Genomic DNA, 57,111 nt, shown 5'->3' on the forward strand with positions numbered 1-57,111 from the left:
CAGCGTTGGGGCGAGGTGTTCCCGCGGTGGATGCCGGGCCTGCGGGGCCGTCGGGTGCCGATCGGGCTGGCGGTCGTACCGGCCTGGCTGGTCTCCCTGATGGTGACCATCGCCGGGGTCATGTACATCCGCCTGCACTTCCAGGGGGCCTTCGACAACGAGCGGGACGACTGGGGGGCCACGGTCCCCGAAACCGTCTGGCCGGTGTGGGGCATCGCCCTGGCCGCCGCCGCCCTCGCCCACTACTTCCGCCGGCGCGGCACCTGCGCACACTGCGGACGCCACTGACCCGGTCGCTCCCCAGCACACGAGGCGGCCCTAGGCCCTCCGTACGGGCAGCTCGCGTTCGGCGACCGTCCGGAAGTCGCTCGGTGGGCGGCCGGTGAGGCGTCGCACGGTGTCGGTGGTGCGGTCCTCGGCACCCTCTGCGATGGCCCGGTCCATCCCGGCCAGCAGCAGGGCGAAATCCCGGGGAATGGCCTCGGCCAGCCTCTCCACCATGGCGTCGTGCGGGAGGTGGTGGTGGACCACGGGGCGGCCCGTGACGTCCGTGAGGACCGCCGCGATGTCGTCGTGAGCGAGCGCCTGCGGGCCGGTGAGGACCAGGTCGGTGTTGGGTGCGCGGTCGTCGGTGAGGGCGTGTACGGCGACGGCGGCGATGTCGTCGGCGTCGACGAACCCGACCCGGCCCGTTCCGGCCGCCGTCAGGATGGCGCCGTCGTCGCGGATGCTGTCGGCGTGGGCGTGGGCGCCGGTGAAGTTCTGCATGAACCAGGAGGGGCGCAGCACCGCCCATTCGGGGAAGAGGCCGGGCAGGGCCCGGTGGACCCGGCCCACTGCCGGGCCGCCCTCGGGGATGGCGGAGGAGCTGAGGAGCACGGCCCGCCGGACGCCGGCGGCGCGCGCCTGGCGGAGGAAGGGCAGCATGACGGCGGCCGGGTCCGGGTCGCCGACGGGTGGCACGAGGTAGAGACGGTCCGTTCCGGCGAGGGCCGGGCCGTGGGAGTCGGGGTCGTACCAGTCGAAGCGGACCGGGTCCGCGCCCGGGAGCGGGGTGGCGCGTCGGCTCGCGGCCTTGACCCGCCGGCCGGCGGCGATCAGTCGCGCCGCGGTTCGGCTGCCGGTGGTGCCGGTGGCGCCGATGACCAAGGTCGTTCCGGTGACGTTCATCGGGCGGTGCTCCCCGCGAAGTCCAGGCCGGGTTCGTGGACGGCGAGGGGGTTCCAGTAGTCGCGGTAGGAGGTGAACCGGCCGTCCTCGACGGTCACGACGGCGATGTAGGTCATGTCGAAGGGGGCTCCGGTCGCGACCACGCGGCCCACGCCGCGCATTTCGACCACGATGGTCGTGGGTTCGGCGGTCCGGTGGATCCGCAGGTCGGGTATGTCGTGCAGGTCGATGTGGTCGGGGTGGTCGCGCATGTAGGCGGCGATGGCCCCCCGGCCCTCCAGTCGCTCGGGCCAACCCGGCGGGGCGAAGGGGAATTCCATGACGCCGTGCTCGGCCCACAGGGCGACCCAGGAGGCGATGTCCTTGTCGAGGAGCAGGCGCAGGCCGTGGCGGTACAGGTCCGTCGGCGAGGTGGTTTCGGGCATGGGGGCTCTCCGTCCCGTACGATACGGACCAGCGGTCCGCTTCTCGTGACGAAGATACGGACCGCCGGTCCGCTTTGCAACCCGAGGGAACGCCATGACTGCCGAACGCAAGCCACGCAAGGACGCCGCCCGCAACCGGGCGGCCATCTTCGCCGCCGCGGACGCCCTCTTCACCGAGTGCCACAACCCGGAGGACGTCACGATGGCCGACATCGCGGCGGCGGCCGGCGTCGGCAAGGGCACCCTCTTCCGCTCCTTCGGCGACCGCACCGGCCTGATCCGCGCGCTGTACGAGGCTCGGCTCGAACCGGTCCGGGAAGCGGTCGAGGCGGGCCCGGCACCCCTGGGTCCGCGAACGGCGCCCCTCGAACGCGTACCCGCCCTGCTCGACGCCGTCCTGTGCCTCAAGCTCGACAACCGCCACCTCGCCCTGGCCCTGGAGACGAGCGGCGCCGACAGCCCGTACCGGACGGAACACTACGAGCGGTGGCACGCGCTGCTCCGCGACCTGCTGGAGCGCATCCCGGGTCTGACCTCGTGCGACTTCACCGCCCACGCGCTGCTCGCCGCCACCCGGGCCGACCTCGTCGCGTACCTGGCCGGCGAGAAGGCGGTACCGCGCGAGGAACTCCGGCGCCGACTGGCGGACTTCACCGCCTCGGTGCTCGATGCGGGAGCACGCCGGGCGGCGGAGCGGACGGACCCCGTCCGCGCGGACGTCCTTACGGATCCGTGACGTGCGGCCGGTCGGCCCGCCACGCCCCCCGCCCGCGGCATAGCGTCGGGGCATGCGCGTACTGGTGAGTGGCGGAGCGGGCTTCATCGGCTCGCACATCGTGGCGGAACTGACCGACCGGGGACACGATCCCGTGGTCCTCGACCTGGCGTCCGACGGACGGGACGTGCGGGATCCGGACGCGGTACGCGAAGCCCTGCGCGGGGTGGACGCGGTCTGCCACCAGGCGGCCAAGGTAGGCCTGGGCAAGGACTTCGCCGACGCCCCCGACTACGTCTCCGTCAACGACCTCGGTACGGCCGTCCTGCTCTCCGCGATGGCCCGGGCGGGCGTGCGGCGGCTGCTGCTCGCCGGGTCGATGGTCGTCTACGGGGAGGGCCGCTACGAGTGCCCCGCGCACGGGGTCGTGCGGCCCGGCCCGCGGGCCGAGGAGGACCTCGCGGCCGGCCGGTTCGAACCGCGCTGCCCGGACTGCGGCGCCGACCTGGCTCCGGGCCTGGTGGCCGAGGACGCCCCCATGGACCCCAGGAACGTGTACGCGGCCACGAAGCTCGCCCAGGAGCACCTCGCGTCCTCCTGGGCCCGGGCCACCGGAGGACGGGTGGTCTCGCTGCGCTACCACAACGTCTACGGACCCGGGATGCCGCGCGACACCCCGTACGCGGGCGTTGCCGCGCTGTTCCGTTCGGCGCTGGCCCGGGGCGAGGCGCCGCAGGTCTTCGAGGACGGCGGGCAGCGCCGCGACTTCGTCCACGTGCGGGACGTCGCGGCGGCCAACGCCGTCGCCCTCGACGCCCTGGCCGACGGGCCCGGCTTCACCGCCTACAACGTGGGCAGCGGCGAGCCGCGCACGGTCGGGGAGATGGCCGCGGCGCTGGCCGCCGCGTGCGCGGGACCGACCCCCGTCGTGACGGGCGAGTACCGGTTGGGGGACGTCCGCCACATCACGGCCGATTCGGCGCGCCTGCGCGGAGAACTGGGCTGGACCACGGCGGTGCCGTTCGCGGCGGGAATGGCCGAACTGGCCGCCGGGGCCGGGGCTCCCGCACGGTCCTGACCCGGGGGCGGCGACCCCCCGGCCCGTACTACACGGGGGCCGGGAGGGTCAGCTCGAAGCGGCATCCGCCAGGTACGTTGCGGACGTCCGCGTGCCCGGCGTGGGCCTCGACGATGCCCCGGACGATCGCCAGTCCCAGGCCCGCCCCGGACGGAGGGGTACGGGCCGGAGTACCGCGCCATCCGGTGTCGAACACGCGCGGGAGGTCCTCCTCGGGGATGCCGCCGCAGGCGTCGGTGACCGACACCACCACCGCACCGGCCCGACGCTCGGCGGCGATGGCGACCGTACCGTCGGCCGGGGTGTGACGGATCGCGTTGACGAGGAGGTTGGACAGGACTCGGGTCATCTCCTTGCCGTCGACCTCGACCGGGAGCGGGGCCACCTCGTCACCGGCGAGGTGAACGCCGTGTTGGCGGGCCAGGGCGTCGGCGCCCGCGAGCGCGTCGCCGACGAGGTCGTAGAGCGACAGACGGGTCGGGGTCAGGTTCAGTGCGCCCGCGTGGATGCGGGACAGTTCGAACAGGTCCGTCACCATGGAGTTGAGCCGCTCCACCTCGGCCCGCATCTGGCGGTGGTAGCGCGCCGGATCGGCCACGATCCCGTCCTCCAACGCCTCCGACATGGCGCGCAGGCCGGCCAGCGGGGTGCGCAGGTCGTGCGAGATCCAGGCCACGAGCTCACGGCGCGAGGTCTCCAGGGCGCGTTCCCGCTCGCGGGACGCGGCGAGGCGCTCGCTGGTGAGCGCCAACTCCCGACTCAGCGCCGCGAGTTCCGCGGGGGCCGGCACGGTGGGGGCCGTGAAGGTGCCGGCCTCACCGAAGTCCCCGGCGGCGCGGACGAGTTCCCGGCAACGCCGGACGACCTGGCGACCGAGGAGCAGGGCCGTGGCCAGGGACACGGCGGCGGCCATCGCCACGACGGTGGTCACGACGGCGAGGTCGTGGGAGGAGAGGAACATCGCCCAGGCGACCGTGAGCGTCCCGGCCAGCATGGCGGAGACCGCGACGGCCGCCACGACGGCCAGCGAGACGGCGATGCTGCGTCGGCGCAGGACCCGCAGGGCGGCCGCTCCGAGGAGACCGACGGCACAGGCGCCGAGGAGCGCGTACAGGGCGATCAGCAGCAGGTCACGCATGGCCGTCCTCCGTCCGGACCGCGGTGGGAGCAGCGCCGGCGGCGGAAGCCGTACCGGTGGGAGCAGGGTCCGTCGCCGGGCCCGCCTCGAAGCGGTAGCCGGCGCCCCAGACGGTCTTGATCAGTCGCGGGTTCGCCGGATCGTCCTCGATCTTCCCGCGCAGCCGGCGGACGTGGACGGTGACGGTCGACAGGTCACCGAAGTCCCAACCCCACACCTCCCGCATCAGCCGTTCCCGGTCACAGACCTGCCCCTGGTGCCCCAGGAAATAGGCGAGGAGGTCGAACTCGCGCAGGGTGAGGGCGAGTTCGCTTCCGTTCTTGGCGACCCGGCGGGCCGCCGGATCCATCGTGAGACCGGCGGCGGCGAGCAGGGGGCCACCGGCCCCGGCCTCCGAGCCGCGGTGGGCCGAGGCCCGGCGCAGGACCGACCGTACGCGCAGGACCAGCTCGCGCGGGCTGAAGGGTTTCGTCACGTAGTCGTCGGCGCCGACCTCCAGGCCGAGGATCCGCTCCTCCTCGTCGCCCCGCGCGGTGAGCATCACCACGGGGACGGGGGTCGTTCCGTGTTCGCGGGCCCGCAGGCGGCGGCAGACCTCCAGGCCGTCCATGCCGGGCAGCATCAGGTCGAGGACGATCAGGTCGGGCCGGTGGCGGTCGGCGGCGTCGAGCGCGGTCGGACCGTCGGCGGCCCGGAGCACGGTGAAACCGGCGCGTTCCAGGTAGCCGGTGACCACCTCCGAGACGGTGGGATCGTCGTCCACGACCAGGACGAGGCCGCCCGTCTCCCCCGTGGTCGGTTCCCGGTCGGTGGTCCGATCCGTCCCGGTGCGCTGTTCGTTGCTCGGTGCCATGCCTCCAGGGTGTCACCGTGCCGCCGTGGACGGTGCCCGGACCCTGGGCGTCCGGGGCGGTGTCCGCGTTTCGTAAGGTCTTGAAACGCCTTCACCGGCCGTCCGGTTCCTACGGTGTGGAGGGTGACTCCTTCTGCTTGTGCTCCGCCCCGCGCGGATCTCGTACTGCCCTGCCTCGACGAGGCGCGGGCGCTTCCCTGGGTGTTGGCACGCGTGCCGGCCGGGTGGCGGGCCATCGTCGTGGACAACGGTTCGACCGACGGTTCCGCGGACATCGCCCGCGACCTCGGGGCGACCGTCGTGCACGAGGACCGCCGCGGTTTCGGCGCCGCCTGCCACGCCGGCCTGCTGGCCGCCCGGGCCGACCTGGTCTGTTTCTGCGACTGCGACGCCTCCATGGACCCCGGCCTGCTCGGCGCGATGGCGGCGCGGGTCGCGTCCGGAGAGGTGGACCTGCTGCTCGGTCGGCGCCGCCCGCAGGGCCGCGGCGCGTGGCCGGCGCACGCCCGCGCCGGCAACCTGGCGCTCGCGCGCATGGTGCGCCGCCGCACCGGACTGCGGTTGCGCGACCTCGGCCCGATGCGGGTCGCCCGCCGGGAGGCGCTCCTCGGACTGGACCTGACCGACCGGCGCAGCGGATACCCGCTCCAGATGGTCGTACGGGCCGCCGACGCGGGCTGGCGGATCGCCGAGACGGACGTCCCGTACCTGCCGCGCGCCGGGAGGTCGAAGGTCACGGGAACCTGGCGCGGCACCTGGCACGCCGTGCGCGACATGCGCCGGGTGCTGGCCGAACCGGCCGTCGGCGGCGACGCGCCGGTGCGGGGGGTGTCCGCGTGAGCACGCTCCTCGTCATCGCCAAGGCTCCCGTTCCGGGACGCGTCAAGACCCGACTGACCACGGCCTTCACACCCGAGGAGGCCGCCGATCTGGCGCGTGCCGCGCTGGAGGACACCCTGGCGGCGGTCCTGGCGACGCCCGCCCGGCGGCGGGTCCTGGTCCTCGACGGGCGGCCGGGGGCGTGGCTCCCGGCCGGCATCGAGGTCGTGCCGCAGTGTGCGGGCGGGTTGGACGCCCGGCTCGCCGCCGCCTTCGCTTCGGCGGACGGGCCCGCCCTGCTCGTGGGCATGGACACCCCGCAGGTCACACCCGACGAGCTCCGGCGGGGACTGGACTTCTCCGCGGCGGACGCCTGGTTCGGACCGGCGGACGACGGCGGGTTCTGGGCCCTCGGCCTGGCAGCCCCGGATCCGGCGCTGCTGCGCGGGGTCCCGATGTCGGCGCCGGACACCGGGCGGGTGCAGCGCCGACGCCTGATCGAGGCCGGACTCGCCGTACGGGACCTGCCCGAGCTGTGCGACGTGGACACTCCGGCCGATGCGGCGCGGGTCGCGGCGGCGGCCCCTGGATCCCGCTTCGCGCGCCTGTACGGCGAGCTGTCCGGGGTGACCCGGTGACCGCCCAGCTGACGGAACCCGCCGGCCGCAGCTGGCGCGCCGACCCGTACGCCGACGCCCTGCGGGCGGGCCGGGGGCCGCTCTACCTGCGCCGTCGGGACGGGCGGCTGCTCCCGTTGGAGGTCGAGCGCTGGTGCGCGGACGCGGACGAGGCCGACGACACGGTGCTGGCCCGCTGTACCGGGTCCGTGCTGGACGTGGGCTGCGGTCCGGGCCGACTCGTCGCCGCGCTCGCCCGACTGGGGCGCCCGGCGCTGGGCGTGGACGTGACGCCGGAGGCGGTTTCGCGGACCGTGCGCACGGGTGGCAGCGCCCTGTGCCGTTCGGTGTTCGACCCGCTGCCGAGCGAGGGCGGCTGGGGCACGGTGCTGCTCATCGACGGCAACATCGGCATCGGTGGTGACCCCGGGCGGCTGCTCCGCCGTGCCGCCGCCTTGGCGGCGCCCGAGGGGTCCCTGCTGGTCGAGGTGGTGTCCACCGACGTGGACGAACGCGTCGAGGTGCACGTGGAGGACGGGCGCGGCGGGCACGGATCGCCGTTCTGGTGGGCCCGGCTCGGCGCCCGCGCCCTGTGCGCGGAGGCCGGGGCCGCCGGCTGGACACCGTCGGTGAGCTGGAGGGCGGCGGGCCGGCACTTCGTGCACCTGCGTCGCTGAGCGGCCGGGCGGGCACGCACGGCGGGCGGTGGATCCGCCCGCCGCGCGTACCGGGCCCGCCGCGTCCGCCATGCGTGCCCGGTGCCCCCCGCGCTCAGGGTCGGCGGCGGCGTGCCCGGCGCAGGACGGCTCGGGTGCCCTCGTACCCGAGGGTCAGCACGGCGATGGCCGCCATGGCGAGCAACCAGTTGCGCAGGTAGTCCAGCGGCAGCACCGTCGGGTTCGCCGCGGCTCCGGGGCGCAGCAGCGGGGGCAGGGCGACGGCGGTGAGCGAGCCCGCGACGATCAGGGCGGCGCGCGGGACCGCGCGCATCCGCAGTCCGACCGCGGCGACCAGGGCGGCGACCGCGATCACGAAGGGGGCGACCAGGCCGTCGTGCGCGACGACGGCTCCCCCGAGCCACACGACGATCCGCCACGGCCGGGGTTCCCGACCGAGCAGCAGGCAACCCCAGCCGATCAGGGCCAGGCCGAGGGCTCCCAGCAGGTACCGGATCCGCATCACCGCACCTCCAGTCGGCCGACCCACTTGGTCTGGAGCACGCCGGGCCGGTTCGGGGCGATGATGCGTGCCGGATAGCCGTGGTCGAGCGACAGCACCTCCCCGTTCAGGCGCAGTGCGAGCAGCGTGAGCGGGTCCTGTGCGTAGAGCCGGCCCATGTCCATCACCCGGTAGGCCCCGGCCTCCTCCAGGGACACCACCCGGACCCGCGAGGACGGGCTGCCACCGGCAAGTTCCAACAGGTCACGAACCCGTACACCGGTCCATCGGGCGGACATGCTCCATCCTTCGACGCACGCGATGGGCAGGGTCACCTCGTGCTGGGGCAGGGCGCGCAGCTCCTCCGGCGTCAGGGTGAGCGGGCGGGGGCCGTCGACGGTGAGCCGCCAGCCGGACAGGGACGCCCGGGTGACGCGGGCGGCGGCGGCCGTACGGTTCACCGGCAGCCCCTGGACGCCGTGGGCGGGGCTGCGCGGAGCGAACAGGTCGATCCGGCCGAGCGGCGTGACGGACTGCCCGACGGTCGTGAGGGTGACCGCTCCCACCGCGGCCGCGATCCCGGTGAGGAGCCGGCGCCGGTCGGGTCCGTCGGTCTCGGGCAGGGCGAGGGTGCCGGGCGAGCGGAGGGTGAAGTGGTCCCGGATCCCGGGCCACCGCACCGCGATGTGCAGCAGTAGCGAGCCCATGACGATCCAGGCGACCGCGAAGTGGGTCGCCACGAAGTCGAACGGCCACGGATACCACTGGAAGGTGTTCAGCAGTCCCGTGAACAGCTCGAACAGGGAGGCCCCGACGAGCACCGCGACCGACAGCCGCTCCAACCCGTGCAGCACGGAGCGCACCGGCGGCCGGACGAACAGGCGCGGGTACACCGTCCACAGCTTCGCCAGGAGGAGGGGGATCGCCGCGATGCCCGAGGCCACGTGGAGCCCCTGCGTCAGCCGGTACCCCCAGGAGGGGCGGCTCGGCAGCAGGTCGACCGCCCATCCCGGTGGATGCTGGAGGAAATGGCTCAGCAGGCCGGTCGCGAAACAGACGGCGAAGGCCGGGCCGAGCCACCGGCCGATGGCCGTCGCCGTACGGGCGTCGTGCAGCCGTGCCTTGAAGGTGATCGGCGGTCCGGGGGGCAACGTGAAGCGCATGTCCCCATCACACCCCCGCGGGCCGGTCCGCGGGCCGCCGCGACACCTTACGGAACACGGACGTCGCGGGCGTCGCGGGCCCCGCGAGGGGTGCTTGCTGGAACGCTTGCGCAGGTGAACCCGCGCACCCTCCTCGCCTCCGCCGCCCTCACCGCCCTCGTCGCGGCCCTCGTCCTCACCGTGCGGTACGACGGCCACTTCACGGATCCGGTCGGCCTGCTGGGGTGGTACTTGCTCTGTTGGGGCCTGTTCGTCCTCGCGCTGCTCGCGCTGCGCCGGGTACCGGCCGGGCACGTCGCGCCCCTGCTCGTCGCCGGAGCGCTCGCCGTCACCCTGACCGGTCTGGTCGCGGCGCCCCGCACCAGCACGGACTCGTACCGCTACGCGTGGGACGGTCGCGTCCAGTCCGCGGGGATCTCCCCGTACGACCACGCCCCGCAGGATCCGGCGCTCGCCCGACTGCGGGACACTTGGCTGTTCCCCACCGCAGCGGCTTGCGCGGGCCCCGACCTGGCACCCGTCCCCCACGCCGGTGGGGTGGCCCACTGCACCCGGATCAACAGGCCCGCCGTCCACACCATCTACCCGCCCGTCGCCGAGGTCTACTTCCTGGCGGTCGACCGGCTCGCGCCCGAGGGCTCCCGGTACAAGCCGCTCCAGATCGGCGGCGCCCTGCTCTCCGTCGGGGTGACGGGGGCCTGCCTGCTGATCCTGCGCCGGCGCGGCCGTGACCTTCGCGACGCCGCGTACTGGGCCTGGTGTCCGGCGGTGCCCGTCGAGGCCGTCAACAACGCGCACGTGGACGTCCTGGGAGCGCTGCTCGCGGTGGTCGGCCTCGGTCTCGTCGCCGCCCGGGGGCCGGGCCGGCGGGCCGGCGGGGGCCTGGTCCTCGGCGCGGCCGTCGCCACCAAGCTCATGCCCGCCGTCGTGCTGCCGGGAGCCCTGTCCGGGGTGCGCCGCGTCCGGGACGCCGCCGTCGTCCTGGTCCCCGCCGCCGGCTTCACGGCGCTGGCCTACCTGCCATACGTCCTCGTCTCGCACGGCTCGGTGTTCGGGTACCTGGGCGGCTACGTGGAGGAGGAGGGCTACCAGGACCCCGAGTCCGGTTCCCGCTACTCGCTGCTGCGCCTGGTGCTGCCCGACGCCTGGGCGTTGCCCGTGCTCCTGGCGGCCCTGGCAGCCGTCTGCCTGTACGTGATGCGGCGCGGGGACCCGCGCCGGCCGTGGAGCGGGGCCCTCCTCGTCACCGGCTGGGCGTTCGCGCTGCTGACACCCGGCTACTGCTGGTACGCCCTGCTCCTGGTCGCCCTGGTGGCGCTGGACGGGCGCTGGGAGTGGCTGGGTATCGCGTTCGCGGGCGCCGCCGTGTACGTCCTCGCCCCGGAGTTCGGCCACCGGGCGTCGGTGAGCAACACCGCGTACGGCGCGGCGGTCGTGCTCGTCCTGGCCGTCACCGCGCTGCGCCGACGGGGCGCGCGCCGCGCGGCCGGCGACGACGCGCGCGGGAGCCGTCGTGGCGCAACTGCCTGAGGGCGCACCGCCCGTCGGCGATCGGTCAGCTGCCCGACATCGTTTCCTGGAGCCAGTCGAAGACGACCTCGCAGTGGAGTTGTGGGGCCATGGGCGAGCAGTGCAGTTGGGCGCCCTGGGCGGCGGTCAGCTTCACGTAGTCCTTCGGTGACGTCAGCTTGTCGTACAACTGCCGTGGCTGGCCCGGGTAGAACTGCTCGCCGTCGTAGTCCAGCACCAGGGTGGGTGCCTTGATCCGGCTGACGACGGAGGTGATCGCCAGCGCCTGGATGCGGGTGGCGGGCGTGTAGAAGTCGGTGAACAGCTTGCCCTTGCGGGCGTCGAGCATCGCCGGGATGGAGAAGGGTTCGAACCGCTTCTTCATGACGGCGGCCGCGTCCGGAGGCAGTTCGGGGACGACCTCCTTGTTCCAGATGTTGTTCGTCTCCTCCTTGTTCGGCGTGAGGATCTGCCGGATCTCGGGCGGGAAGCCCAGCCACGGCTCGACGCAGCCCGGCATCGCGACCAGTGCGGCGATCCGGTTCTCGAAGGCGGCGGCCCGCGGTGCGAGGTCCCCGGCCATGCTCAGACCGGTCAGGGCGATCCTGTCGGTGTCCACGTCGGGGCGGGCGGACAACCAGTCGATGAGGGGGCTGACGACCTTCTCCCAGGTGGGGGTGAACACCACTTGGTCGACGAAGAGCAGTTGTCCCTGGCCCGGACCGTCGTAGACGAGCGCGTTCCAGCCGCGTTCGAGTGCGGCGGGCACGCCGTAGGTCCACATGTCGACGTTCTGGCCGTCGCTGCCGTTGGTGAGGATCACGGTGGGGCGGGGGGTGTTCGAGGTGTCGGGGCGGAAGAACCACACCGGCATCGGCGTCGTGCCGTACGGGACGGTGGCCTTCACCGGGGCGGGTTGGCACAGGTCGCAGAAGGTGTCCCAGGCGTCGCGCCCCGATTGGTACAGCTGCTGTTCGCTGCCCGGATCGTCGGAACCGAGGACGAAGAACAGCGCCTGGCCGTAGTACTGGGCGGCGCGCAGGGCACGGAACCGCTTGGTCTGGTCGTCGGCCGGCGCGCCGGGCGGCGCCTTCAGGAGCTGGTCGCCGAGCTTGCGGAAGGTCTCGACGTACGTCTGCGCGGAGAGGCCGGCCCCGTTGATCGTGTTCACCGCGGTGAGGACCTCGCCGACCTCGGCGGAACCGGCGCCGGAGCCACCGAGCGCGAGGAGGCCGTTGAAGTTGTACCCGGGGTCTTTGAACAGCGTCATCACGCCGGGGGTGATGTCGGCCCCGGCTGCGGACGCGCTCGCGCTGGGCGACGGAGTGGCACGCAGGACGGGCGCGGACGCGCCTGACGTGCCCGCGGGGGCGCAGCCCGCGGCGAGCGCCGCTCCCGCGCCGGCGAGGAACAGGGCACGGCGGGTGGGACCGGTTTCCCGGTCGCCTGATATGGACGTCATACCAACCGAACGTAGTCCCGGCCCGGTCCGCCCACCTCTCGCCCTGCTCCGAACGGGGTACCCACCGGCGCCGCACCGGTACCGGCCCCACCGCCGGCCCGCAGGTGCCCCGTCCGACGCCGGGCGGGGAGCGGGGCGGGTGGTCCCCCTCCGTCGTAGGCTGCGTTCGCACGTGAGCGACTTCCTGCCCTGTCGATGCGAGCCGGGTTCCCGCCCGGTTCGCGGGGATCCGCCGCTCGGGATCCACCGGAAGAGGACGTGTGAAACGGCGGCAGCAAATCCTGAGCAGGCCTCACCCTTGGTGGGTCCTGGGCGTGATGGCCTGTGCCTCGTCGATGATCGCCATCGACGCCCTGGTGGTGCTGGTCGCCCTCCCGACCATCCAGCGGAGCCTGGACGCCTCGTCCACCGGGCTCCAGTGGGTCATCAGCGCGTACCTGCTCGGTTTCGCCTCCATGAGCGTGATCGGTGGACGCGTCGGCGACGTGCTGGGGCACGAGCGCACCTTCCGGTTCGGCACGCTGCTGTTCGTCGTCGCCTCGATCGCCGCCGGGACGGCCCAGTCGGAGGCCTGGCTCATCGCCGCGCGCGCTGTCCAGGGTGTCGGCGCGGCGCTCCTTCGGCCCGCGTCCCAGGTACTGATCTTCAAGGCGTTCGGGCCCCGGGACCGGGGCCAGGCCATGGGCATCTCGTCCAGCGTCTCCACGCTCTTCTACGGGGCGGCCCCGCTGATCGGGGGCGTGCTGACGTCGGCGTTCTCCTGGCGTGCGATCTTCTTCGTCAACCCGCCCATCGGCATCGCCGCGGTGGCCCTCGCACGCCTCCTGCTCGACGACGAGCGGCCGCGGCGCGAACGGGTCGATTGGGCGGGCGCACCCCTGTTGATCGGCGCTCTGGTGTGCCTGGTCCTGGCTCTCATGCAGGCGCGGTACTGGGGATGGTCCTCGGTCGCCGTCGTGTCGCTGCTCGCCACCGCGGGCACGCTGATGACGTTCCTGGTCGTACGCGAACGCCGGATCGCCCATCCGCTCATCCACTTCGAGTTGTTCGCCCACAAGGAGTTCGCGGTGGGGGCGGCCGTCATTTCCACGGTGCGTTTCGCGTTCGTGGGATTCGCGGTGTTCGGGGTCATCTGGCTCCAGGACGTCGCGGGCATGTCCGCCTTCGAGGCCGGGGTCGCCGTGCTGCCGCTCACCCTCCCCACGGTCGTGTTCGCGCCCCTCGGCGGACGGCTCTGCGACAGCCGGGGGCCGCGCGTTCCCCTCGGCATCGGCATGGGTCTGTGCGTGGCGGCCCTGGTGTCCGCCGCTGCGGCCCTGCACCGGCAGGAGTACGGCTGGCTGGTGGCCTCGTTCTGCGCGATGGGCATCGGCATGGGGCTCTGCGTCAGCCCGGCCTGGACCACCGCGCTGGGCGGCACCACCCCACGGATGCGCGGCTACGCGGCAGGGGTCATCCAGACCGGGCGGGAGATCAGCGCGGCGCTGGGCCTCGCGGTCATGGGCGCGATCGTGGCACACACGCAGAGCGCCCGGCTCCAGCAGGTCCTGTTGCGGGACGGAAGGCTGCCCTCCGGCCACTTCGAGCGGATCGAGCGCTCCATCGGGAAGGCGGTCGCGGCCGCGCAGCACGGGTCCCCCCTGCCCACCGGGATCCCCGCCGACCTGCTGCCGGTGCTCAGGGGCGCGGTCACCACCGCCGTCTCGGCCGCGTTCCACGTGGGCGCCGCGGTGCTGTTCGTCGCGGCCGTGTCGGTCGCCTTCCTGCCCCGCAAGTTCGCCGAGTCGGGCCGGAAGCCGGACGATCGCGGGTGAGGGGCGCCCACGCCGACGGCGGCGTCCGGTGGACCCCGTTCACTCCTGTCCGCACAGATCGCGGAGGGTGGCCACCAGCGTGTCGCGCGCCAGCGGAACCCTGTACGCGTTGGCGGGGACCGTGCGGGCGGCGGAGAGTTCCTCGACCGCGGCTGCCACGAACCGGTCCGCGTCGGCCGGGGCGCCCCGCAGGACGGCTTCCGCGCGCGTCGCGCGCCAGGGCCTGGTCGCCAGTCCGCCGAGGACGACGCGCACGTCCTTGATCGTGTGCCCGTCGAGATCGACCGCCACGGCGACCGACGCCAGCGCGAAGGTGAAGGAGGCCCGGTCGCCGACCTTGCGGTAGCGGGAGCGGGCCGCCATCGGCAGCGCGGGCAGTTCGACCGCCGTGATCAGTTCTCCGTGCCCGAGCACGGTGTCCCGCTCGGGGTGGTTCCCGGGCAAGCGGTACAAGGTGGTGACGGGAATGCGGCGCGTGCCCGATGGGCCCAGTACGCACACCGTCGCGTCCACGGCGCACAGCGCCACGGCCAGGTCGGAGGGGTGCACGGCCGCACAGCTCCGCGACGCGCCCAGCACCGCGTTGTGCTCGGCGTGCCCCTGCGCGGCGGCACAACCGGATCCGGGTTCCCTCTTGTTGCACGGGGTCTCCACGTTCAGGAAGTAGGGGCACCGCGTGCGCTGCATCAGGTTCCCCGCCAGGGTGGCCATGTTGCGCAACTGCGGTGAGGCACCGGCCAGAAGCGCCTGCGAGACGACCGGGTAGCGCTCGCGCATCTCGGGATGGGCGGCGAGATCCGCGTTGCGGACGGTGGCTCCGATGCGTACGCCGCCTCCGGGGAGGGCTTCGACGCCGTCCAGGGCGAGGCCGGTGACGTCGACCAGGAGGTGCGGTCGGGCGATGCCCAGCTTGAGGTGGTCGAAGAGGTTCGTGCCGCCGGCCACGTACTCGGCCCCGGGATCGCCCTCGACCAGCGCGACGGCCTCCCGAACGGTGGAGGGGCGTTCGTAGCGGAACGGTTTCATGTCCCGTTTCCCGGCTCTGCCGCCTCCATCAGAGCGCGCACATCGAGCGGCAGCCCACGGATCCGGTGACCGGTGGCGTGGTGGACGGCATTGGCGATGGCCGCGGCCGTCCCGACGATGCCGATCTCGCCGACGCCCTTGGACCCCGTGGGACTCGTGTGGAAGTCCTCCTCGTCGATGCAGATCGCCTCGATCCCGGGAGCGTCGGCGAAGGTCGCCACGTGGTAGGCGGCCAGGTCGCGGGTGTGGAAGTGCCCGTACGTCCGGTCGATGACGCCCACCTCGCACAGCGCCATGGACAGGCCCATGACCATGCCGCCGACCAACTGCGATCGCACCGTGACGGGATTGATCACGCGCCCCACGGCGAAGACGCCGAGCATGCGCGGCACCCGGATCTCCCTGGTCGACGTGTCCACGGTGACCTCGGCGAACTGCGCCCCGAACGCGTGCTGGGAGTGGGTGCGCGGCGTGGCGAGTTCGTCGAGGGTGTCGGCGGTGGCCTCCAGGCCGCCGTCCGGCACGCGGCCGCCGCACCGTCCGATGGCGGAGCGCAGACCCTCGCAGGCACGCACCACCGCTGTCCCCCACGATGTCGTCCCGCTCGACCGCCCGGCCCAACTGGCCGCCGGGTGGGCGCTGTCGCCGACCTCGACCGTGACCCGCTCCACGTCGACGCGCAGGGTGTCGGCGGCGATCTGGGCCAGGACCGTGCGCGCCCCGGTACCGATGTCAACGGCCGCGATGCGCACGGTGTAGCGGTCGAGGTCATCGGTGCGCGCGCTCGCCCGGGAGGGGAACCGGTATTGCGGAATGGTCGACGCGGCCACGCCCATGCCGACGAGCCGGCGCCCGTCGCCGCGTTCCGCTCGGAGGCGGTCCCGGTCGGCCCAGCCGAACCGCTCCGCCCCCAGACGCAGGCAGGCGGCGAGGTTGCGGGTGCTGAAGGGCCGACCGCTGTGCGGATCGTTCGCGGTGTCGTTGCGCAGGCGCAGTTCGACCGGGTCGACGGAGCACGCGACGGCCAGTTCGTCCATGGCGGACTCCAGCGCGAACATTCCCGGGCATTCTCCCGGCGCTCGCATCCAGGTCGGGGAGGGAACGTTCAGCCGCGTCCGCCAGTGCCTGGTCTCGCGGTTCGGCGCCGCGTACATGGTGCGGGTGGGTGCGGCCGGGTACTCGCAGTGGTCGCTCGTCAAGGACGTCTGCTCGAACGACACGTGCGACACGGCCAGGAGCCGCCCGTCCGCCTCCGCCCCGAGACGGACGCGCTGCACGGTCGGCGGCCGGTACCCGGCGACGACGCTGAGCTGCTCCCGGGTGAGGGCGGTCCTGACCGGCCGTCCGACGACGAGTGCCGCCACGGCGGCGAGGACGAGATGTGCTCTCGGCGCGGCCTTCGAACCGAAGCCTCCCCCCACGTGTCGGGCGATGACGCGCACCTGGTCGGGGCTGATCCCGAAGAGCCGCGCGAGGATGTCGCGCGTGCCCGAGGGTCCTTGCGTGGTGTCGAAGACGGTCAGCGCGCCGTCGTGCCAGTACGCGACGGTCCCGTGCGGTTCGAGGGCGTGATGGTGGTACAGCGGAGTGGTGTAGGTGGCCTCGATCCGTACCGGTGCGTGCGACAGGGCGTACTCCACGTCGCCGTGCGAGCAGTCGGTGGGAAAAAAGGGGCCGTGGTCCGGAGGCCGGTGGAATCCGTCTCCCGGGGTGTCGGGGCTCAGCCGGTGCGGACCGGGGGCGTAGTCGACGCGCACCGTCCGCGCCGCCTCGTGGGCGATCCGAGGGGTTTCGGCGACGACCGCGGCGACGAACTGGCCCCGGTGGACGACCGATCGGGACTGGAGGACGGCGAGGTCGGCGCCGTCCGTCCCGTTCAGGCGGGGGCAGTTGGCCGCGTGCAGCACGGCCAGTACTCCGGGCCGGGCGAGGGCGTCCTCGGGGTGAACACCCGTGACCCGCCCGTGAATCATCTCCGCCGGGACCACCGCCACGTGCGCCAGCCCCGGCAGGGCCACGTCCGCTGTGTAGCGAGCGCTGCCCGTGACCTTCTCCCGCGCCTCCCGCCGAGGAGGGGACGCGCCGATGGACGCACCGCCGGACCCGCCGGCGGGCGCGCGCCTCACGGCGCCACGTCCGTGATCGCGGCGACGATGTTCTGGTACGCGCCGCAGCGGCACAGGTTCCCGCTCATGCGTTCACGGATCTCCGGCGCCGACAGGGCCCGCCCGGAGCCGGGCCGACCGGTCACGGAACTGGGCCATCCGCGGGCGGCCTCGTCGAGCATCCCGATGGCGGAGCACAGTTGGCCGGGGGTGCAGAAGCCGCACTGGAAGGCGTCACGGGTGATGAACGCCTCCTGCAACGGGTGGAGATCCGGCCCGCCGAGGCCCTCCACCGTCACGACGCGCGCGCCGCCGCAGGCGACGGCAAGGGTCAAGCAGCTGTACACGCGCCGTCCGTTCACCAGAACGGTGCAGCATCCGCAGTGGCCCCGATCGCAGCCGGCCTTGGCTCCGGTCAGACCGAGGTGATCGCGCAGGACGTCCAGGAGCGACAACCTGGTGTCGACCATCGGGCGGCGATCCTCGCCGTTGACGTTGAGCACGACTTCCACGTGGACCACCGGGGTGGCCTCGGCCCCGTGGACTGCCGGGGCCTTCTCGACAACCCCGGGTGATTGGGCTCCGACCATGAGGCACGACCCCCGTTCCAGCGCTGCGGGCCCTGCTCGCACCGGCGGGCGGGCCCTCGTATTCCCGCGGCTCCACGCTACGCCCCTACTGGATCTTCCGCCTTACGAGCGAGGCGGCCGGAAACGGAGCCCTTACTCCATGCGCGTTCATCGCCACGGGACATCCCCTGCCGCAGAGCCGACGGACGGCCACTCCGTGCGATGGTGCCCGTACATTCGGCTACGGGCAAGGAAGAGCCATGAACTCTGCGGCGGGCGTCCTGGGCGTGCATTCCGAGGTCGGAAGGCTGCACAAGGTGCTCGTGTGCGCCCCCGGTCTGGCCCACCGGAGACTCACCCCGAGCAATGCGGACGACCTGCTCTTCGACGACGTGATGTGGGTGGAGAACGCCCAGCGCGACCACGCCGACTTCGTCAACAAGCTCCGCGTCCGCGGGGTGGAGGTGGTCGAGCTCCACGAGCTCCTCGCCGAGACGCTGGCGGTCCCGGGTGCCAGGGACTGGCTGTTGGACCGCAAGATCGTGCCCAACGAGGTCGGTCTCGGACTCATCGACAGCACCCGCGGCTTCCTGGAGTCGCTCACGCCGGCGCAGTTGTCCGAGTTCCTCATCGGCGGTCTCGCCACGACGGACCTGCCCGACGAGTTCCGGACGCCGTACGTCGCGCTGGCCAGGGAGTCCACCGGCGTGCGCGAGTACCTGATGCCGCCGCTGCCCAACACCCTGTACACGAGGGACACCACCTGCTGGCTGTACGGCGGACTCACCCTGAACCCCCTGTACTGGCCGGCGCGCCACGACGAGACGCTGCTCATGAAGGCCGTCTACACCTTCCACCCCGACTTCAAGGACGCCACCGTGTGGTGGGGCGACCCCGAACGGGGTTGGGGCCAGGCCACGTTCGAGGGCGGGGACATCATGCCCGTCGGCAACGGCGTGGTCCTCATGGGCATGAGCGAGCGCACGTCCCGGCAGGCCGTCACCCAGGTGGCCGAGTCCCTGTTCCGCAACGGGGCGGCCGAGCAGGTCATCGTGGCCGGGATGCCCAAGCTGCGGGCGGCGATGCACCTGGACACCGTGTTCACCTTCGCCGACCGGGACATCGTCACGCTCTACCCGAAGATCATGGACTCGGTCCACACGTTCACGCTCCGGCCCGGCGACGCGCCGTCCGGGGTGCACGTGACCGACGAGGGCTCGCGCGCCTTCGTCGAGGTCGTGGCTGCCGGCCTGGGACTGCCTTCCCTGCGGGTCATCGAGACCGGCGGCGACGTGTACGCCTCCGAACGGCAGCAGTGGGACAGCGGCAACAACGCGGTCGCCCTGGAGCCGGGGGTCGTCTTCACCTACGACCGCAACACCCAGACCAACACGCTGCTGCGCAAGGCCGGGGTCGAGGTCATCACCATCGTCGGCGCCGAACTGGGCAGGGGCCGCGGCGGCGGCCACTGCATGACGTGCCCGCTCATCCGGGAACCCGTCGCCTTCTGACGTCCCGTACGCCCGGGGGCAGCGTCCCTTCCCCCGGGCCGCCGCACCCGGCCGACCACTCCCGAGCGCCGTCGAGGAACCGCATGTCCCAGGCAGAAGCGACCGCGTCACCGGGCTCCGCGCCGGCGGCGAAACTCCCCCTCTTCACCCTCACGGCCCTGGTGGTCGGGTCCATGGTCGGCGCGGGCGTCTTCTCCCTGCCGCGCCGCTTCGCCCAGGAGACGGGCGTGGCCGGCGCCCTCATCTCGTGGGCGGTCGCGGGCACGGGCATGCTGATGCTCGCCTTCGTCTTCCAGACGCTCGCCGTGCGCAGGCCCGAGCTCGACGCGGGGGTCTACGCCTACGCCAAGGCCGGGTTCGGCGAGTACCTGGGCTTCTTCTCGGCCTTCGGGTACTGGGCGAGCGCCTGCGTCGGCAACGTGACGTACTGGGTCCTGATCATGTCCACGATCGGAGCCGTCGTTCCGGCCCTCGGGGACGGCGACACCGTCCTGGCGGCCGTCCTGTCGTCCGTCGGGCTGTGGCTCTTCTTCTCCTTCATCCGGCGGGGCGTGAAGGAGGCCGCGGCGATCAACAGGATCGTCACCGTCGCCAAACTCGTCCCCATCATCGTCTTCATCCTGCTGGCGCTCTTCTGCCTCGACCCGGGCGTGTTCGCCGACAACTTCGCGGGCGCCGACTACGCCGGGTCGCTCTTCAACCAGGTGCGCGGCACGATGCTGGCCACCGTGTTCGTGTTCCTGGGGGTGGAGGGGGCGAGCGTGTACTCGCGGCACGCGGAGCGCCGCGAGGACGTCGGGCGGGCCACCATCCTCGGCTTCCTCAGCGTGTTCGCCGTGTTCGCGTCCGTGACGGTCGTCTCCTACGGGATCCTGCCGATGAGCGAGATCGCGGAACTCCGCCAGCCCTCCATGGCCGGTGTGCTGGAGGCCGCCGTCGGCACCTGGGGCCAGGTGCTGATCAGCATCGGGCTCATCGTCTCCGTCCTGGGGGCCTACCTGGCCTGGACGTTGATGGCGGCCGAGGTGCTGTTCGTGGCCGCCAAGGACAAGGACATGCCGCGCTTCCTCGCCCGCGCCACCGCCCAGGACGTTCCGGTGCCGGCGCTCGTCATGACGACCCTGCTGTCGCAGATCGTGCTGGTCGTCACCCTGTTCTCCGACGACGCCTTCAACTTCGCCCTCGACCTGACGAGCTCCCTCTCGCTCATCCCCTTCCTCCTCGCCGCGGCCTTCGCCGTGAAGGTGGCCCTCGCGCCCGCGGACGAGGCCGGTGGGGGCCGCCGGCGCGAACTCGTGGTGTCCGTACTGGCCACCCTCTACACGGCCTTCCTGATCTACGCGGCGGGTCCGAAGTTCGTGTTGATCTCCTTCATCCTGTACGCGCCCGCGACCGTCCTGTTCGTGATGGCCCGGCGCGAGCAGGGGCGCAGGCTGTTCTCCCCGCGCGAGGTGGTCATCCTCGTCGTCTCCGTCATCGGCGCCATCACGGGGATCGTCGCCCTGGCCACGGGCTGGATCGAGCTCTGAGGCGGGAGGACTCCCGCACGACCTCCCCGGCCTCCCCCGCCTCCCCACCTCCCGCTCCAACCGCTCGCGGCGGCTTGACGGTTGTCCGGTGTCGGGTTGCCCGGGTCGCTGGTGCGTGCCCTCCAACTGTGGTTACCTGGGGGCATGACCACCGTACTCGTGACCCGTCGCCACGTGGACTACGTGCGTGTCACGACAACGGCCTGTCCCGCCGCCCTCTGACGCGGCGCCGCGACCGAAGTCGCACCTCCTCCCGATTCCCGCGCACCGTGCCACCGCTGCTGCCCCTCCGCGGGCCCGGCTCACGGCACGCTGCCGCTCGGTGACCCCTCCCGCGCCGTAGTCCCCCCGTAGGCACGGGCTCCGTCGGAGCTCCGTGCGGCGGGCTCCCCTCCCGTGCCACCGCCACTCATCGGCGCCGCACCGCACCACACCACATCGCCCGGCTCCGCCCTGCCCTGCCGGGCACCGTACGCGTACCAAGGAGAAGCATGAGCCAGCCGATCGACGCCGTCACCGCAGGCCACACGCCCCAGGACGAGGCGAGCGGCCCCGACACCTCGGCCTGGTCGTTCGAGACGAAGCAACTGCACGCGGGGGCCGCCCCCGACCCGACCACCGGCGCGCGGGCGGTTCCGATCTACCAGACCACCTCGTTCGTCTTCCGCGACACCCAGCACGCGGCGGACCTCTTCTCCCTCGCCGAGCCCGGAAACATCTACACCCGCATCCACAACCCCACCCAGGACGTCTTCGAGCAGCGGATCGCCGCGCTCGAAGGCGGAGTCGCCGCCGTCGCCCTCTCATCCGGCCAGGCGGCCGAGGCGCTGGCCATCCTGAACGTGGCCGGCGCGGGCGACCACATCGTCTCCAGCGCCTCCCTCTACGGGGGCACCTACAACCTGTTCCGGCACACGCTGCCGAGGTTCGGCATCGAGGTGTCCTTCGTCGACGACCCGGACGACCTCGATGCGTGGCGCGGCGCCATCCGGCCCGGGACGAAGGCCCTGTTCGCGGAAACCCTCGGCAATCCGCGCGGCAACGTGCTGGACGTCCGCGCCGTCGCCGACGTGGCGCACGAGGCCGGGCTGCCGCTGATCGTCGACAACACGGTGCCCACCCCGTTCCTCCTGCGCCCCATCGAGCACGGCGCCGATGTCGTCGTCCACTCGGCGACGAAGTTCCTCGGCGGCCACGGCACGACCATCGGCGGTGTCGTCGTCGACGCCGGAACCTTCGACTTCGGCGCCCACGCCGAGCGTTTCCCCGACTTCAGCGAGCCGGACCCCAGCTACCACGGCCTGCGGTACTGGCCGGCGCTGGGACCGGGCGCGTACGCGGTCAAGCTGCGCGTGCAGCTGCTGCGCGACCTCGGTCCGGCGATCGCGCCGCACTCCGCCTTCCTCCTCCTCCAGGGGGTGGAGACGCTGAGCCTGCGCCTGGAGCGCCACACGTCCAACGCGCAGGCGCTGGCGGAGTGGCTGGAGGGGCGTGACGAGGTCTCGGTCGTGCACTACCCCGGACTGCCCTCCAACCGCTGGTACGAGGCCGGGCGCCGCTACCTGCCGCGCGGCGCCGGAGCCGTGCTCGCCTTCGAGTTGGAGGGCGGCGCCGAGGCGGGCAGGCGTTTCGTGGACGCGGTCGAGCTCTTCAGTCACCTCGCCAACATCGGTGACGTGCGCAGCCTCATCATCCACCCCGCTTCCACCACCCACAGCCAGCTCGACGAGGCGCAGCTCGCGGCCACCGGAACCTCCCCCGGGTTGGTGCGCCTCTCCGTCGGCATCGAGAACCTCGCCGACCTCAAGGCCGACCTGGAGGCCGGCTTCCGGGCGGCGAAGGAGGCGTCCTGAACCCCGACGGGCCGCCCCCGCCACCGGCGGGCGCTCCCGTGGGTCCCCCTCCGGCCACCGGCGCGTGGCGGGAGGGGGACCCGGCGGGGCACCGGCGGTGGCACCACCGGGTGGGTGACCTGCGGTTGGAGGGCGGCGGTCGGCTGCCGGGCGTGACCCTGGCGTTCGAGACGTGGGGGCGTCTCGACCCCGACGCCTCGAACGCGGTCCTCGTGCTGCACGCGCTCACCGGTGACAGTCACGTCGCCGGTCCGGCCGGGCCCGGTCATCCCACGCACGGTTGGTGGGACGCGCTGGTCGGCCCGGGTCTGGCCCTCGACACCGACCGCTGGTTCGTCGTCGCCCCGAACGTCCTCGCCGGCTGTCAGGGCAGCACCGGGCCCGCCTCGCTCCGTCCCGACGGCCGCCGCTGGGCGGGCTCGTTCCCCCGGTTGACGCAGCGCGACCAGGTGCTCGCCGAGGCGGGGCTCGCCGACGCGTTGGGCATCGACCGGTGGGCGCTGGTGGTCGGCGGGTCCATGGGCGGGATGCGCGCCCTGGAGTGGTCGGTGTCGTTTCCGCGGCGGGTGGCGGCGTTGCTGCTGCTCGCCTGTCCCGCGGCGGCGAGCGCCGACCAGATCGCGTGGACCTCGGCGCAGCTCCACGCGATCCGCGCCGACCCCCACTGGCGGGGCGGCGACTACCACGACGCAGGACCGGGGCGCGGCCCGCACATCGGTCTCGGCGTCGCCCGCCGCATCGCCCACACCACCTACCGCGGCGCCGCGGAGCTCGAAGCCCGGTTCGGCCACCGCCCGCAGGACGGGGAGGTCCCTCGGCTGGGCGGCCGCTACCAGGTCGAGTCGTACCTCGACCACCAGGCGGCCAAGCTGGTCCGGCGCTTCGACGCGGCCAGTTACGTCGTGCTGTGCGAGGCGATGAACGCCCACGACGTCGGCCGGGGCAGGGGCGGCACTCGCTCCGCCCTCGGCCGGGTCGGGGCGCGGACGCTGGTGGCGGGGGTGGACTCCGACCGGCTCTACCCGCTGTCGCAGCAGGCGGAGTTGGCCGCGGGGATCCCCTCGGCGGACGGGGTCCGGGTGATCGCATCGCCGTTCGGCCACGACGGTTTCCTCATCGAGACGGAACAGGTCGCGGTGCTGGTGCGGGAGCTCCTGGACGACGGCCACGACGCACGGGGTGCGCGGGATCTCCGCAGCTCCGCGAATTCGTCGAACGGATGAGCCCCGCGCCGGTACCCTGCCCGGCGTGATCGAAATGGTGGGCCGGTTGTGGCGTCGGCGGAACGGGCGCGGCCCCGGGGCGGCGGCCGCGGAGCCGTGGCACGTCCTGGAGGGCGTGCCCGAGGGGCAGGAGGAGATACCCGGGCTGCTCCGCGGCCTGCTCACGCCCGGGAGCCGGCACCGGCAGGTCTCGTGGGACCGTCTGGAGCCCTACCTGGGCTGGTGGCGGAAGCCGGGCATCCTGCGGCCGCTGCTCTCGGAGTTGCTGGTCGTGCTTCCCGAGCTCGATCGACGGCACCGGATCGGCGTGCTCGACGTGGTCATCCGGACCGCCGACGCCCTCCGAGCGGGGTCGCTCCGCGCGGACGCCCTCCTGGAGGCCGTCCTGGTCGATGGCCAGCGTGCCGCCGCCGCCCTGCTCTCCGACGACTGCCCCGAGGTCCGCGCGGCCGCCGCCGGAGCCGCGGAACACGTACGGGCGGCCGATCCGGCCACGTTCGAAGCCCTGCGGCGACAGGCCGACGTGGAGTCCGACCCCTACGTACTGGGCTGCCACCTCCTGGCCGCCGGCGAGGTCCTGGCCGCGCTCGGCGCGACGGCTCCCCCCGACTGGTGGGAGTCCTGGCTGGACCACGCGGATCCGCACGTGCGGCTCGCCGCCCGAACCGCGCAGCCGGCGGCGGGGCAGGCGGCCCGCGCGGAGGAGACCGCCGCACGGGGCGAAACCTCCGGACAGTCCGCGCCGCGTCGAGCGGCCGTCGACCGGGCCGGCGAACTGCTGCGCACCAGGCGTCATCCGCCGACCGGTACCTGGGAGACGGTCCTCGCGGGACTGGCCGACGACGACAGCCTCGTGGCCGGCGCGGCCGGCGCGATCATCGCCGACGCGGGCACCCGGATCTCCCCGTACACCGATCTGCTGCTCCCGTTCGCCCGGCGGGAAGGGCACACCTCCGGCAACGTCATGAGGGGCCTCATCGGGGCGGGTGATCCGCGGGCCCTGCCGCTCGTCCTGAAGCGGTCACACGATGCGTGGCTGGGCGTCGCGTCCCTGCCCGCGCGGTGGGCCCCGGAGGTGCTGCCCGCGCTGCGCGTCCGGCTCGCGGGCGACCGGCCCGAGGAGGCCCTGCTGATCCTCGCCGGTTGGGGTCCGACCGGCGCACCGGCCACCAACGAGCTGATCGGACTGCTCGACACCCCGCACGCGCGGTCGGCGGCCGCGGTGCTCGGCGGAATCGGACCCGCGGCGGGCAGGGCGGCGGGCCTCCTGCACGACCTCGCCCGGGGCGACCTGCGCCCATCGCGCTTCCGCCACCACGGGTACCGCGAGCCCCCGCGCCGGCACGGCGCCCAGACCGCGGCCTGGGCCCACTGGCGGATCACGGGCGATCCGCGGCCGGCGGTCGACGTCATCGGTGCGGCGCTCCGTACCGGGCGCGGCCGGGTGGTGCTGTCCCACCTCGCCGACCTGGGGCCGCTCGCGGCCGACTGCTCCGACGACGTCGCGCCCCTGCTCGGCAGCCTCGGCGAGTGGACCCGGGTCGGCGCCGCCGGGGCGTGGTGGCGGCTGACGGGTGACGCGGACACCGCCGTGGCGGCCCTGCTCCCCGAACTGCGGCGGCTGTCGGACCACGCGGCCGATCCGCTCCTCCTGCGGGCCGTCGACCTGCTCGGCGCGATCGGCCGTCCGGCCGCCGCGGCCGTACCGGCCCTCACCGCGGTCATCGCCTCCGAACGCCGCTACGGCGCGAGCATCGTGCTCGACGAGCAACTGTGCCGCGCCGCGCGCACCGCGCTGGCCGCGATCGGCTGACGGGGCCGGAGCCCGCCTTGCGGCCCGTACTCAGGGCAGCCGGCGCGGACCGGTCTCCTTCTTCCGCGAGACGATCAGGAGCGAGAGTGCACCGGTCACGACCAGACTGCCGATCAGGATCATCGCGACGCCGATCACGAAGAGCCCGCTGCCGTCGTCCGACCAGTCGTAGAAGGCGGCACCGGCCAGGCCGAGGCTCGTGCCGAGCACGGCCGCCGTGACGTAGCGGCGGGACGCCGCCCAGTACACCGGCACCAGCAGGGTCAGCACGAGCCCGATGACCTGCCACGCCTCGTAGGGGCCGGTCGTGGAACCGTCCGGGTGCACGTCCCGTTGCTGGTCCCAGCCCAGCCACGCGGCCCACAACGCTGCCGCCACCGCGACGAGCAGCAGGGTCACGAGCAGTTCGGATACCGGCTTCCGCAATCCATTTCGCATGGCCCCAGTCTCGGCTCCCCCACGCGGCCCGGACAGAGTGGGAGTACTCAAACGCACCTGAGTAGGTTCGCTGTCGGTGCGACGGTCTAGCCTGCCGCACATGATCCAGGGGGAATTCGCCGCGCCGTCACCGGGTGCGCTCGCCGACGAAGTCGCCGCCGTGTCGGCCGACCGCCACGACCCGGGCGTGGGGACGTTCGAGCGTGTCCTCAATGCCGTGGTGGCCCACGGTCACCGCGACCGGGAGGCCTTGGCGCGCGCCCTGACCGGCGTCCCGCGCGAGGTCGGCGGAGCGGCGGGCACCCAGGTGCGCGGCCTCGCCGTCGTCGTCGGCGCCGCGGTGGGTACGGTAGGGGTGGCGGAGGACGGGAAGGGTGCCGGGGCGGGTTGGCTCGAACTGTGTCAGCACGCGGCCCTGGACTACGTCGCGGGCGCGCGCGTGGGCGAGCTCGCCGCCCGGCTGCGGGCGGGTGACACCGTCCCGTTCCTGCTGTCCGTACCGAGCCGCGGCTCCGGAGCCGTCGAACCGCACGAGTTGGTCGCGCGCCTCGCCGAGTACGGGCGCCTCGGCATCCGGCCCGGACCCGCCGACCTGGGACAGGCGCTGCTGCGTTGCGGGGGCCCGGTCGATCCGGAAGCCGTGCGCGCCGCGGAGCGGTTGGACTCGGCCGAGGGACCGCGGGTGGCCGCCTGGCTGCGCCGGGGCGGTCTGCCGGGGCCGCTGTCCCGGCGGGAACGCGAGGCCGGTGTGCCGGAGCGTCCCAGCCGGCGCCGGGGCGCACGGGCGGGGCGTCGGATCCTGGTGGGGCACGAGGCGATCGAGGGCCGCGGAGACTTCCCCCGCCGGTTCTGGTCGCTGTTCCGGAAGTTCGAGCCGCACATCTCCTGTCCGCACTGGACGCTGCCCGACTTCCGCAACGCGCACACGGTCGCCGCGCTGCCCTGGCATCCCGAGATCGCTGCCGCCCGATTGCTCACGGGGGTCGCTTCGGCGGCCGACCAGGGCGGGCAGGGCGGCCGGGGCACCCCCGCCTTCCTCGACGCCCTCGCGGCCACCGACGGGCCGGCCGGACCCGCCGTGCACCTCGCGCTCGCGTACGGGCTCGGCTCCGTCCCGCAGGCGGACCGGGACGCGGCCGTACGGTCCCTGGTGCTGCTGGCCGCGCGCGGGCGGCTGGACGGGGAACTGCTGGGTCGGGAGCTCACCGAGCTCGTCGGGCTCGGCACCCTGAAGGTGCCCCTGGTCACCGAGTCCCTGCGGGCGGCCGCCGGCACCGCGCGGGGGGCGACGGCGATCTGGTCGGTCCTGGCCGGCGCACTCCCGGGGCTCCTCGCCCACACCCGGCCGCAGGCGCACGGTGCGCTGCTCGCCGTCGCGGCGGACTCCGCCGCACTGTCGGGGGCGCGCGGCGGGTTGCCCGAGGTGACCGCGCTCGCGGAACGGCCGGGTTCGTCGCAACTGCTCAAGCAGGCGAGGCGGTTGCGCGACACCCTGGGTGGTTGATCCGGTGGGGCGAGGATCCCGGGACGGTCCGGGCCGGTCGGGCCTTCGGGATCATCCCGGTCCGGTCCGGCGGTCGGCGGCGTCGAAGCGGGCCAGTTCCAGGGCTCCGCGCCGCAGGGCCTGCTCCAGGGCCGGGGCGAGCCCGTCCTCCAGGCCGCCGAGGGCCTCGGCGGTCTCCTCGATGGCGTCCCGGGCGATCTCGGCCGCGACCTCCTCGGCCGGGGTGCGCGGACCGAGCTTGCTGACGGCGGCCGCCGCCCGGGCCGGCGTGAGCAGGGCCGTGACCTGGGCAAGGAGCCAGCCGGGCGCGCCGGCGGCGCCGTCGGCGGGTACCCGGTAGGGCCGCGAACCGTCGAAGCGTTCGTCCTCGGCGAAGGCCGGGTGCTTGAACTTGCCCACCGGCCGCGCGGGCGGTGCGCCGGCCGCGGCGCCGCCGTCGGTCGCCCACCACTCGTCGGCGGGTTTGACGACCAGCCCTTCCGCGAGGTTTCCGGGCAAATCGGGCAGGCCCAGGAGCGCCGGTACGCGGGTCGGGAAGTCCGGGGTCCGTTCACGGACCCGGGCGAGGGGGCCCCGCGCGAGCAGCGGGGCGCAGTGCAGGCCCGCGACGGCCGCCGCCTCCCGCAGGGACCGGTCCCCGACCCAACGGACGCCGTCCGCGGTGACGACGGTGGCGTCGAACGGCAACCAGAGCAGCCCGGGCGCGTACCAGACGCCGGTCTGCACCGGCTCGGTGTTCGGATCGGGGGGCACGTCCGGGTGCGGGTATCGGCCGCCGGCCAGTTCGCCGTAGACGGTGACGGGCGCCGTGGGGTCCGCCCCGTACGTCCGGCGCAGGGCGGTGGCGCAGCGGTCCGCGGCGACGGCCAGGGCCGGCCATATGCGGCCCACGCCGAAGAAGTCGTCGAGTCCGCTCTCGCCGAGCAGTTCGCGGCGTTTGGCCGGGCGGATGCCCGCGTCGTCGCACACGACGGCGAAGTTCGCGCCGTGGACCTTCTCCAGCGCGACCCATTCGCGGGCGCGCGCTTCGCCCAGCCGGGCGCGGGCGGGGATCTTGGGGTACGGGGACCAGTGGCCGTCAGGCATGCGCACCGCCGTGCTGGTGCTGCTCGGGGAGCCGGTTGTCCGGGTGCGCCCACAGCAGTACGTCGTCGGGGCGCCGGTCGCCGAAGAACGCGTCGACGGCGCCGCGCACCCCGTGCAGGCGGCATCCGGCGGCGGGGTCGTAGGCGGTGGCGTGGTCCGGTGGTTCGGCCGAGGCCTTCTGGAAGGTCGCGACGAACGGCAGCGCGGCGGCCGGCAGGTGGACGTCGACGCCGGCCGGCCTGGCGGCGAGGTGGAAGAACGTTTTGTCGTCCGCGCGGGAGTACCCGGTGAGCGTGAGCTCGGTGGCGGGTGTGCGCCAGGTCTTCCACTGGCGGAACGGGTGCCCGTGCTCCAGCCGTTCGGGATGGGCGGGTGTCCGCGCGGGGGCCTGGGTCATCGGTGCCTCCGTCGGACCGCCGGGATCGGGTGAGTGCCCGATCGTAGCGGGCGGCGCGAAGGGGTGGCCCGCCGTTTTCCGACGGGCCGGCGGGGTGCCCGAGCCACCACCGCACTCCCCCGTCGCACTCCCACGCCGGCCGGTCGCAGGGCGAAAAAGCAAGAGACGAGACGGTCCGGTCCGTCCTACACTGGCGGCATGTACGTGCGCTACTTCTTCCTCTGAGCACCGGGCACGACCCGGAGGCGGCCGGTTCCCCTTCCCCGGTCGCCGGTTCGTGCAGCCCTCCGCCGCCAGGAAGCAGGCCCTCGTACCCAAGGACGCCCCATGCGCTCGCACCCCTCTGCCGCAACCGCCGAAACCACCGCCCCCGCCGGTCCCACCGTGTCGCAGCTCGCCCTGCGCGACGTGTCCAAGACCTACGGGGACCGCCTCGTGCTCGACCGCGTCTCCTTCGCCCTACGGCCGGGCGAGAAGGTGGCCGTGATCGGCGAGAACGGCTCCGGCAAGTCGACCCTCATGCGGCTGATCGCCGGAACCGAGCAGCCCGACGAGGGCAGGGTCACCCGTTCCTTCCCGGGCGGTGTCGGCCATCTCGCGCAGACCCTCCCCCTTGACCGCGACCGCACCGTCCAGGACGCCGTCGACGCGGCCCTGCACGAGCTGCGGACCCTCGAAGCCCGCATCCGGGCCGCCGAGGGCGCCCTCGCGGACGCCGGCCCGGCGGAACTCGACGCGTACGGGGACCTCGTCACCACCTACGAGGCCCGCGACGGCTACGCCGCCGATGCCCGCACCGACGCCGCACTGCACGGGCTCGGCATCGGGCACATCGGGCGCGCGCGGACCCTCGGCTCGCTCTCGGGGGGCGAGGAGTCCCGGCTGGCCCTGGCCTGCGTGCTCGGTGCCGCCCCGGAGCTGTTGCTGCTCGACGAGCCGACCAACCACCTCGACGGGCCCGCCGTGGCCTGGCTCGTGGAGCGGCTCCGCGGCCACCGCGGCACCCTGATCGTCATCACGCACGACCGGGCCTTCCTGGAGCGCGTGGCGACGACGGTCCTGGAGGTGGACCGGGACCTGCGGACCGTCACCCGGTACGGGGACGGCTGGGCGGGCTACCGCACCGCTCTCGCCGCGGCCCGGCGCGGAAGGCAGCAGCGCCACCAGGAGTACCTGGACGAACTCACCCGTACGCAGCGGCTCGTCGACTCCGCCGGACAGCGTCTGGCATCCACCGGTAAGGACCCCGGCCAGGGCTTCGGCAAACACCGCCGCTCGCACGAGGCCAAGTTGTCGGGCCGGGTCAGGGCGGCCCGCCGGCACCTGGACCAGCTGCTGCGGGAACCGGTCGCGGCGCCGCCGGAGCCGTTGCGGTTCGCCGCCCGGATCGAGGAGGACGGCGCGCCCCTGCCCGAGAACGTCCCCCACGTGGCCGAGCTGACGGGGATCCGGGTCGGCGACCGGCTCTCCGTACCGCGGCTCGCGGTCGCCCCGGGGGCACGCCTGTTGGTGTCCGGGCCGAACGGGGCGGGGAAGTCGACGCTGCTTCGCGTGCTGGCGGGTGACATCGCGCCGGACCAAGGCACGGTGCGGCGCCACACGTCGGTCGGGTACCTCCCGCAGGAGGTCGCCTTCGACCCGGCGCCGCACCCCCTGCTGCACGGCTTCGCCGAGGGCCGGGCGGGCGACCCGGACGAGTACGCCGACGAGTTGCTCGCGCTCGGCCTGTTCCGCCCGGACGACCTGCACGTTCCCGTGGCGGCGCTCTCCGTGGGGCAACGGCGGCGGCTGGAGCTGGCGCGGCTCGTGACCCGCCCCGCGGGGCTGCTCGTCCTGGACGAGCCGACCAACCACGTGTCACCGGCCCTGGTCGAGGAGCTCGAAGGGGCACTGGCCGCCTTCCCCGGTGCGGTCGTCGCGGTCTCCCACGACCGGCGGTTCCGCTCCGCCTTCACCGGCCCCCGCCTCGAACTGCGCGCGGGCTCGGTGCGGCAGGGCGCAGGGAATTGAGGGGCTCCGCCGCCGACCCTCTGCGTAGGGTGGCCGGATGAGCGTGATGGAGATCGTGCCCGACCAGGGCGAATGGCGTGGCGGGTTCGACGAGCGGGTGCTCGCGAGGTACCGGGCCGCGGGGTGCTCGGAGCCGCTTGCCCGGGCGCTGCTGGAGCGGACCGTGGAGAACGTCGACGGTTGGACGGTCGCCACGGACGGCTCCGGGTGGATCGCGGTCGAGGTGACGCAGGACAACGGGACGACCGTGGGACGCATCCACGACCTGACGGCGCCGGAGGGGCGCGCGTGGGCCGAGCGGTGGTGCGCCGAGCAGGGTGCGCGGCGCGTGGAGGTCCGGCTCACGGGCGGAGCCGGAGGGTTCGCCGACTATCCCGTGCGCCAACAGATACGGATCCGCGCCGCGGCCGAACAGCCGCAGCTGCCCGTGGGTCTGACGGTTCGTCCGCTCACCGAGGAGGAGTACCCGGCCTGGTACGCCGGCGAGGAGGCCGGGTACATCAAGGACATCGTCCGGGCCGGCGCGCTGACCGCGGAGCAGGCTCGGAAGAAGTCCGATCGGGACTTCGCCCGGCATCTCCCCGAGGGGTTCCGGACCCCGGGTCACGCCTTCTACGCGATGGAGGCCGACGGGCAGGTGGTCGGCACCGGCTGGGTGAAGCACGCGTTCCTGCCGGGTGTGACCTTCGGCTTCTCCCTGGAGGTGTACGAGGAGCACCGCGGCAAGGGCTACGGCAGGGCCGCGATGGCCGTCGGCGAGTGGGCCGCCCGGCACGGCGGCGACGGCGCGATGATGTTCAACGTCTTCGGCGGCAACGAGGTCGCGATGAGTCTGTACGACAGCACCGGTTACACCGTGCTGGACGAGTACCGGTCGATCAACCTCCCGGCCCGGTAGCCGATGCGGCGGCCCGCGACCGCGCTGCCGGTCGCGGGCCGCCGGGGCGGGGCGGGGCCGTGGCGCTCCGCACGTACGATGGGCGCAGGGGGCGGAGGCGTAGCGCAGAGGTCGTCGCGCGCGGTCTCCAAAACCGTGAGGACGCCGGTTCGAATCCGGCCGGCTCCGCCCCTCCCGGCGCCCCGCGCCTTCCCTCGCCCGCCCCGGTCCGCCGGAGCGGCCCGGGGGTGAGGGACTTCCTAGGAGGCGTCCTCGGGGCCGGACCGGCGCGATTGCCGCAGGGCCGGGAGGCCGACGCCCAGGGCGGTGCCGATTCCCATGCCGAGGGCCAGGCCGAGTCCGATGTTGTCGAACACGAGGAGCCCCAGGGCCACTCCGAGGGAAACGCCGATCGAGAGGCCCACCGCCAGTCCGGTCGCGGCGGCCGGGTTCTCGGGCGCGTCGGACGGCGGCTCGGGCTTCACGGGCTCCCCGTCCACGGACGGTTGTTCATGTGTCATGCACACAGTCTGGCAGAGGCGGCGCACCGCGGTTCGGGAGCCTCCCGACGGCTCGCGACGGCCCCGGCGGCCCCCGGCGGGTCAGTCCTGGTCGAGGACCTCGCGGAGGGTCAGGGCGAAGGCCTCCGGTTCTCCCTGTTGGCCGTACTCGCCGCCGAGGAAGCCGCCGTGGTGGCTGGGGAACAGGACGGTTCCGCCGCCGAGCGCCTCGGCGGCACCGGCCGCGGCGCGCGCGGGGAACTGCCCCTGCGACTCCTTGCCCTCCGCGATGACGATCCGCGTCCCCGCGGCCCGGAGCGCGGCGAAATCGGGCCGGTAGGAGGTGCAGCCGCGCATGTTCTGTCCCAGCAGGGGATCACCGCGCGTGCCGTCGTCCTCGACGGGCAGGCCGAAGGCCGCCGGGTCCGGCGCGGGCTCCTCCCGCCAGTTCGCCGGGATCGGTCCCGTGCGGGTGGCCATGACCAGGAACTTCGCCATGGCCGGGCCCATGCCCTCCCGCAGGTACGTCGCGTGGATGTCCGCGCACACCTCCAGTGCCGCCTCCCGGTCGGGCAGGACCTGCGCCAGCGGCGGCTCGTGCGCGACGAGGGTGCGGACCAGATCCGGGTACCGGGCCACCAGGGCGAGCCCGTTGACGGCTCCGCCGCTGCTCGCGAAGACGTCGACGGCACCCGCGCCGGCCGCCTCGATGACCCTGCGCAGGTCCTCGGCGTGCTCCTGCGGCAGCGTCTCGGCGGCGCCGTCGGTACGGTCGCTGCGGCCGGTGCCCCGCGGGTCGTACGTGATGACGGTCCGGTCGGTGAAGTGCGCGGCCAGGCTCACGAATCCGGCCGCGTCCATCGGGGAACCGATCAGGAACAGGGCGGGCCGGGCCCCGCCCCCGGGCCGGCCGTCCCCGCCGTGCACGTCGTACGTGATGGTGGCGCCCGTGGATTCCAGCGTGCGGGTCACGATTGCGGTCATGGGGTCCTCCTGCGGATGTGTGCTGTCGGAGGGGTTGACCGTCGGGGGCGCCGGAACTCATCGCTCGGCGGCGTACGGGTTTCGGCCGTGCCGCAAAAGGCCGGGGCCCGTGTCACCGTACGGGCGGTGGCACGGGCCCCGGATGGAGCGGAAGGGTGCGGTCGGTCAGCCCGCGGCGGCGGCCAGCAGGACGTCGACGAGCCGCTCCGCGGCGTCGGGCCGGCCGTGCGCGCGTGCGCGCTCCGCCATCGCCGAGCGGCGGGCGGGGTCCGTCAGGAGCGGGCCGAGGGCGTTCCAGAGGGTCTCCGGGGTGACGTCCCCGAGCAGGGCGACGGCCGCGCCCGCGTCGGCCAGGTGCTGCGCGTTGTGGGCCTGCTCGTTGCCCGCGGAGGTGGCGAGCGGCACGAACACGGCCGGCTTGCCGAGCGCGGTCAGTTCGGCCAGCGTGCCGGCGCCGCTGCGCGACACGACGACGTCGGCGAGCGCCAGGACGTCGGGCAGTTCCGGTCCGACGAAGCCGGTGAGGTGGTAGCGGCCGGCGAGGACCGGGTCCAGGCCGGCGGCGGCCGCGCGGAGTTCGTCCACGTTCGCCGGTCCGCACTGGTGGATCACGTTCGCGTGGCCCAGGAGCCACGGAAGGACGTCCCGGACGACCCCGTTGATCTGCTGGGCGCCCTGGGCGCCGCCGGTGACGTACACGGTCGGCAGCCGCCGGTCGAAGCCGGTGAGGTTCAGCGCGTACACCGCCTTGTCGGGGTGCCCGGTCAGCACCTCCGGTCGGACGGGGTTGCCGGTGACGACGGCCGCGCCGCGTAGCTCGGCGGGGAGCAGGTCGAGCGAGGAGTCGGAGGACAGGGCGATGCGGGTCGCGGAGCTCGCCAGCTTCCGGTTGGCCAGTCCGAGGCGGACGGTCTGCTCGTGGAGGACGAGCGGGCGGCGGCACAGGCGCGCGGCGAGGCCGGCCGGTACGGCGACGTAGCCGCCGGTGGCCAGGACGACGTCGGGCTCGAACTCGGACACGATGGAGCGGGCCTGGGCCACGCCGAGCGGCACGCGGGCCATGTCCTTGACGTTCGCGGCGGACAGCATCTTGAGGGGGTTGGCCGAACGCCGGATCTTGCCGGTGGCCACCGTCTTGAAGGCGATTCCCTCGGCCGGGGCGACGCGCGCTTCGAGACCGTCGGCCGTGCCGATCCACAGAACGTCGAGGGTGCTGCCCTGGGCCGCGAGGCGACCTTGCAGCGTCCGGATCGCCGTCAGCGCGGGATACGTGTGACCGCCGGTCCCTCCGCCCGTCACGAGCAACCGGAAGGAACGCGGGAGTGCGGAAGTGTTCACCCTGCACACCCTACTGGCCTCGTACGCGCGTCCTACGATCGCGGGTCGGCGCGGGTGCCCGGGCCCGCCGCGAAGGAGCCGCCCACGCACGAAGGTCCCGACCCCTGAGGGGTCGGGACCTTCGGATCGGAGCGCTGGGCAGGCCTTGCACCTGCATTTCCCCACGGGAAGTGGGGCGTCTTTCCTTGGACCACCAACGCACGGGCCGCTGCCGTGATCACGGCGGCGAGCTCAAGATCGACCCTAACGCATTCGGCGGGCTATTCCCAAAGGCGCCGGAGGTGGGCGTCGAGCACGTCCCGCGCCTGCGACCGCGCGAGGTGGCCGATGAGGACGTGGGTGGTGAGGCCGTCGGCGAGGGCGAGGAGCGTACGGGCCTCGCGGTGCGGGTCGAGCGGAACGGGTCGACCGGTGTCCGCGCCCGCGCGGGCCTCCACCTCGGCGCCCGCCTCGGCGTCCGCGTGCCCGGACGCGCGGGCCTCCGCGATCAGGCGGGCGAAGGCCTCCTGGAGCTCCGCGTAGTTCGCCCTCAGCGGTGTGGCGAGCGCCTCGCTGACGGCCGCCTGCGCGACGAACGCGAGCCAGACCCTGGCTTCGGCCCGGTGTTCCTCACGGAGCAGCGCGACCTCGGTGGCGGCGTGGCCCAGGGCCGTACGCGCGGACTGGGCCGGACTCCTGACGAGGCGGGCCTGGACGCGTTCGCCGATCAGCTCGCCGATCTGGCCGAGCGCGAACACGAGCATCTCCTCCTTGGTGCGGAAGCACCGCTGGACGGCGCCCATCGACACCTGCGCACGGGCGGCGACGTCGCGCAGCGACACGCCCTCCAGGCCGTGCTCGTCGGCGAGCTCGCAGACGGCCTCGGCGATGACGCGCCGCCGGCCCGCGTGATCCACCTGTCGGGGCATGTCCGGCCGCCTCCTGGTTCCCGTGTGTCCGTCGTCCCGCGCGCGCCGCACCACGGGCACGCGCGCACCGCTCACCAGGCTACAGTTCCGATGCGTTCGCATTGCTTCCGGGCGGGGGCGGGGCGGTGCCTCGGATCCCACTTGTGCCGCGGGGGCCGCTTCGGCGACGATCACGCCATGACAATGCGAAAGGGCGTACTCCGCCCGGGCCGGTGAGGCCCGAACCGCCGGGCCTCCACGGTCCGGCCGACTGTGTGGAGACCTGGATCCACGAGGTCCTCCGCGACCCCGCCTCAGCCCGCTGCGGCGCCGCGCGCAGGGCGATCTTCGATGCCGTGGGGAAGGACCGGGGCGGGCCCGTCACCGGCCGGTTGCTCGCCGAGGTCCGCGCGGCTCCGGTGCGACCGCGCCTCCTCCTCCTGGAGTTGCTGGGCGGCCTGTGCGGGAACGGTGACGTCCCGTGGCCCGGTGTGGCCGCCGTCGCCGTGCTCCTGACGCGCGATCCCGACGCGCCGGTGCGGCGGGCCGCGGCCTGGCTGCTGACCGCCGCCGATCACCACCGGGCCGTCGGGCTGCTCACCGGATCGGACGCCGAGCGGGATCCCGTGGCCCGGACGGCACTGGCCGAGGCCCTGCTGGCGCGGGGCGACGGGCCGGACCGGCCGACGCTGCGCGCCGACCGGGACCCGGCGATCCGACTCCGCGCCACCCTGCGGCCCGACACGGACGCGGTCCTGGCCGACCTCGACGCGGCCGGAGCCCGACTGGGCGGAGCGGGAGGCCGGGTGCGGTGGGGCGCGGGCACGGTATGGGGGCTGGCCGCGACCCGGTCCGGCGACGCGGAGACCTGCTACGCGGACATCGGGCTGCTCGCCGCGCACGGCACCGTGGTGGCGCGGCGTGCGGCGGTCGACATGGCTGCGATCGCCCTGCGGGAATGGCGGACGGCTCCGCAAGCGCTCGTACCGCACCTGCGACCGCTGCTGGGCGGCGCGGCGGACCCCGGTGTACGGGCGGCGGCCGCCGCCGCCGTCGCCGGTCCGATGGCGACCACCCGGCTCTGCGCCGAGGAACTCGCCCGACTGCTCGACGAGTTGCCGGACGTCGCCGCCCCCGCCCTGGCCCGGATCGGCGACGTGCGGGCGCTGCCGCGGCTCTGCGGTCTCGTCGGCGGGGGCACGTCCACGCGAACGGTGTCGGAGGGGGTCGACGGGCTGGCCCGGGCCGGTTGCGACCTGGGGCCCCTCGTGGCGGCGGCCGCCGACTTCCTCGACCGGCACGCGGGAGCGGGTGACCGTGGGGTCCGGGCCGCCGTGGGCGTGCTGCGCGGCTGCGGGCCCGCGGCGGTGGACGCCGTACCGCAGTTGCTGCGCGTGCTCGCCTCGGACACCGACGGTGCGACGGGGCCACGGACCCTGGCCGTCCTCGCGCTCGGCGGGATCGGCCCCGGGGCGGCCGCCGCCGTACCGCTGCTCGACAGCCTCCGCGGGGGCGTCGTCGGGCGGTTCACCGGGGAGGTGGAGATGGCGCTGATCCGGATCACCGGGGACCGGCGGCGGGCCGAGCGGGTCTTCGCGGGGTTGCCCGAGGGGCGGCGCGACCTGCGCCTGACCGCGCGCCTGCTCGAATGGCTCGCCGGGCACGGCGGGCTTGAGCCGCGCCACGTCGCCCACCTGCGGGAGGCATGCGCGGACCCGGCGGGGCGGGCCGTGCACCCGGGGTGCGCGGGTACCCTGTGGCGCCACGAGGGGGACGCCGTCGCGGAGCTCGCCCTCGACGTACTGCTGCCCCACGTGGTCGGGGAGGTGCACGGCGTGTACGTCTGCACGGTCCTGGGCGCCATGGGTGCGTCCGCCGCCCGGGCCGTACCCGCGTTGCGCGAGGTGGCCGGGCGTCGGGAGCGGGTCCGGATGTACATCGGGGACTTCGACGAGGAGACGCGGGCCGACGAGCGCCTGGCCGCGGCGGCCCGGGCGGCCCTGTGTCGGATCGCCGGCGCCCCGGCGAGCCGGGACGAAGGCCGCCGGCGGCCACCGGCCCCGTTCTGAAGTCCCTCCGGCCCGGCCCGAGGCGTCCTCCTCGGTGGTACGGGTCGGGACGTGCGGATGGGCCGGGCCCGTGGGGATGCGGGTCCGGCCCGCCCGATCGGGCGTCCGTCAGGGTCAGACGCGGTCGGCCGCGATCAACAGGTACTGGAAGGAACCGTCCTTGTACGAGTTGATGAACGCCTCCTCGATGCCGGTGACCAGCGAGGACGTGGCCCGCAGCTCCCAGTAGGGCAGGGTCGCCGGCGTCAGGTCGATGACGGCCTGCGGTACGAGACGGTTGTCGGCCAACGCCCGCATGTACTCACGGCGGGAGTGGATGTTGCACTCGAAGTGCGCGTTGATCTGCGAGACCCACTTGGAGGGCTGCCCGTAGCGGGGGTTCCAGCAGCCGGTGATGGTCACGTACCGGCCTCCGACGGAGAGCACCCGGGAGTGCTCGGCGAAGAGGTCGTGCAGGTCGACGTACATGCTCGACTCGTTGTTCCACGAGCCCGCGGCCCGCCCCGTCTCGAAGGGCATGTCGAGCATGTTGCAGACCCGCGCGCGGACGGAGTCGGCGATGCCCAGTTCCCGGGCGCGCTGGTTGGCGAACTCGGCCTGCTTGGCCGACAGCGTGACGCCCTCCACCTTGCATCCGAACCGCTGGTGGGCCATGACGGACGAACCGCCGCGACCGCAACCGGCGTCGACGAGGGTGTCCTCGCGCCCGATGGTCCCGAGGTGGTCCAGCAGGACGTCGGCCTGGGCCGACTCCAGGCGGTGCAACTCGGCGATCAGCTTCTTCTCGTACTCGCTGTCCGCGCTGTCGCCGAGGGCCGCGTGGTCGACGTCGCCGATGCCGTAGTGGTGGTGGTAGAGCCCGTCGACGTCGCCGAGACGAAGATTCACCGGCCGGGCCTCGTGGTCCCAGTAGCGGGCGATGTCACCCTGGTAGGGCGTCGCCGGGGCCGGGATGAATGCCGAGGGGGTCGCGGTGGTGAGCTCGGTGTTGGTCACAGATGAATCCGTCCTTACCAGAAGTCGGGCAGGCTGTAGCGGAAGGTGTTGGTCTGGTGCCAGTAGTGGTTGCCGTCGACCCACACGGCCACGCCCCGCAGGAAGCGCAGGACGTTCGGGACGGGGCAGGCGGCCGCCAGGTCGGCGGCCTCGGCCTCGAAGGAGTGCATGAGGTCGTTGTGGACCTCGACCGCCTTGAGGTAGGCATCGCGAACGGAGCAGTCCTCTCGTTCGGCGATCACCACGGGCAGGTTCAGGTGCGTGCCGGGACTCGCCAACTCCTTGGTGTAGGAGTACAGGTCGTTGACGATGGTGGTGGCGTTCCCGGCGAGCGCGAGGACACGTTGCATCGCCGGTTGGGCGTGCAGGTCCGCCGGCAGTTCGTAGCCGCCGACGGTGTCGGTGATGGTGGGGCACGGGCGGAAGTTGTTGAACTGCCGCATCGAGAGGTACTCCCACACCTCCGGGACGTAGTCGGTCTCGGCCCAGGCGGCCTCGGCGAGGTAGCCGAGGTGCAGGCGGGCCATGTCGTGCCGGTACCGGTCGGCCTGTGAGGGGGTGGCTTCCTCGAGGAAGTACTCCATGGCCGATCGGTAGGCGCGCCGGGGCGCGTCCGCGTGGAGGGACCGCGCCCAGTCCGGTTGGTATTCGGCCGTCGTGTGGAGGGGGTCCAGGGCGGTGTGGGCCAGCAGGAGGCGTCCGCCGAGGCCGATGGGCGAGCCTCCGTGGTCCTCGCAGTAGCAGTCGTCGACCGCGTTCTCGGCGGCCATCAGCCGGGTGGCGATCATCAGGTGGTCGAGAGTGGGGGCGTCCGGATGACAGGCGACCATGTACCGGCCCAGGGAGAACCCGTCGAACTGGTCCTCCCAGTCCGGCGGGAACAGCTCCACCTCGTCGACCGCCCACGCCTTGATGCGGCGGCCGACCTCCTCCACCCGTACCGGGTCGGGTTCCGCCACCGGGTGGTGGTAGAGGCCCGGGACCGGGTTGCCGGCGGGCGCTGCGGGCGGGTCCCCGGGCGCGAGGGGTTCCTCGCGCGGCCGGGTGAGGTAGAGGCCGGCCGTGCCCAGGCCGCTGGGACCGCGCAGGATCCGCTCCAGGGCGGGCCGCGGGGCTCGCGCGGCGGCGGGAGCCGGGCCGTCGGGCGGCGCGGGTGCTGCGGGCCGGATGGGCACCACCGGCGGAAGGGGCACCACGGGTGAGGGGGGTGCCGCCGGTGGCGTGGGTGGCGCCGGCGGGGTGGGTGCCGCGGGTGGGAGCGGCACGACGGGCGCGAGGGGCACCGCGCGAGGGGCCGGGGTCTGCGCAGGGGCGGGGGCGGCGAGCGGCACGGGGGCCGCGTCGGGCGGGGTGGGTCGTGCGCCGCCGAAGGCTTCGATGCCCCGGCCGTGGCCGTGGGCCCCGAAGCGGGCCGCCGCGCCGGGCAGGCTCGACTGCAGGGGGGAGGGCCCGGGGTCGGGCATCCGTGACTCCTTGCTGGGTGATGGGGCTGTCCCGGATCCCGGGCGTGTGGGCGGACCGGGACGGACTCCCGGCCCGCGCGGCGGGCGGGCCGGCCCGTACGGGCCGACCCTTCCGGATCGTGCCGGGGCGCGCGGCCCGGCCGGGGCCTGGCCGGCTAGTCGGGCCTGCGGGCGATCTGTACGTTCTCCAGCACCCCGAGCGCGTCGGGCACCAGGATGGCGGCGGAGTAGTAGGTGGTGACGAGGTAGGAGATGATCGAGCGCTCGTCGATGCCCATGAAGCGCACCGACAGCCCCGGCTCGTACTCCTCCGGCAGGCCGGTCTGGCGCAGTCCGATGACGCCCTGCTTGTCCTCGCCCGTGCGCATCACCAGGATCGAGCTGGTGTTCTCCTTGCTGATGGGGATCTTGCCGCAGGGCAGGATCGGTACCCCTCGCCAGGCCGGCACCTGCTGGCCGCCGAGGTCGACGTGGTCCGGGTAGAGCCCTCGCGCGTTGAACTCGCGGCCGATCGCCGCGATGGCCTTGGGGTGGGCCAGGAAGAAGCGCGAACCGCGGCGGCGGCAGAGCAGTTCGTCGAGGTCGTCCGGGGTCGGCGGGCCGGAGTGGGTCTGGATGCGCTGCTTGAAGGCCGCGTTGTGGAGCAGCCCGAACTCCCGGTTGTTGATCAGCTCGTACTCCTGGCGCTCGCGCAGCGCCTCGATGGTGAGCCTGAGCTGTTCCTCGGTCTGGTTCATCGGCTGGTTGTAGAGGTCGGCGACCCTCGTGTGGACGCGCAGGACCGTCTGGGCGATGGAGAGTTCGTACTCGCGCGGATTGAGCTCGTAGTCGACGAAGGCGCCCGGCAGTTCGGCCTCGCCGGTGTGGCCGGCGGACATCGCGATCTCGGCCTCACCGTGCCGGTTCTGTCGCTGGAGCGGGAGCGTGCCGAACCGCTCGACGTGGGCCCGGAGGTTCGGAGCCGAGGACAGTACGGAGTCGAACTCGGCGCGGTCGAGGGTGAGGAGGGTGCCGGAGGTGGCGGCGGTGGCGGTGTGGTCCCACGTCGCGTCGGTGTCCAGCAGGGCGTTCTCGCCGAAGCGGTCGCCCTCGGCGAGCACCGCGACGGCGACCTCGTCACCGTACTTGCCGACGGAGGTCTGGTTGATGCGACCGTGGGCGATGAGGTGGATCCGCTCGGCGGGCGCGCCCCGTTCGACCAGCACCTCGCCGGCGCGGAAGTCGCGCTGCACGCACCGGTCGGCCAGCGCGGTCAGCACGCCGATGTCGTCGAAGCCGCGCAACAGGGCGAGTTCACCGAGCTCGCGGGGGATGACCCGGACGCGCGCGCCGTCCTGGAGGAACTCGATGCGCCCGTCACCGACGGTGTAGCTCAGGCGGCGGTTCACCCGGTAGGTGCCGCCCTGGGTCTCCACCCAGGGGAGCATCTTCAGCAGCCAGCGGGAGCTGATCTCCTGCATCTGCGGGGCGGACTTCGTCGTGGTGGCGAGGTTCCGGGCAGCGGCCGTTCCGAGGCTGCTCTGCGGGGGCGGCTCCAGCTGCGCCTCTGGGCTGGTGTCCACGGTCATCGGACAGGTTCTCCTTCGTAGCGGCGGTGATCGGCGCACGTGTATGCCACCCACGGGAAACGAGGGGGCGAATATCCGGGCAATCCGTCCAGATCCGGAAGCACACTAACCACGGGCGGGGCCGATCGGCCCCAAGATCCCGTGGGCATTACCTCAATGCGGTGATCTTGCGGCGCGGGGCGTTTGAAGCCCGTTCAGACGATATTCGGACATGCCAAATGACCTGATTCGCAACCGACTTGGGGCCCCGCGACGGCAGGAACGATTCGTCCGGACCCTCCCGGGTGATAGCCGGACACGTCCGGCCCGTCGCACCGGCCGGGGGACCTCCTCCTCACCACGATGTGCCGGTGATCTCCCCGCACGTGATCGGTGCGCTCTCCGCACTGGCACTCCTCGCGCCCTCGTCCGCCCACGCGGCCCCCCTTCCCTCCGCTCCCGAACCGTCCGCTCCCGGCACGGCCGCCGAGAGGGCCGTCGACCGGTACCTGTCCGGTCTGCACCGGCAGCCCGGGCGGTTGCGGGACTTCTTCGTCGACCTTCCCAAGGGCGGCGACCTGCACAACCACCTCGCCGGCGCCGTCTCCACCGAGTTCCTGATCGAACTGGCCGCCGAGGACGGGTTGTGCGTCGTCACGGCCACGAGCACGGCCGTCCCGCCGCCCTGCGGCGCCGGCACCCGTCCGGCGGCCGACGCCGTGACCGACGCGGAGTTCCGCCGGCAGGTCATCCGGGCCTGGTCCATGCAGGACTTCCCGGCCGACGGGAACGGACACGACCACTTCTTCGCCACCTTCGGCAAGTTCGGTGAGGTCACCTGGCGCCACCCGGGCCGGATGCTCGCCGAGGTCGCCAACACGGCCGCCCGGCAGAAGCAGTTCTACCTGGAGACGATGATCTCCCCGGCCTCCACCGAGGCCCGCGCCCTCGCCGACCGGGTCGGTTTCGACGCCGACCTCGACCGGATGCACGACAAGCTGCTCGCCGACGGCGCCCTCGACGCGGTCGTACGGCAGGCGCGCGCGAACGCGGACACCACCGACGTCGAGTTCCGCGCGGCCGCGCACTGCGACACCCGGCGCCCCGACCCGGCGTGCGCGCTGCCCCACCGCTGGATCTCGCAGGTCGGGCGAGCGGGCTCGCCGGAGCGGGTCTTCACCCAGATCGCGCTCGGCATGCGACTGGCCGAGCGCGATCCCCGGTTCGTCGCCGTGAACCTGGTGCAGCCCGAGGACGACCCGGTGGCCCTGCGCGACTACCGGCTGCACATGCGGATGCTGAACTACCTCAAGTCCCAGTACCCGAAGGCGCACATCACCCTGCACGCGGGCGAGCTCGTCCCGGGCCTGGTCAAGCCGGAGGACCTGACCTTCCACATCCGTGAGGCCGCGCAGACGGGTCGGGCCGAGCGCATCGGTCACGGCGTGTCCGTGCTGCACGAGGACCGGTGGGAGTCCCTGATGCGCCACATGGCCGAGCGGCGGATCGCGGTGGAGGTGCCCTTCCACAGCAACGAGCAGATCCTGCGGGTCTCGGGGGACGCGCATCCGTTCGCCACGTACCGCCGCTTCGGCGTTCCGGTGGTCCTGGCCACGGACGACCCGGGCGTGTCTCGGATCGGGATCACCGACGAGTACCGCCGGGCCTCGGAGATGTACGGGCTTCGCTACCGCGAGCTGAAGGACCTCGCGCGGGCCTCGCTCGACCACTCCTTCCTGCCGGGGCGGAGCCTGTGGCAGAGCGACGTCCGCACCGGCTACCGGCCCGTCGCGGCGTGCGCCGCCGAGACGCCCGGCTCCGAGCACGTCGGCGAGCGGTGCGGGCGGCTGCTGGAGTCCAGCCCGAAGGCCCAGGTGGAATGGCGTCAGGAGGCGGCGTTCGTCCGCTTCGAGGCCGATCGCGCCCGACGGGGCCGTCCCGGTCCGCACTGACCGGTCCGCACCGACCCGGACCACACCGACCCGGTCGGCGCCGGCCCCGAGCGGTCCGACCCGGCCGACCCGGCCCGGCCCCCTCGCGGTTCGACCCGCGGCGGGACGGGTCCGGGCCACCACCGGCCCCCTCCGTCTGGCGCCCGCCGCGGGCCTCCCGCAGCATCGGACCATGGCCGACGGTGACGAGTGGGTGGGCCCGGCCGGGCGGGAGGCCGCCGCCCGGCAGCTGCGCCGGGGCGTGGACGTCGTCCAGGACGTGAGCCGGCGCGGCGCCGAGCTGCCGTGGCGGACCCTGGTGATCTTCCTCGTCGTCGTCGCGGTGGTGTGCGGCGCGGGGATCGCCCTGTACTTCGACGAGCGCAACACCCGTCAGCAGACCGTGGTCGTCGGCCCCCAGCACGCCGCGGACCGGATCGACGTCCATGCCGACGTCCAACGCACCGACCCGGTGCTGCGCCAGATCACCCTGAGGGTCACCCTCACCCCCTTCGGCCGCTACGCGGGCCCCGACGGCTACCCCACCCAGAGCCTCACCCTGTACGCGAACACCACCGGGCAGCAGGAGCTCGGGTTCCCCGCGGGCAGCGGATTGTGGGTTCGGGACATCCAGGTCCCGCTCTCGGACGGCGCGTCCTCGGACTACCCGTTCGACAAGTACACGGCCGACTTCGCGTTCGCCGCGACGGCCGGTTCCCTGGACACCCGGGTACCGGTCGTCCTGCGCCTGCACGACCAGGACCCGAACTTCGCGTACAAGAACGGCGAGGGCTCCTACGAGGGGCAGGCCGCGTACCTGACCAGTGAGGTCAAGCGCTCGCGCAGCACCTTCATCCTCGCCTGGTTCATGATCGCCGCCATGTGGGCGGTCGCCCTCGCCATCGTCACCGCCTGCTGGCTGGTGGTCGGGCAGCGGCGCGGCCTGCTGTGGCCGGCCCTCGGCTGGATGGCCGCCAGCCTCTTCGCCCTCGTCGGCCTGCGCGACGCCGCGCCGGGCTCGCCGCCCAACGGCTGTCTGCTCGACTACCTCGCGTTCTACTGGGCCGAGGCGCTGATCGTCCTCAGCCTCACCGTGCTCGTCTTCCACGGCATCCGCATCGAGCACGGCCTCGGCGGCCCGGTCACCGACCCCCGGCAGGACGCGGCGGCCCGACGGCGCCGCCCGGCCCGGCGGCGCAGCGTTCCGGCGGGCCACCGCCGCCGCTCCTGACCCACCCCCGCACGACCTTTCGTCAGGGCCGCCCGCGCTCCTGGGTACGGGCCGTGGCGCGCAGTCGGGCCACCGAGTAGGGCGGTGCGCCGAGCGTGAGGAGGCGGAACAGGCCGGCGGCGGCGCGGTGCCCGATGCTGATGCGCTCCATCACCCGGTGTTCGCCGACGCTCTCCCAGCCGGGTGCCAGGGCGGCGAGCCCGCGGCCGCCGCGGGCGCCGGAGCGGAACCGCGCGCCCGTCGCCTTGACGATCGGGTGGCGGCCGCTGAGCGCGACCTTCGGGTGGAAGTAGTCCGCGACGAGTTCGGCGGCGGGGAACGCGGTCCGGCAGGAGACGAGGAAGGACCGCAGACCGGCCGGGTCCAGGTACATCAGGACCCCTTCGGTCAGGACGAGTACGTCACGGCGTCCATCGACGAGCGGCAGCAGTTGCCCGGCCCAGTCCGGATCGGTGATCGAGGCGGCCACGACCCGGGCCCGGTCCCGCGGAAGCAGCCGGGCCCGCAGTTCCACCACTTCCGGTACGTCCACCCCGAGCCAGGTCACCGTTGGGGGCAGAGTTCCCGCCAGTCGATCGGCGCGGGTGTCGAGGCCGATGCCGGCCGAGATGACCACCGCGTCGGGGTGGGCCCGGCAGAAGCGCGCCGTCAGTCCGTCGAAGACGATGGTGCGGTGGATCGAGCCGACGGCGTTGCCCCGGTCGGTCAGCACTTCGGGGGCCCGGTATCCGGTGGAGGCCAGTACGGCGGCCGCGGCGGGATCGCGGAACGCGGTTCCCGGGAGGAGTTCGGCGGCGTGGGCGCGGCCGTACAGCGGGGTCAGCAGGGTCATCGCCACGCCGCTGAGGCCGTGGGCGGAACCCCTGTCGTCGGAGGGGGTCGGCATGGGCGTGGCTCCTCGTGTCGATGGACCGGCGGACCTGGACGGGCCCGTGGTCGGGGCGGGGAGCGCGGGGGCGGCCCTGGTCGGGGCGCCCCCGCGCGACGTCTCAGCCGCGGTGGAACACGACCTCCGGGTCGGCCGGCGTCGGGCCGTTCAACCGGGGGGCGGGCAGGCCGCGCAGGTGGAGGTCGAAGAAGTCACCGACGTAGGCCCGCGTGATCTGCTGGGAACGGGTGCCGGAGAGCGGTGTCTCCGGATGGGCGTAGCCCACCTGGTCGCCGAGGACCGGCCAGTCGGTGAATCCGGGGTGGCCCGCCCCGGTGACGGTCAGCCGGCGCTTCCAGCCGTCCAGCCGGGGCCAGGTGTCCTCCCAGGAGGTGTCCGGGAAGTCGGGCGGGAGCAGGGCGGGGTCACCGGCGAGCATGAGGAAGGGGCGTCCCGCGAGCCCGCTCTGCGGCACCGGCGTGAAGAACGTGCCGTCCATGTTGACCCCGGCGTCGACGCGCGGGTCGGCGGCCATGGTCGCCGAGGCCGCCGCGCCTCCGATGGAGTGGCCGGCCATGCCGATGTGGTGGGGGTCGATGAGTCGGGAGTACCGCCACGCGGGGTGCGGGCCGGTGAGTCGGTCGAGGACGAACGGGATGTCGCGGGCCCGGCCGTCGGAGACCCGGCGGAGGGAGCCGTCGGGGAACACCTGCTCGCACGCCTTGCAGGTGAGCAGTCGCCCGCCGGGGAAGACGGTGCCGTCCGACTCGTAGGCGTGGTCGACCGCCGCCACGACGTAGCCGCGGCCGGCGAGTTCCTCCGCCAGGACGCTCAGCGAGGCGCGCGGCATGGTGAAACCGGGCGACAGCACGATCAGGGGGTAGCGCTGCGCGGAGGGGCGGGGCAGGGCGCCGGCGCGGGACTGCGTACGGGTGGCGGCGACGCGCTCGGGCGTGACGTACTCGCCCAGTTGCCCCCGATCGGTCAGCAGGGCCTTGGCCTCCGGGACGCTCATGTAGGGCGCGGGCGTGCCGGTGTGCGGGAGCGCCGGGTAGTACAGGGAGAGCAGTAATTCCCGGTCGGCGGTGGGGACCCAGGGGTCCTTGCGGTCCCGGTCGACCAGGTGGAGGGTGTCCCGGCCCACGGCGAAGGGGCCGGTGGGGCGGGGGAGTTCGAGTCGGGTGGATTCCCCGGGCGGGGCGGCCGTGGCCGCGGCGGGGGTCGCGAGGGTGACGGGTGCGGCGAGGGCCAGTCCGGCCGCCGCGGCCGTCAGCGCGCGAATGATCTTCTTCATTCCCGCATCCTAGAACCTTTTAGGCAAGCCTTACCTAACTTTTTCGACGCCGAGTCATGCATCCACCGCCATGACCCCCGACCCTTCGGTCGAGGGGAAAGGCGACAGGGGCCCCTCTGTCGCGCCAACAGCACGTACACCTGGAGGGGATCGACCACGCCCCCGAAGATCCACCCAAGGGGCAATCAGCGGCTCCCTTGGGGCCATTCACAGCTCCACCCACACCCGGGAAAACAATTCTGAGGATGCGTCATGGGTGGTGGAGATCGTAAACTTCGACCAGGCCGACGGGCCGCCCGGGACCGACGGTCCGACCGTGCACGACGTCGGCCGTCGGGTCCCCGACCGCCTTCTTCATCGCCGCCACCGCCCCCTCGTACGTGACACGCTCCGGCCCGTTCGGCCGTCGGCGTGCTCCGTGCTGCGCTCCGAGGAGTTCTCCGTGACCCTTTCCGACGATCCGACCACCACCCCGTACGACGCGGGCACGATCACCGTCCTGGACGGCTTGGACCCGGTACGGCTACGGCCGGGCATGTACATCGGCTCCACGGACGAACGGGGCCTGCACCACCTGGTGTACGAGGTGGTGGACAACGCCGTCGACGAGGCGTTGGCGGGCGTCGCGGACACCATCGAGGTGACGGTGTTGGCCGACGGCGGGCTGCGGGTGACCGACAACGGTCGGGGCATTCCCGTCGACGTCGTCGCCTCCGAGGGAAGACCGGCGCTGGAGGTGGTGATGACCGTGCTGCACGCGGGCGGAAAGTTCGGCGGCGGGGGCTACCAGGTGTCGGGCGGACTGCACGGCGTGGGGCTCTCGGTGGTCAACGCGCTGTCCACCAAGGTGGTGGCCGAGGTGCGCAAGGACGGGTTCCGGTACAGCCAGTCCTTCGAGGCCGGTGTGCCCGTGGCACCGCTGCGGTGCCACGGGGCGACGACGGGGACCGGCACCAGCATCACCTTCTGGGCCGACGGCACGATCTTCGAGACCACCGACTACGCGTACGAGACCCTCGCGCGGCGCTTCCGGGAGGTGGCGTTCCTCAACCGGGGCCTGACGGTGGGTCTGACGGACGAACGGCCGGGCGCCCGGGAAGCCGTTCGGTACCGGTTCGACGGGGGGATCTCCGACTTCGTGGGCCACCTCAACTCCCGCAGGGGCGAGCCCGTCCACCCCACCGTCATCTCGTTTCGGGCCACCGACCCCGGGCGCGTCCTGTCCGCGGAGGTCGCGCTCCAGTGGAACACCGGTTATCAGGCCGACGTCCATTCCTTCGCCAACGCCATCCGCACCCACGGCGGGGGAACCCACGAGGAGGGGTTCCGCGCCGCGATCACCGCGCTGGTCAACAAGTACGCCCGGGAGAAGGGGCTGCTGCGGGAGAAGGACGACAACCTCGCCGGCGACGACGTCCGCGAGGGCCTGACGGCGGTCGTCTCGGTCAAGCTGGGCGAGCCGCAGTTCGAGGGCCAGACGAAGGACAAGCTCACGAGCACGCAGGCCAAGGCGTTCCTGCAGAGGGTCGTCCAGGAGCACCTTTCGGACTGGTTCGACCGTCACCCCGACGAGGCCGGTGACATCGTCCGCAAAGCCGTGTCGGCCGCGACCGCCCGGGCCGCCGCACGCAAGGCCCGCGACATCACCCGGCGCAAGGGCCTCCTCGAATCGGCCGCGCTGCCGGGCAAGTTGTCCGACTGCCGGTCGAACGACCCCGCGCAGTGCGAGATCTTCATCGTCGAGGGCGACTCCGCCGGTGGTAGCGCGAAGTCCGGTCGCAACCCGACGCACCAGGCCATCCTGCCGATCCGCGGCAAGATCCTGAACGTCGAGAAGGCCCGGATCGACAAGATCCTCCAGAACACCGAGGTCCAGGCGCTGATCAGCGCCTTCGGCACCGGCGTGCACGAGGACTTCGACATCGGGAAGCTCCGCTATCACAAGATCATCCTGATGGCGGACGCCGACGTCGACGGCCAGCACATCAACACCCTGCTGCTGACCTTCCTCTTCCGCTTCATGCGGCCCCTCATCGAGGCCGGGCACGTGTACCTGTCCCGGCCCCCGCTCTACAAGATCAAATGGAGCCGGGACGAAATCCGGTACGCGTATTCCGACGGGCACCGCGACAGCCTCCTGGACGAGGGCCGGCAGCACGGCAAGCGGCTGCGGGACGACACCGTCCAGCGCTTCAAGGGTCTCGGCGAGATGAACGCCGAGGAACTGCGCGTCACCACCATGGACGTCGACCACCGCGTGCTCGGCCAGGTCACCCTGGACGACGCCGCACTGGCCGACGACCTGTTCTCGGTGCTGATGGGAGAGGACGTCGAGGCCCGACGCTCCTTCATCCAGCGCAACGCCAAGGACGTCCGGTTCCTCGACATCTGAGCCGGTCGCGTCGACCGGCCTCCCCCGTCACCCCGCGGTTCGGGCGTCCATCGACCGCGCGAGGGAGAGCGGGCGCAGGTCCGTCCAGTGGGTCTCGACGAAGTCCAGGCACGCCTGCCGCGTGTCCTCGCCGAAGGCCGCGCTCCAGCCGCCCGGCACCTCGGCGAAGGCCGGCCAGAGCGAGTGCTGGCCCTCCGCGTTCACCAGGACCAGGAAGCGGCCTTCGGCATCGTCGAATGGGTTGGTGCTCACGTTCGGTGCCTCCTCGCCACCCCTGTCCGGGGGTGGACCTCCAAGGGAAGGAAACGTCATGCTTAGGTTAGGCTCGCCTAATTGGAACGAGCTTAGCGTTCTCCCCTTGCCCCTCACAAGGAGACCTCGATGCGCCTCGTGACCGAACGGAGGGCCCGGCCGTGAGCGATCCCGCCACCGGCTCCGGAGCCGCGACGGAACATCCCTTCGCCTCGTTCGGGCTGCCCGGCAGACCCGGTACGGACGGGTTCTGGGCGGCGGCGCGGGCAGCGGGGGGACCCGTGTCCGTACGGTCCGACGGCGGCTGGGTGACCCTGTTCCTCCGGCGCGGCTCCCCCGCGCGGGTCGACTTCGAGAGCTGGTCCGAACCGGTTCCCCTGCGGCGTTGGGGCGACTCGGACTGCTGGTACGCCGAAGTGCCCATGCCCGCCCGGCTACGGGTGACCTACCGGTTCGTCACGGACGACGGCGCGGACGCCGACGCACTCAACCCGGTCGGCGCCGGCGGGAACCGGTCCATCGCCACCACCCCCGACACCCCCGCGCAACCGCACTGGCCGGCCGTCGGCCCGGACGACGTCCTGCCGCTTCCCGACACCCGGGTCCGCTGGGCCGGCCGGCGGCTCGGCGGCCGACGGACCGTACGGGTACACCCGGCCGGCGGTGGTGGACCGCTGGTGCTGCTGCTCGACGGGGACGACTGGTTGTACCTGCACCCGGCCGCGACCGCCTTCGACGCGGCCGTCGCGAGCGGCGCCCTGCCGCCCGTCACGCTCGTCTTCCTGCCGACCCGGGACCGGGAGGCCGAGTTCGGTTGCCGGCCGGAACTGTGGGAGGCCGTCCGGGACGAACTGCTGCCACTGGTCGCGGACACCGGCGTGGTCGCCGACCCGGACCGGCTGGTGGTCGTCGGGCAGAGCCTCGGCGGCCTCAGCGCGATGTACGCGGCGTTGGAGTTTCCCGAGCTGGTGTCCCGCGTGGCCTGCCAGTCGGGGTCGTTCTGGTGGACCCCGGGCGCGGCCGCTCTCGCCGACCCGTTGGCCGGCCCGGTCGGCGGCGCCCTCGCCGCACGCCTGCGGGAGGGACCCGACCTGTCCGGCCTACGGGTCGCCTTCGACGTCGGGGAACACGAAACCCGGATGCTGCCGCACTGCGAGCTGACGGAAGCCCTGACCGAGCGGGCCGGGGCGACCGTGAGCGTCTCCCGGTCCCCCTCCGGCCACGACCGGGCGGGCTGGCGACACGCCCTGCTCAGGGACGTCGCCCGGGTGCTCGGACAGGGCCTGTCGTCGGACTCCCGTCGCCGCCCTCGCGCCCGTCCCGCGGCGTCAGGAGGGTGACGAGGAGGTCGTCCGGCAAGGGCCGGCCCCATCGGGGGCGACGGCGGTCGGGCCGCCGTCGCCCCTGGCCCGGTCGGTCAGCGGGCCACCGCCGCGCAGTAGTCCTCGTCGCCGGCGAGCAGGTTCCGGTGGGTGTCCTCGGCCGTGATGACGCCGTCGTCGAGGACGAGTACCCGGTCGGCCGCGTCCAGGAGCGCCGGGCTGCTGGTGATCACGACGGTGGTGCGGCCGCGGCGCAGCTCGGCGAGTCTGCGGGCGATGAGCTGTTCGGTGACCGCGTCGACGGCCGTCGTCGGGTCGTGCAGGACGAGGACGTCGGTGTCGGCGGCCAGTGCGCGGGCCAGGGACAGTCGTTGGCGCTGGCCGCCGGAGAGGTTGGCGCCGCGGTCGCGGACGCCGTGGTCGAGCCCCTCGCGGTGGAGGGCTACGACATCGGTCAGCATGGACGCCTCGACGGCCTCGGCGACCATGCGGCTGGTGCCCGCCGGATCGATGTTCGTCCGGAGGGTGCCCGCGAAGATCTCCGCCTCGTACGGGTTCACCAGCATGTGCGCGCGGACCGCCTCGATCGACAGGTCGCCGATCTCCTGCTCGCTGACCCGCACCACGCCGTCGTAGGCATGGGGCGGGACCTTCACCGACAGGATCGAGGCGAGGTCGGCCGCGGCGCGCGGCTGGTAGGCGGCGATCGCCACGAACTCTCCCGCGAGCACTTGGAACTTGAGCTCGCGCAGGACGCCGTACCGGACGCAGTCGATTTCGAGGGACCCTCCCGCGGCCGGGCGTTGCGGTCCCGGGGTGGTCACCGGCGGAGCCGTCAGGACCAGCGCCATCCGCTGCGCCGAGGCCCGGGCCATCATCACGTACTTGGGCATGTCCGAGAACATCTTGAGGGGCTCCATGATGAACTGGGCCAACCCCACCGCCATGACGAGTTCGCCGATGGTGATCTGCCGGTCGAACGCCAGCCAGCCGGCCGTCAGGGTCACGGTGGCGGCGAGGACCGCGTTCAGGGCCATGGCGGTGCCCGCGTAGGCACCGTTCGCCATGGCCACGGTGACGGCCTGGTGCCTCGCCTCCGTGCTGACCTTCCGGTAGGAGCCGAACGCGGCGTGGTTGCCGCCGAATCCGTGCAGCGGGCGCAGACCGGTGATCAGGTCGGCGACCTTCGCACCGGCCCGCGCCACCCGGGCCTGCTGTTCCCGGGTGCTGGAGCCGATGCGCTTCGACATCACGCTGAGGACGAGCAGGATCGCGACGGTTCCCACGATCACCAGCAGGCCGAGTCGGCCGTCGGCGAGTCCCAGGGCGACCGCCGCGATCAGTACGGCGACCAGTGAGCTGATCAGGAGCGGCACCACCTCGATGATGTCGGCCGTCTGGTCGGCGTCCTCCGTGGCGATGGTCAGCACCTCGCCGGACTTGAGACCGGTGTCCCTGGGCACCGGCTGGAGTCCGCAGTCGGCGACCTGTACGCGCCAGCGGTGCGCTTCGGTCGTGTTGGCCTTCTGCAGGATGCGCATGCCGAACCGCCACGACAGCGACACGGTCGTGATGATCACGGCCAGCGCGCCGATCGACAGGGCGAGGGCGCCCGGGCTGCGGTCCTGCATCGTGTGCTCGACGATCATGCCGAGCGCGATGGGGAACGCGGTCTCGCCGGCCTGGTAGAGGCCCATGAGAACGGTTCCCCAGAACATGGCTCCGAGGTTGCGGCGCAGTGCCGTCCGAAGGATGTCGGACCCCGTACGGGGCCTCTGCGTGTCAGGAGTTGTCATCGAGGTGGCGTGCAATCGCTTCCGGGGTTCGTAGGGTGAACAGATCGCGGACCGTGACGACGGGACCGTACTCGCGGCGGAGCAGTCCGATCAGCCGCACCGCCAGCATGGAGTGTCCGCCGAGGGAAATGAAGTCGCCCACTGCGCTCACCTCGTCGTCGTCCAGGTCGAGCGCCTCGGCGAAGAACTCGCACACGGCGGTCTCCGTCGCGGTAGCCGGGCCCCGCTCCCCCGCCGTGGTCAGTGCGCCGAGCGGCCTGGCCTCGGGCAGGGCCTTGGTGTCGGCCTTCCCGTTGACGGTGAGCGGGATGCCGGCCACCCGGGCGTAGTGGGTGGGCCGCAGGAAGTCCGGCAGCCCGGCGCCCACTTCGGCGGCGACGGCCGCGAGGAGGGCGCCCCCGGCGTCGTCGCCCCGATCACCGCCGCCGTCTCCAGCGCTGTGGCCGTCGTCGAGTACCAGGTAGGCGGCCAACCGGTGCGTGCCGTCGACCTGCGGGTCGGGCTGGGCGACCGCCGCGACGAACCGTACGGCGGGGTGCGCGGCGAACGCGGCCTCGACCTCGCCCAGCTCCACGCGGTGTCCCCTGATCTTGACCTGCTGGTCGGTCCTGCCCAGGTACATCAGGTTTCCGTCGGGCCGCCTGACGACCAGGTCGCCCGTGCGGTACATGCGTTCGCCGGGCGGGCCGAAGGGGCACGCGACGAACCGGTGGGCGCTGTGGGCGGGTTGTCCGAGGTAGCCGCGGGCGATGCCGATGCCCGCCACGTACAGCTCGCCGGGAACCCCGTCGGGCAGGGGGCGCAGCCATGGGTCCAGGACGTGGACGTCGGTGTTGTCGATCGCCACGCCCACGACCGGGTCCTGGCATTCGAAGGTGCCGACGCCGAGGGTGTTGATGGTGTACTCGGTGGGTCCGTACAGGTTGTAGCCGGCCGTGCCGTCGGTCGCGGCGAGCCGCTGCCACAGTGTCGGGGTGACGGCCTCGCCGCCCAGGAGCACCAGGGCCGGCCGGCGCGCCGGGTCGTCGAGGAGTCCTTCGGCGACGAGCTGCTGGGCGTAGGTCGGGGTCACGTTGATGACGTCGATCCCGTGGCGGAGGCAGTACTCGACGAGCCGGGGGGCGTCGCGGCGCAGCTCCTCGTCACAGACGTGCACCTCGTGGCCGTCGGCGAGCCACAGCAGTTCCTCCCAGGACATGTCGAACGCGAACGACACGGTGTGCGCGATCCGGAAGGTGCGGTGGCCGTGTTCCGCGAGGACGGGCTCGAAGATCCGGCGCTGGTGGTTGATCAGCATGTTGGTGAGCCCGGCGTACTCGGTGACCACGCCCTTGGGCCTGCCGGTGGAACCGGAGGTGTAGATCGTGTAGGCGGGGTGGCGGAGCCGGTGGGGGTCCCGCGGTGCGAACGTCACGAGCGGCTCGGCATCGGGCAGGGGCCGGTCCAGCTCGATCAGGGCGGGCGTCGGGGCTCCGGTCGGGGCTCCGGTGAGGCGGGGTGTCACGGAGCTCACGGTGAGGACGGCGTCCGGGTGCGCGTCCGCGACGATCGCCGCGATCCGCTCGTCCGGATGGTCCAGTTCCAGCGGTACGTACGCGGCGCCCGTGCGCAGCACGGCGAACAGGGCGACGATCGAGTCGAGGGAGCGCGGGAGAGCGAGGGCCACCGTGTCCTCGGGGCCGATGCCGCGCCGGGCGAGGACGCCGGCCACCGCGCGGCTGCGGTCGCGGAGCCGGCCGAAGGTCATGGTCCGGCCGTCGGCGACGAGGGCCACCCGCTGCGGATCGCGGTCCGCCGCCCGGTCGAAACGGTCGACGACGGTGTCCGTGCCCACGTCCGTGCGGGCTCCGGGCCGGGGGTCGGGGCCGAGGCCCCGCAGGGTGCCCAGCGGCCCGGTCCACCGGGCCAGGTCGTCGAGCACGCGCAGGTAGTCGTCCAGGAGGCGGCGGGCGCCGGGGGTGTCGTCGTCGCGGTGTTCCAGTTTGACCGTGAGTCGTTCGCCGGGGGTGACGACCCAGGTGAAGGGGTAGTGCGTGGAGTCGTCGGCCCGCACGGCGGTGATGCCGTGTCGGGCGTTCATCGCGGCGAACGCGTCCATGTCCAGGAAGTTCTGCAGGACGAACAGGTTGTCGAACAGTGCGTCGTGGCCGGCGGCGCGTTGGATCTCGCCGAGTCCGAGGTGTTCGTGTTCCATCGCGGCGACCCTGGCGTCCTGTACGGCCGACAGGTATTCCCGGACCGTGTCGCCGGGCCGGGCCCGGGTCCACATGGGCACGGTGTTGAGGAGCACGCCGACGACGTCGGACAGGCCCTCGCCCTCGCGGCCGGACACGGTCACGCCGAACACGGCGTCGGCGCGGCCCGTGCGGGCGCCCAGCAGGAGACCGAAGGCTCCGGTCAGCAGGGAGTTCAGGGTGACGCCGTGGGCTCGGGCCGCTGCCCGCAGCAGTTGTGACCGTTCGTCGGAGAGGGTGTGCACGAGGGTGCCCGGCAGGCCGTCGGCGAGGGTCGGTGCCGGTCCCGCGAGCAGGGTCGGTCCGGGCAGGCCGGTCAGGTGGTCGGCCCAGAAGCGTTCCGCCGCGGCGGGATCCTTGGCGGCGAGCGCGCGGGCGTGGTCCTCGAAGCCCGGTACGGCCGGGGTCGGATCCGTCAACGCGCCGGCGAGCGCGTCCCGGTAGGCGTCGAACAGGTCCCGCAGCACGATCTCTCGGGACCATCCGTCCCACAGCAGCAGGTGGTAGCTGAGCAGGAGGGCGTCCCGGTCGTCGGGCAGGCGGATCACGGTCAGCCTGATCAGTGGCGGTCGGTCCGGGTCGAATCCCGTGTCGCGGTCGCGGGCCAGGAGGGTGTCGATCTCCGCGTCCGTCGAGAGGGTGACGGTGCGGACGTCGACGCGCCGGCCGGCGCCGAGGACCTGGACCGGGTTCCCGTCGTCGTCGGTGGTGAAGCCGGCGCCGACGACCGGGTGCCGCGCGATCACCCATGTCATCGCCTCGGCCAGTGCGTCGGTGTCCAGGCGCCGGTCGAAGGTGAAGTGGCTCTGTGCGACGTAGTGTCCGGCGGGTCCCGCCAACTGGGCCTGGAAGAGGAGTCCCCGCTGGAGCGGGGTGACGGGCGCGGTGCGCTCGGCCGTCGTCGCCGCGTCGGCGAGGGCCGTCAGGGCGGCGGACCAGTGTTCGGTGATCGTGTCGGGTACGCCTTCGGCCAGGGTGAAGGCCGCGTGCAGGCTTCCGGTGTCCGCGTCGGTCCACGCGTTGACCTCGACGGCGTACGGGCTGCCGCGTTCGACCCCGGTGAGCTGCGGGGCCTGCGACTCGCCGCTCCGGCCGAGGTAGTTGAACAGCACCTGCGGGCGGGCGGTGAGCAGCGGGGCCGTCTGCGGGTCGAGGTACCTGAGCCGTCCGTAGGCGACGTGCGCGCGTTCGTCGGGTCGGCGCTCGGCGAGTTCGCGCGCCGCCGCGACGGGGTCGGTGTGCGCCGTGAGTCGTACGGGGGCGATGGCGGTGAACCAGCCGACGGTGCGGCTGTAGTCGTGGTCGGGCAGTGCGGGAACCCGACCGTGGAGCTCCAGTTCGATCGCGAGGTCGGTGGGTGTGGGCTGGATTCGGGTCAGGGCGGTGCGCAGGGCGCCGCATAGCAGTTCGGTGAGGTCGACGCCGAGGGCTGCGGGCGCGGTGCGGGTGACGAGGTCGCTCACCGCGGGCGGAAGGACGACCGTGGTCCCGCGCGGGGCGCCTGCTCCGACGACGGGGAGCAGCGGGGGTGCCTGGAGCGTGGTGATCCAGTGCCCGAGGTCGTCGATGTCGTGGGCGGACCCGTGGGCGAGTGCCGCCGCGTAGGCGGCGTAGGAGGTGGTAGGCGGCGGCAGCGGCGTGCCGCGTAGGGCGGTGGTCAGGTCGTCCAGCAGGACCAGCCAGGAGACCGCGTCGACGGCGAGGTGGTGGACGGTGACCACGAGGGTCCGGCTCTCCTCCAACCAGGCGAACGCGATGACCTCGCCGGCCTCGGGGTCGAGCCGTCCTGCGGCCTCGTCGGCCACGGCGGTCGCGCGGCAGAGCCCGAGCGGGAGACGGGTGTCGGTCGGATCGGAGGTGTCGGGCGGGAGGGGGCTTCCGGTCGCATCGGAGGTGTCGGGCGGGAGGGGGCTCCCGGTCGGGTCGAGGGTGTCGGGCGCCGGCGGCGTGACCGTCCGGTGGGAGGTGGCCGTCGTGGCGGGTCGGGTGACGGTGACCTCGCGGGCGGGTCCGGTGCTCAGGGCCCAGACCCCGTGTTCGACGCGCAGTCGCATCCGGAGTGCGGGGTGTGCTGCCACGACGGCGTTCGCGGCGCGCCGCACGTCCGGGAATCCGACGCCCTCGGCCACCCGAACCGTCCTGGCC

46 protein-coding genes and 1 tRNA gene (2 of these 47 cut by a window edge) are annotated in these 57,111 nt (G+C 73.4%); 22 read left to right on the forward strand and 25 right to left on the reverse strand.

The window, feature by feature from the left end:
• A protein-coding gene (locus ACFVS6_RS02525) for a hypothetical protein (RefSeq protein ID WP_389700094.1) crosses the window boundary here: on the forward strand, positions 1–288 show its final stretch. 786 nt of this gene lie to the left of the window's left edge; 288 of the gene's 1,074 nt are visible here — the last part of the coding sequence; its start codon lies off the left edge, out of view; it ends in the stop codon at positions 286–288.
• 30 nt (positions 289–318) lie between these two features.
• Here ACFVS6_RS02525 and ACFVS6_RS02530 read toward each other — a convergent pair whose 3' ends face one another.
• Both ACFVS6_RS02530 and ACFVS6_RS02535 read right to left on the reverse strand, forming a co-directional pair.
• Positions 319–1,170: an NAD(P)H-binding protein gene (locus ACFVS6_RS02530; RefSeq protein WP_389700095.1), complete on the reverse strand. Its 852-nt coding sequence runs from the start codon at positions 1,168–1,170 to the stop codon at positions 319–321.
• Positions 1,167–1,595 carry a nuclear transport factor 2 family protein gene (locus ACFVS6_RS02535; protein WP_389700096.1) on the reverse strand — a complete coding sequence of 143 codons (429 nt, stop codon included), beginning with the start codon at positions 1,593–1,595 and terminating at the stop codon, positions 1,167–1,169. Before ACFVS6_RS02535 ends, ACFVS6_RS02530 begins: the two co-directional genes overlap by 4 nt.
• A 94-nt stretch (positions 1,596–1,689) precedes the next feature.
• Between ACFVS6_RS02535 and ACFVS6_RS02540 the strand changes: the two genes are divergently transcribed.
• Together ACFVS6_RS02540 and ACFVS6_RS02545 are read left to right on the forward strand one after the other, a co-directional pair.
• On the forward strand, positions 1,690–2,331 hold the full coding sequence (locus ACFVS6_RS02540; RefSeq protein ID WP_389700097.1) for a TetR/AcrR family transcriptional regulator: 642 nt from the start codon (positions 1,690–1,692) through the stop codon (positions 2,329–2,331).
• 52 nt (positions 2,332–2,383) lie between these two features.
• Positions 2,384–3,388 (forward strand): NAD-dependent epimerase/dehydratase family protein, encoded by a 1,005-nt coding sequence (locus ACFVS6_RS02545; RefSeq protein ID WP_389700098.1) that lies wholly within the window; start codon positions 2,384–2,386, stop codon positions 3,386–3,388.
• 28 nt (positions 3,389–3,416) lie between these two features.
• Here the strand turns inward: ACFVS6_RS02545 and ACFVS6_RS02550 are convergent, their stop codons facing one another.
• Both ACFVS6_RS02550 and ACFVS6_RS02555 read right to left on the reverse strand, forming a co-directional pair.
• Entirely contained in the window at positions 3,417–4,526 is a 1,110-nt protein-coding gene (locus ACFVS6_RS02550) for a sensor histidine kinase (protein ID WP_385686032.1), read from the reverse strand.
• Positions 4,519–5,379 (reverse strand): response regulator transcription factor, encoded by an 861-nt coding sequence (locus tag ACFVS6_RS02555; RefSeq protein ID WP_389700099.1) that lies wholly within the window; start codon positions 5,377–5,379, stop codon positions 4,519–4,521. The genes ACFVS6_RS02550 and ACFVS6_RS02555 overlap by 8 nt, the downstream gene beginning before the upstream one ends.
• Before the next feature lie 123 nt (positions 5,380–5,502).
• Between ACFVS6_RS02555 and ACFVS6_RS02560 the strand changes: the two genes are divergently transcribed.
• Genes ACFVS6_RS02560 through ACFVS6_RS02570 form a run of 3 tightly spaced genes read left to right on the forward strand, consistent with a single transcriptional unit; the run spans position 5,503 to position 7,492 of the window.
• Positions 5,503–6,219: a glycosyltransferase family 2 protein gene (locus ACFVS6_RS02560; protein WP_389700100.1), complete on the forward strand. Its 717-nt coding sequence runs from the start codon at positions 5,503–5,505 to the stop codon at positions 6,217–6,219.
• Complete coding sequence (locus ACFVS6_RS02565) at positions 6,216–6,836, forward strand: DUF2064 domain-containing protein (protein ID WP_389700101.1); 621 nt, start codon at positions 6,216–6,218, stop codon at positions 6,834–6,836. The genes ACFVS6_RS02560 and ACFVS6_RS02565 overlap by 4 nt, the downstream gene beginning before the upstream one ends.
• A complete protein-coding gene (locus ACFVS6_RS02570) occupies positions 6,833–7,492 on the forward strand; it encodes a methyltransferase domain-containing protein (RefSeq protein ID WP_389700102.1) in 660 nt (219 codons plus the stop codon). The genes ACFVS6_RS02565 and ACFVS6_RS02570 overlap by 4 nt, the downstream gene beginning before the upstream one ends.
• Before the next feature lie 94 nt (positions 7,493–7,586).
• Here the strand turns inward: ACFVS6_RS02570 and ACFVS6_RS02575 are convergent, their stop codons facing one another.
• Both ACFVS6_RS02575 and ACFVS6_RS02580 read right to left on the reverse strand, forming a co-directional pair.
• On the reverse strand, positions 7,587–7,994 hold the full coding sequence (locus ACFVS6_RS02575) for a hypothetical protein (protein ID WP_389700103.1): 408 nt from the start codon (positions 7,992–7,994) through the stop codon (positions 7,587–7,589).
• On the reverse strand, positions 7,994–9,136 hold the full coding sequence (locus ACFVS6_RS02580) for a molybdopterin-dependent oxidoreductase (RefSeq protein ID WP_389700104.1): 1,143 nt from the start codon (positions 9,134–9,136) through the stop codon (positions 7,994–7,996). The genes ACFVS6_RS02575 and ACFVS6_RS02580 overlap by 1 nt, the downstream gene beginning before the upstream one ends.
• 114 nt (positions 9,137–9,250) lie before the next feature.
• On the opposite strand from ACFVS6_RS02580, the gene ACFVS6_RS02585 reads away from it, so the two are divergent.
• Positions 9,251–10,666, forward strand: a complete 1,416-nt coding sequence (locus ACFVS6_RS02585; RefSeq protein WP_389700105.1) for a glycosyltransferase 87 family protein — start codon at positions 9,251–9,253, stop codon at positions 10,664–10,666.
• Positions 10,667–10,691: 25 nt separating this feature from the next.
• On the opposite strand, the gene ACFVS6_RS02590 is transcribed toward ACFVS6_RS02585, so the two are convergent.
• Positions 10,692–12,107, reverse strand: a complete 1,416-nt coding sequence (locus tag ACFVS6_RS02590) for an alpha/beta hydrolase family protein (protein ID WP_389700106.1) — start codon at positions 12,105–12,107, stop codon at positions 10,692–10,694.
• 314 nt (positions 12,108–12,421) lie between these two features.
• On the opposite strand from ACFVS6_RS02590, the gene ACFVS6_RS02595 reads away from it, so the two are divergent.
• The gene (locus ACFVS6_RS02595; protein ID WP_389700107.1) at positions 12,422–13,921 is read left to right on the forward strand and encodes an MFS transporter; all 1,500 of its coding nucleotides are present in this window, start codon (positions 12,422–12,424) and stop codon (positions 13,919–13,921) included.
• A gap of 39 nt (positions 13,922–13,960) precedes the next feature.
• Here ACFVS6_RS02595 and ACFVS6_RS02600 read toward each other — a convergent pair whose 3' ends face one another.
• The 3 genes from ACFVS6_RS02600 to ACFVS6_RS02610 are packed head-to-tail and all read right to left on the reverse strand — an operon-like array spanning position 13,961 to position 17,642.
• Entirely contained in the window at positions 13,961–14,947 is a 987-nt protein-coding gene (locus ACFVS6_RS02600) for an FAD binding domain-containing protein (protein ID WP_389700108.1), read from the reverse strand.
• Entirely contained in the window at positions 14,944–17,073 is a 2,130-nt protein-coding gene (locus ACFVS6_RS02605; protein WP_389700109.1) for a xanthine dehydrogenase family protein molybdopterin-binding subunit, read from the reverse strand. The genes ACFVS6_RS02600 and ACFVS6_RS02605 overlap by 4 nt, the downstream gene beginning before the upstream one ends.
• Positions 17,070–17,642 carry a 2Fe-2S iron-sulfur cluster-binding protein gene (locus ACFVS6_RS02610; RefSeq protein ID WP_389700110.1) on the reverse strand — a complete coding sequence of 191 codons (573 nt, stop codon included), beginning with the start codon at positions 17,640–17,642 and terminating at the stop codon, positions 17,070–17,072. The genes ACFVS6_RS02605 and ACFVS6_RS02610 overlap by 4 nt, the downstream gene beginning before the upstream one ends.
• Before the next feature lie 239 nt (positions 17,643–17,881).
• Here ACFVS6_RS02610 and ACFVS6_RS02615 point away from each other — a divergent pair, with 239 nt between their 5' ends.
• From ACFVS6_RS02615 to ACFVS6_RS02635, 5 genes are all read left to right on the forward strand, one after another.
• Positions 17,882–19,132: an arginine deiminase gene (locus ACFVS6_RS02615; protein WP_389700111.1), complete on the forward strand. Its 1,251-nt coding sequence runs from the start codon at positions 17,882–17,884 to the stop codon at positions 19,130–19,132.
• Between the two features lie 83 nt (positions 19,133–19,215).
• Entirely contained in the window at positions 19,216–20,661 is a 1,446-nt protein-coding gene (locus ACFVS6_RS02620) for a basic amino acid/polyamine antiporter (RefSeq protein WP_389700112.1), read from the forward strand.
• Between the two features lie 491 nt (positions 20,662–21,152).
• Positions 21,153–22,514, forward strand: a complete 1,362-nt coding sequence (locus ACFVS6_RS02625) for a bifunctional o-acetylhomoserine/o-acetylserine sulfhydrylase (RefSeq protein WP_389700113.1) — start codon at positions 21,153–21,155, stop codon at positions 22,512–22,514.
• 38 nt (positions 22,515–22,552) lie between these two features.
• Complete coding sequence (locus ACFVS6_RS02630; protein WP_389700114.1) at positions 22,553–23,737, forward strand: homoserine O-acetyltransferase; 1,185 nt, start codon at positions 22,553–22,555, stop codon at positions 23,735–23,737.
• Between the two features lie 25 nt (positions 23,738–23,762).
• Entirely contained in the window at positions 23,763–25,550 is a 1,788-nt protein-coding gene (locus ACFVS6_RS02635) for a hypothetical protein (RefSeq protein WP_389700115.1), read from the forward strand.
• Between the two features lie 30 nt (positions 25,551–25,580).
• Here the strand turns inward: ACFVS6_RS02635 and ACFVS6_RS02640 are convergent, their stop codons facing one another.
• Positions 25,581–25,988: a hypothetical protein gene (locus ACFVS6_RS02640; RefSeq protein WP_389700116.1), complete on the reverse strand. Its 408-nt coding sequence runs from the start codon at positions 25,986–25,988 to the stop codon at positions 25,581–25,583.
• Between the two features lie 100 nt (positions 25,989–26,088).
• Between ACFVS6_RS02640 and ACFVS6_RS02645 the strand changes: the two genes are divergently transcribed.
• Positions 26,089–27,492 carry a hypothetical protein gene (locus ACFVS6_RS02645; protein WP_389700117.1) on the forward strand — a complete coding sequence of 468 codons (1,404 nt, stop codon included), beginning with the start codon at positions 26,089–26,091 and terminating at the stop codon, positions 27,490–27,492.
• A 51-nt stretch (positions 27,493–27,543) separates the two neighbouring features.
• Here the strand turns inward: ACFVS6_RS02645 and ACFVS6_RS02650 are convergent, their stop codons facing one another.
• Positions 27,544–28,578: an RNA ligase family protein gene (locus ACFVS6_RS02650; RefSeq protein ID WP_389700118.1), complete on the reverse strand. Its 1,035-nt coding sequence runs from the start codon at positions 28,576–28,578 to the stop codon at positions 27,544–27,546.
• A complete protein-coding gene (locus ACFVS6_RS02655) occupies positions 28,571–28,975 on the reverse strand; it encodes a hypothetical protein (RefSeq protein WP_389700119.1) in 405 nt (134 codons plus the stop codon). The genes ACFVS6_RS02650 and ACFVS6_RS02655 overlap by 8 nt, the downstream gene beginning before the upstream one ends.
• A 327-nt stretch (positions 28,976–29,302) precedes the next feature.
• Between ACFVS6_RS02655 and abc-f the strand changes: the two genes are divergently transcribed.
• From abc-f to ACFVS6_RS02670, 3 genes are all read left to right on the forward strand, one after another.
• Positions 29,303–30,985 (forward strand): ribosomal protection-like ABC-F family protein, encoded by a 1,683-nt coding sequence (abc-f, locus tag ACFVS6_RS02660; RefSeq protein ID WP_389700120.1) that lies wholly within the window; start codon positions 29,303–29,305, stop codon positions 30,983–30,985.
• Positions 30,986–31,022: 37 nt separating this feature from the next.
• Positions 31,023–31,883, forward strand: coding sequence for a GNAT family N-acetyltransferase (locus ACFVS6_RS02665; protein ID WP_389700121.1), 861 nt, complete (start codon positions 31,023–31,025; stop codon positions 31,881–31,883).
• A 93-nt stretch (positions 31,884–31,976) separates the two neighbouring features.
• Positions 31,977–32,051: transfer RNA gene (locus tag ACFVS6_RS02670), tRNA-Trp, on the forward strand.
• 71 nt (positions 32,052–32,122) lie between these two features.
• Here the strand turns inward: ACFVS6_RS02670 and ACFVS6_RS02675 are convergent.
• The 4 genes from ACFVS6_RS02675 to ACFVS6_RS02690 all read right to left on the reverse strand — a co-directional run bounded on the left by ACFVS6_RS02675 (position 32,123) and on the right by ACFVS6_RS02690 (position 35,592).
• Positions 32,123–32,383, reverse strand: coding sequence for a hypothetical protein (locus ACFVS6_RS02675; protein ID WP_389700122.1), 261 nt, complete (start codon positions 32,381–32,383; stop codon positions 32,123–32,125).
• An 81-nt stretch (positions 32,384–32,464) separates the two neighbouring features.
• Positions 32,465–33,346, reverse strand: a complete 882-nt coding sequence (locus tag ACFVS6_RS02680; RefSeq protein WP_389700123.1) for an alpha/beta fold hydrolase — start codon at positions 33,344–33,346, stop codon at positions 32,465–32,467.
• Between the two features lie 165 nt (positions 33,347–33,511).
• On the reverse strand, positions 33,512–34,684 hold the full coding sequence (locus ACFVS6_RS02685) for a glycosyltransferase (protein ID WP_389700124.1): 1,173 nt from the start codon (positions 34,682–34,684) through the stop codon (positions 33,512–33,514).
• Between the two features lie 260 nt (positions 34,685–34,944).
• Positions 34,945–35,592 (reverse strand): TetR/AcrR family transcriptional regulator, encoded by a 648-nt coding sequence (locus ACFVS6_RS02690; protein WP_389700125.1) that lies wholly within the window; start codon positions 35,590–35,592, stop codon positions 34,945–34,947.
• Between the two features lie 254 nt (positions 35,593–35,846).
• Between ACFVS6_RS02690 and ACFVS6_RS02695 the strand changes: the two genes are divergently transcribed.
• Positions 35,847–37,640 carry a hypothetical protein gene (locus ACFVS6_RS02695; RefSeq protein ID WP_389700126.1) on the forward strand — a complete coding sequence of 598 codons (1,794 nt, stop codon included), beginning with the start codon at positions 35,847–35,849 and terminating at the stop codon, positions 37,638–37,640.
• 114 nt (positions 37,641–37,754) lie between these two features.
• On the opposite strand, the gene ACFVS6_RS02700 is transcribed toward ACFVS6_RS02695, so the two are convergent.
• The 3 genes from ACFVS6_RS02700 to ACFVS6_RS02710 form a co-directional block, all read right to left on the reverse strand.
• Positions 37,755–38,636, reverse strand: coding sequence for a geranyl diphosphate 2-C-methyltransferase (locus tag ACFVS6_RS02700; protein WP_389700127.1), 882 nt, complete (start codon positions 38,634–38,636; stop codon positions 37,755–37,757).
• 14 nt (positions 38,637–38,650) lie between these two features.
• Positions 38,651–40,099, reverse strand: a complete 1,449-nt coding sequence (locus tag ACFVS6_RS02705; protein ID WP_389700128.1) for a family 2 encapsulin nanocompartment cargo protein terpene cyclase — start codon at positions 40,097–40,099, stop codon at positions 38,651–38,653.
• A 155-nt stretch (positions 40,100–40,254) separates the two neighbouring features.
• Complete coding sequence (locus ACFVS6_RS02710; RefSeq protein WP_389700129.1) at positions 40,255–41,667, reverse strand: family 2B encapsulin nanocompartment shell protein; 1,413 nt, start codon at positions 41,665–41,667, stop codon at positions 40,255–40,257.
• Positions 41,668–42,017: 350 nt separating this feature from the next.
• On the opposite strand from ACFVS6_RS02710, the gene ACFVS6_RS02715 reads away from it, so the two are divergent.
• Positions 42,018–43,598, forward strand: coding sequence for an adenosine deaminase (locus ACFVS6_RS02715; RefSeq protein WP_389700130.1), 1,581 nt, complete (start codon positions 42,018–42,020; stop codon positions 43,596–43,598).
• 172 nt (positions 43,599–43,770) lie between these two features.
• On the forward strand, positions 43,771–44,808 hold the full coding sequence (locus ACFVS6_RS02720; protein ID WP_389700131.1) for a DUF4436 family protein: 1,038 nt from the start codon (positions 43,771–43,773) through the stop codon (positions 44,806–44,808).
• Between the two features lie 22 nt (positions 44,809–44,830).
• On the opposite strand, the gene ACFVS6_RS02725 is transcribed toward ACFVS6_RS02720, so the two are convergent.
• Positions 44,831–45,694, reverse strand: a complete 864-nt coding sequence (locus ACFVS6_RS02725; protein ID WP_389700132.1) for a class I SAM-dependent methyltransferase — start codon at positions 45,692–45,694, stop codon at positions 44,831–44,833.
• Positions 45,695–45,797: 103 nt separating this feature from the next.
• Positions 45,798–46,970 carry an alpha/beta hydrolase family protein gene (locus ACFVS6_RS02730; RefSeq protein WP_389700133.1) on the reverse strand — a complete coding sequence of 391 codons (1,173 nt, stop codon included), beginning with the start codon at positions 46,968–46,970 and terminating at the stop codon, positions 45,798–45,800.
• 418 nt (positions 46,971–47,388) lie between these two features.
• Between ACFVS6_RS02730 and gyrB the strand changes: the two genes are divergently transcribed.
• Entirely contained in the window at positions 47,389–49,362 is a 1,974-nt protein-coding gene (gyrB, locus tag ACFVS6_RS02735; protein WP_389700470.1) for a DNA topoisomerase (ATP-hydrolyzing) subunit B, read from the forward strand.
• Positions 49,363–49,389: 27 nt separating this feature from the next.
• Here gyrB and ACFVS6_RS02740 read toward each other — a convergent pair whose 3' ends face one another.
• Positions 49,390–49,614 carry an MbtH family protein gene (locus tag ACFVS6_RS02740; RefSeq protein WP_389700134.1) on the reverse strand — a complete coding sequence of 75 codons (225 nt, stop codon included), beginning with the start codon at positions 49,612–49,614 and terminating at the stop codon, positions 49,390–49,392.
• Positions 49,615–49,775: 161 nt separating this feature from the next.
• On the opposite strand from ACFVS6_RS02740, the gene ACFVS6_RS02745 reads away from it, so the two are divergent.
• Entirely contained in the window at positions 49,776–50,954 is a 1,179-nt protein-coding gene (locus ACFVS6_RS02745; protein ID WP_389700135.1) for an alpha/beta fold hydrolase, read from the forward strand.
• Positions 50,955–51,031: 77 nt separating this feature from the next.
• Here the strand turns inward: ACFVS6_RS02745 and ACFVS6_RS02750 are convergent, their stop codons facing one another.
• Positions 51,032–52,732, reverse strand: coding sequence for an ABC transporter ATP-binding protein (locus ACFVS6_RS02750; protein ID WP_389700136.1), 1,701 nt, complete (start codon positions 52,730–52,732; stop codon positions 51,032–51,034).
• On the reverse strand, positions 52,719–57,111 hold the 3' end of the coding sequence (locus ACFVS6_RS02755) for an amino acid adenylation domain-containing protein (RefSeq protein ID WP_389700137.1). Its footprint extends 6,767 nt past the window's final position; 4,393 of the gene's 11,160 nt are visible here — the last part of the coding sequence; its start codon lies off the right edge, out of view; the stop codon is at positions 52,719–52,721. Before ACFVS6_RS02755 ends, ACFVS6_RS02750 begins: the two co-directional genes overlap by 14 nt.

This window comes from Streptomyces sp. NPDC057939 (genome assembly GCF_042887545.1).
Classification (GTDB): domain Bacteria; phylum Actinomycetota; class Actinomycetes; order Streptomycetales; family Streptomycetaceae; genus Streptomyces.

Coding starts and splice junctions, on each gene's coding strand:
- ACFVS6_RS02540 (WP_389700097.1), top strand. CDS start 1,690: ATGACTGCCGAACGCAAGCCACGCAAGGACGCCGCCCGCAACCGGGCG.
- ACFVS6_RS02645 (WP_389700117.1), top strand. CDS start 26,089: ATGATCCAGGGGGAATTCGCCGCGCCGTCACCGGGTGCGCTCGCCGAC.
- ACFVS6_RS02690 (WP_389700125.1), bottom strand. CDS start 35,592: ATGCCCCGACAGGTGGATCACGCGGGCCGGCGGCGCGTCATCGCCGAG.
- ACFVS6_RS02550 (WP_385686032.1), bottom strand. CDS start 4,526: ATGCGTGACCTGCTGCTGATCGCCCTGTACGCGCTCCTCGGCGCCTGT.
- ACFVS6_RS02725 (WP_389700132.1), bottom strand. CDS start 45,694: ATGCCGACCCCCTCCGACGACAGGGGTTCCGCCCACGGCCTCAGCGGC.
- ACFVS6_RS02580 (WP_389700104.1), bottom strand. CDS start 9,136: ATGCGCTTCACGTTGCCCCCCGGACCGCCGATCACCTTCAAGGCACGG.
- ACFVS6_RS02675 (WP_389700122.1), bottom strand. CDS start 32,383: ATGACACATGAACAACCGTCCGTGGACGGGGAGCCCGTGAAGCCCGAG.
- ACFVS6_RS02615 (WP_389700111.1), top strand. CDS start 17,882: ATGAACTCTGCGGCGGGCGTCCTGGGCGTGCATTCCGAGGTCGGAAGG.
- ACFVS6_RS02575 (WP_389700103.1), bottom strand. CDS start 7,994: ATGCGGATCCGGTACCTGCTGGGAGCCCTCGGCCTGGCCCTGATCGGC.
- abc-f (WP_389700120.1), top strand. CDS start 29,303: ATGCGCTCGCACCCCTCTGCCGCAACCGCCGAAACCACCGCCCCCGCC.
- ACFVS6_RS02545 (WP_389700098.1), top strand. CDS start 2,384: ATGCGCGTACTGGTGAGTGGCGGAGCGGGCTTCATCGGCTCGCACATC.
- ACFVS6_RS02640 (WP_389700116.1), bottom strand. CDS start 25,988: ATGCGAAATGGATTGCGGAAGCCGGTATCCGAACTGCTCGTGACCCTG.
- ACFVS6_RS02620 (WP_389700112.1), top strand. CDS start 19,216: ATGTCCCAGGCAGAAGCGACCGCGTCACCGGGCTCCGCGCCGGCGGCG.
- ACFVS6_RS02665 (WP_389700121.1), top strand. CDS start 31,023: ATGAGCGTGATGGAGATCGTGCCCGACCAGGGCGAATGGCGTGGCGGG.
- ACFVS6_RS02610 (WP_389700110.1), bottom strand. CDS start 17,642: ATGGTCGGAGCCCAATCACCCGGGGTTGTCGAGAAGGCCCCGGCAGTC.
- ACFVS6_RS02720 (WP_389700131.1), top strand. CDS start 43,771: ATGGCCGACGGTGACGAGTGGGTGGGCCCGGCCGGGCGGGAGGCCGCC.
- ACFVS6_RS02750 (WP_389700136.1), bottom strand. CDS start 52,732: ATGACAACTCCTGACACGCAGAGGCCCCGTACGGGGTCCGACATCCTT.
- ACFVS6_RS02650 (WP_389700118.1), bottom strand. CDS start 28,578: ATGCCTGACGGCCACTGGTCCCCGTACCCCAAGATCCCCGCCCGCGCC.
- ACFVS6_RS02600 (WP_389700108.1), bottom strand. CDS start 14,947: ATGAAACCGTTCCGCTACGAACGCCCCTCCACCGTTCGGGAGGCCGTC.
- ACFVS6_RS02555 (WP_389700099.1), bottom strand. CDS start 5,379: ATGGCACCGAGCAACGAACAGCGCACCGGGACGGATCGGACCACCGAC.
- ACFVS6_RS02710 (WP_389700129.1), bottom strand. CDS start 41,667: ATGACCGTGGACACCAGCCCAGAGGCGCAGCTGGAGCCGCCCCCGCAG.
- ACFVS6_RS02530 (WP_389700095.1), bottom strand. CDS start 1,170: ATGAACGTCACCGGAACGACCTTGGTCATCGGCGCCACCGGCACCACC.
- ACFVS6_RS02655 (WP_389700119.1), bottom strand. CDS start 28,975: ATGACCCAGGCCCCCGCGCGGACACCCGCCCATCCCGAACGGCTGGAG.
- ACFVS6_RS02705 (WP_389700128.1), bottom strand. CDS start 40,099: ATGCCCGACCCCGGGCCCTCCCCCCTGCAGTCGAGCCTGCCCGGCGCG.
- ACFVS6_RS02680 (WP_389700123.1), bottom strand. CDS start 33,346: ATGACCGCAATCGTGACCCGCACGCTGGAATCCACGGGCGCCACCATC.
- ACFVS6_RS02590 (WP_389700106.1), bottom strand. CDS start 12,107: ATGACGTCCATATCAGGCGACCGGGAAACCGGTCCCACCCGCCGTGCC.
- ACFVS6_RS02625 (WP_389700113.1), top strand. CDS start 21,153: ATGAGCCAGCCGATCGACGCCGTCACCGCAGGCCACACGCCCCAGGAC.
- ACFVS6_RS02535 (WP_389700096.1), bottom strand. CDS start 1,595: ATGCCCGAAACCACCTCGCCGACGGACCTGTACCGCCACGGCCTGCGC.
- ACFVS6_RS02730 (WP_389700133.1), bottom strand. CDS start 46,970: ATGAAGAAGATCATTCGCGCGCTGACGGCCGCGGCGGCCGGACTGGCC.